The 56,717-nt window shown below is 59.8% G+C and carries 53 protein-coding genes, 1 rRNA gene and 5 pseudogenes (1 of these 59 running past the window's edge); 23 read left to right on the top strand and 36 right to left on the bottom strand.

Annotation, left to right across the window (positions count from 1 at the left end):
• On the bottom strand, positions 1–728 hold the 5' portion of the coding sequence (locus tag BO1_RS21385) for an alpha/beta fold hydrolase (protein ID WP_028219299.1). The gene continues 61 nt to the left of window position 1, outside the view; only the first 728 of its 789 coding nucleotides appear in the window; the start codon lies at positions 726–728; its stop codon lies beyond the left edge, outside the window.
• A 145-nt stretch (positions 729–873) separates the two neighbouring features.
• A complete protein-coding gene (locus BO1_RS21380) occupies positions 874–1,530 on the bottom strand; it encodes a c-type cytochrome (RefSeq protein ID WP_028219298.1) in 657 nt (218 codons plus the stop codon).
• Between the two features lie 151 nt (positions 1,531–1,681).
• Here BO1_RS21380 and BO1_RS21375 point away from each other — a divergent pair, with 151 nt between their 5' ends.
• Positions 1,682–2,548, top strand: a complete 867-nt coding sequence (locus BO1_RS21375; protein ID WP_028219297.1) for a helix-turn-helix domain-containing protein — start codon at positions 1,682–1,684, stop codon at positions 2,546–2,548.
• 137 nt (positions 2,549–2,685) lie between these two features.
• Here the strand turns inward: BO1_RS21375 and BO1_RS21370 are convergent, their stop codons facing one another.
• A complete protein-coding gene (locus BO1_RS21370; RefSeq protein WP_028219296.1) occupies positions 2,686–3,603 on the bottom strand; it encodes a fumarylacetoacetate hydrolase family protein in 918 nt (305 codons plus the stop codon).
• A 381-nt stretch (positions 3,604–3,984) separates the two neighbouring features.
• Between BO1_RS21370 and BO1_RS59365 the strand changes: the two genes are divergently transcribed.
• Positions 3,985–4,191 carry a hypothetical protein gene (locus tag BO1_RS59365; RefSeq protein ID WP_156992353.1) on the top strand — a complete coding sequence of 69 codons (207 nt, stop codon included), beginning with the start codon at positions 3,985–3,987 and terminating at the stop codon, positions 4,189–4,191.
• Between the two features lie 216 nt (positions 4,192–4,407).
• On the opposite strand, the gene BO1_RS21360 is transcribed toward BO1_RS59365, so the two are convergent.
• From BO1_RS21360 to BO1_RS21350, 3 genes are all read right to left on the bottom strand, one after another.
• The gene (locus tag BO1_RS21360; RefSeq protein ID WP_043285745.1) at positions 4,408–5,682 is read right to left on the bottom strand and encodes an MFS transporter; all 1,275 of its coding nucleotides are present in this window, start codon (positions 5,680–5,682) and stop codon (positions 4,408–4,410) included.
• Positions 5,683–5,768: 86 nt separating this feature from the next.
• A complete protein-coding gene (locus BO1_RS21355; protein WP_156992352.1) occupies positions 5,769–6,968 on the bottom strand; it encodes an acetamidase/formamidase family protein in 1,200 nt (399 codons plus the stop codon).
• A 34-nt stretch (positions 6,969–7,002) separates the two neighbouring features.
• On the bottom strand, positions 7,003–7,443 hold the full coding sequence (locus BO1_RS21350) for a GlcG/HbpS family heme-binding protein (RefSeq protein ID WP_028219292.1): 441 nt from the start codon (positions 7,441–7,443) through the stop codon (positions 7,003–7,005).
• A gap of 1,155 nt (positions 7,444–8,598) precedes the next feature.
• On the opposite strand from BO1_RS21350, the gene BO1_RS21345 reads away from it, so the two are divergent.
• Positions 8,599–9,618, top strand: coding sequence for a LacI family DNA-binding transcriptional regulator (locus tag BO1_RS21345; RefSeq protein ID WP_322788536.1), 1,020 nt, complete (start codon positions 8,599–8,601; stop codon positions 9,616–9,618).
• A 36-nt stretch (positions 9,619–9,654) separates the two neighbouring features.
• On the opposite strand, the gene BO1_RS21340 is transcribed toward BO1_RS21345, so the two are convergent.
• From BO1_RS21340 to BO1_RS21310, 6 genes and pseudogenes are all read right to left on the bottom strand, one after another.
• Complete coding sequence (locus BO1_RS21340; protein ID WP_084688091.1) at positions 9,655–10,254, bottom strand: helix-turn-helix domain-containing protein; 600 nt, start codon at positions 10,252–10,254, stop codon at positions 9,655–9,657.
• A gap of 206 nt (positions 10,255–10,460) precedes the next feature.
• Positions 10,461–10,811 carry a cupin domain-containing protein gene (locus BO1_RS21335; protein ID WP_028219289.1) on the bottom strand — a complete coding sequence of 117 codons (351 nt, stop codon included), beginning with the start codon at positions 10,809–10,811 and terminating at the stop codon, positions 10,461–10,463.
• A pseudogene (locus BO1_RS52110) lies at positions 10,808–11,811 on the bottom strand (quinone oxidoreductase family protein). Before BO1_RS52110 ends, BO1_RS21335 begins: the two are co-directional and overlap by 4 nt.
• Before the next feature lie 48 nt (positions 11,812–11,859).
• Positions 11,860–12,738 carry a BKACE family enzyme gene (locus BO1_RS21325; protein ID WP_028219288.1) on the bottom strand — a complete coding sequence of 293 codons (879 nt, stop codon included), beginning with the start codon at positions 12,736–12,738 and terminating at the stop codon, positions 11,860–11,862.
• A 15-nt stretch (positions 12,739–12,753) separates the two neighbouring features.
• Positions 12,754–13,497: pseudogene (locus BO1_RS52105) on the bottom strand (SDR family NAD(P)-dependent oxidoreductase).
• A gap of 11 nt (positions 13,498–13,508) precedes the next feature.
• On the bottom strand, positions 13,509–14,351 hold the full coding sequence (locus BO1_RS21310; protein WP_156992351.1) for a dioxygenase family protein: 843 nt from the start codon (positions 14,349–14,351) through the stop codon (positions 13,509–13,511).
• Positions 14,352–14,723: 372 nt separating this feature from the next.
• On the opposite strand from BO1_RS21310, the gene BO1_RS52100 reads away from it, so the two are divergent.
• Entirely contained in the window at positions 14,724–16,373 is a 1,650-nt protein-coding gene (locus tag BO1_RS52100; RefSeq protein WP_245643862.1) for an FAD-dependent oxidoreductase, read from the top strand.
• A gap of 70 nt (positions 16,374–16,443) precedes the next feature.
• Positions 16,444–16,911: a nuclear transport factor 2 family protein gene (locus BO1_RS21300; RefSeq protein ID WP_028219285.1), complete on the top strand. Its 468-nt coding sequence runs from the start codon at positions 16,444–16,446 to the stop codon at positions 16,909–16,911.
• Between the two features lie 41 nt (positions 16,912–16,952).
• On the opposite strand, the gene BO1_RS52095 is transcribed toward BO1_RS21300, so the two are convergent.
• The 4 genes from BO1_RS52095 to BO1_RS21275 form a co-directional block, all read right to left on the bottom strand.
• Entirely contained in the window at positions 16,953–17,807 is an 855-nt protein-coding gene (locus BO1_RS52095) for an AraC family transcriptional regulator (protein WP_043285738.1), read from the bottom strand.
• 62 nt (positions 17,808–17,869) lie between these two features.
• On the bottom strand, positions 17,870–18,232 hold the full coding sequence (locus tag BO1_RS21290) for a BON domain-containing protein (protein ID WP_028219284.1): 363 nt from the start codon (positions 18,230–18,232) through the stop codon (positions 17,870–17,872).
• Between the two features lie 255 nt (positions 18,233–18,487).
• Positions 18,488–19,468, bottom strand: a complete 981-nt coding sequence (locus tag BO1_RS21280) for an IS5 family transposase (RefSeq protein ID WP_028219283.1) — start codon at positions 19,466–19,468, stop codon at positions 18,488–18,490.
• A 77-nt stretch (positions 19,469–19,545) separates the two neighbouring features.
• Positions 19,546–20,625: a porin gene (locus tag BO1_RS21275; RefSeq protein ID WP_043285735.1), complete on the bottom strand. Its 1,080-nt coding sequence runs from the start codon at positions 20,623–20,625 to the stop codon at positions 19,546–19,548.
• An 834-nt stretch (positions 20,626–21,459) separates the two neighbouring features.
• On the opposite strand from BO1_RS21275, the pseudogene BO1_RS52090 reads away from it, so the two are divergent.
• Positions 21,460–22,442: pseudogene (locus BO1_RS52090) on the top strand (IS630 family transposase).
• Between the two features lie 126 nt (positions 22,443–22,568).
• Positions 22,569–22,771: pseudogene (locus BO1_RS62300) on the top strand (IS66 family transposase); the annotation flags it as partial.
• 362 nt (positions 22,772–23,133) lie between these two features.
• Here BO1_RS62300 and BO1_RS21260 read toward each other — a convergent pair.
• The 3 genes from BO1_RS21260 to BO1_RS21250 all read right to left on the bottom strand — a co-directional run bounded on the left by BO1_RS21260 (position 23,134) and on the right by BO1_RS21250 (position 26,533).
• Positions 23,134–23,415, bottom strand: coding sequence for a YciI family protein (locus BO1_RS21260; RefSeq protein WP_028219281.1), 282 nt, complete (start codon positions 23,413–23,415; stop codon positions 23,134–23,136).
• A gap of 907 nt (positions 23,416–24,322) precedes the next feature.
• The gene (locus BO1_RS21255) at positions 24,323–25,285 is read right to left on the bottom strand and encodes a SphA family protein (protein WP_084688089.1); all 963 of its coding nucleotides are present in this window, start codon (positions 25,283–25,285) and stop codon (positions 24,323–24,325) included.
• Between the two features lie 300 nt (positions 25,286–25,585).
• Positions 25,586–26,533, bottom strand: coding sequence for a VOC family protein (locus BO1_RS21250; protein WP_028219279.1), 948 nt, complete (start codon positions 26,531–26,533; stop codon positions 25,586–25,588).
• Between the two features lie 133 nt (positions 26,534–26,666).
• Between BO1_RS21250 and BO1_RS21245 the strand changes: the two genes are divergently transcribed.
• Positions 26,667–27,614 (top strand): LysR family transcriptional regulator, encoded by a 948-nt coding sequence (locus BO1_RS21245; RefSeq protein ID WP_043285733.1) that lies wholly within the window; start codon positions 26,667–26,669, stop codon positions 27,612–27,614.
• A 176-nt stretch (positions 27,615–27,790) separates the two neighbouring features.
• Here the strand turns inward: BO1_RS21245 and BO1_RS21240 are convergent, their stop codons facing one another.
• Positions 27,791–29,269: an NAD-dependent succinate-semialdehyde dehydrogenase gene (locus BO1_RS21240; protein WP_028219277.1), complete on the bottom strand. Its 1,479-nt coding sequence runs from the start codon at positions 29,267–29,269 to the stop codon at positions 27,791–27,793.
• Between the two features lie 81 nt (positions 29,270–29,350).
• Positions 29,351–29,644: a DUF1330 domain-containing protein gene (locus tag BO1_RS21235; protein ID WP_028219276.1), complete on the bottom strand. Its 294-nt coding sequence runs from the start codon at positions 29,642–29,644 to the stop codon at positions 29,351–29,353.
• A gap of 421 nt (positions 29,645–30,065) precedes the next feature.
• Between BO1_RS21235 and BO1_RS52085 the strand changes: the two genes are divergently transcribed.
• The 4 genes from BO1_RS52085 to BO1_RS21215 all read left to right on the top strand — a co-directional run bounded on the left by BO1_RS52085 (position 30,066) and on the right by BO1_RS21215 (position 33,716).
• On the top strand, positions 30,066–30,782 hold the full coding sequence (locus tag BO1_RS52085) for an FMN-dependent NADH-azoreductase (protein ID WP_218002816.1): 717 nt from the start codon (positions 30,066–30,068) through the stop codon (positions 30,780–30,782).
• Positions 30,783–30,821: 39 nt separating this feature from the next.
• Entirely contained in the window at positions 30,822–32,354 is a 1,533-nt protein-coding gene (gene adh / locus BO1_RS21225; RefSeq protein WP_028219275.1) for an aldehyde dehydrogenase, read from the top strand.
• Positions 32,355–32,427: 73 nt separating this feature from the next.
• The gene (locus tag BO1_RS21220) at positions 32,428–32,742 is read left to right on the top strand and encodes an EthD family reductase (RefSeq protein ID WP_028219274.1); all 315 of its coding nucleotides are present in this window, start codon (positions 32,428–32,430) and stop codon (positions 32,740–32,742) included.
• Positions 32,743–32,831: 89 nt separating this feature from the next.
• Positions 32,832–33,716 carry a haloalkane dehalogenase gene (locus BO1_RS21215; RefSeq protein ID WP_028219273.1) on the top strand — a complete coding sequence of 295 codons (885 nt, stop codon included), beginning with the start codon at positions 32,832–32,834 and terminating at the stop codon, positions 33,714–33,716.
• Between the two features lie 120 nt (positions 33,717–33,836).
• Here the strand turns inward: BO1_RS21215 and BO1_RS52080 are convergent, their stop codons facing one another.
• The 6 genes from BO1_RS52080 to BO1_RS61280 all read right to left on the bottom strand — a co-directional run bounded on the left by BO1_RS52080 (position 33,837) and on the right by BO1_RS61280 (position 39,324).
• Positions 33,837–34,736 carry a LysR family transcriptional regulator gene (locus BO1_RS52080; RefSeq protein WP_167338370.1) on the bottom strand — a complete coding sequence of 300 codons (900 nt, stop codon included), beginning with the start codon at positions 34,734–34,736 and terminating at the stop codon, positions 33,837–33,839.
• Between the two features lie 87 nt (positions 34,737–34,823).
• Complete coding sequence (locus BO1_RS21205; protein WP_028219272.1) at positions 34,824–35,234, bottom strand: (R)-mandelonitrile lyase; 411 nt, start codon at positions 35,232–35,234, stop codon at positions 34,824–34,826.
• Between the two features lie 73 nt (positions 35,235–35,307).
• Entirely contained in the window at positions 35,308–36,252 is a 945-nt protein-coding gene (locus tag BO1_RS52075; protein WP_052409542.1) for a fumarylacetoacetate hydrolase family protein, read from the bottom strand.
• 103 nt (positions 36,253–36,355) lie between these two features.
• Positions 36,356–36,745, bottom strand: a complete 390-nt coding sequence (locus BO1_RS21195) for a YciI family protein (RefSeq protein WP_028219271.1) — start codon at positions 36,743–36,745, stop codon at positions 36,356–36,358.
• Between the two features lie 783 nt (positions 36,746–37,528).
• Positions 37,529–37,975: a hypothetical protein gene (locus BO1_RS21190; protein ID WP_028219270.1), complete on the bottom strand. Its 447-nt coding sequence runs from the start codon at positions 37,973–37,975 to the stop codon at positions 37,529–37,531.
• Between the two features lie 488 nt (positions 37,976–38,463).
• Positions 38,464–39,324 (bottom strand): hypothetical protein, encoded by an 861-nt coding sequence (locus BO1_RS61280; RefSeq protein WP_245643865.1) that lies wholly within the window; start codon positions 39,322–39,324, stop codon positions 38,464–38,466.
• Here BO1_RS61280 and BO1_RS57755 point away from each other — a divergent pair.
• Positions 39,211–39,543, top strand: coding sequence for a VOC family protein (locus BO1_RS57755; protein ID WP_245643864.1), 333 nt, complete (start codon positions 39,211–39,213; stop codon positions 39,541–39,543). The two genes, BO1_RS61280 and BO1_RS57755, sit on opposite strands and share 114 nt — an antisense overlap.
• 233 nt (positions 39,544–39,776) lie before the next feature.
• Here BO1_RS57755 and BO1_RS52070 read toward each other — a convergent pair.
• The 4 genes and pseudogenes from BO1_RS52070 to BO1_RS59360 all read right to left on the bottom strand — a co-directional run.
• Positions 39,777–40,352: pseudogene (locus BO1_RS52070) on the bottom strand (transposase); the annotation flags it as partial.
• Positions 40,337–40,543 (bottom strand): hypothetical protein, encoded by a 207-nt coding sequence (locus tag BO1_RS21175; protein WP_028219268.1) that lies wholly within the window; start codon positions 40,541–40,543, stop codon positions 40,337–40,339. The gene BO1_RS21175 and the pseudogene BO1_RS52070, both read right to left, overlap by 16 nt.
• Positions 40,544–41,001: 458 nt before the next feature.
• Positions 41,002–41,910 carry a reverse transcriptase domain-containing protein gene (locus BO1_RS52065; protein WP_245643861.1) on the bottom strand — a complete coding sequence of 303 codons (909 nt, stop codon included), beginning with the start codon at positions 41,908–41,910 and terminating at the stop codon, positions 41,002–41,004.
• Positions 41,911–42,318: 408 nt separating this feature from the next.
• A complete protein-coding gene (locus BO1_RS59360; protein WP_156992350.1) occupies positions 42,319–42,486 on the bottom strand; it encodes a hypothetical protein in 168 nt (55 codons plus the stop codon).
• Between the two features lie 435 nt (positions 42,487–42,921).
• On the opposite strand from BO1_RS59360, the gene BO1_RS57745 reads away from it, so the two are divergent.
• Both BO1_RS57745 and BO1_RS57740 read left to right on the top strand, forming a co-directional pair.
• Positions 42,922–43,413 (top strand): NUDIX hydrolase, encoded by a 492-nt coding sequence (locus BO1_RS57745; protein ID WP_084688086.1) that lies wholly within the window; start codon positions 42,922–42,924, stop codon positions 43,411–43,413.
• A 390-nt stretch (positions 43,414–43,803) separates the two neighbouring features.
• Entirely contained in the window at positions 43,804–44,244 is a 441-nt protein-coding gene (locus BO1_RS57740; RefSeq protein WP_084688085.1) for an NUDIX hydrolase, read from the top strand.
• Positions 44,245–44,542: 298 nt separating this feature from the next.
• Here the strand turns inward: BO1_RS57740 and BO1_RS21155 are convergent, their stop codons facing one another.
• Positions 44,543–45,313 carry an APH(3') family aminoglycoside O-phosphotransferase gene (locus BO1_RS21155; protein ID WP_028219265.1) on the bottom strand — a complete coding sequence of 257 codons (771 nt, stop codon included), beginning with the start codon at positions 45,311–45,313 and terminating at the stop codon, positions 44,543–44,545.
• 558 nt (positions 45,314–45,871) lie between these two features.
• On the opposite strand from BO1_RS21155, the gene BO1_RS21150 reads away from it, so the two are divergent.
• The gene (locus BO1_RS21150; RefSeq protein WP_028219264.1) at positions 45,872–46,669 is read left to right on the top strand and encodes a substrate-binding domain-containing protein; all 798 of its coding nucleotides are present in this window, start codon (positions 45,872–45,874) and stop codon (positions 46,667–46,669) included.
• Between the two features lie 524 nt (positions 46,670–47,193).
• The gene (locus BO1_RS21145; protein ID WP_028219263.1) at positions 47,194–47,616 is read left to right on the top strand and encodes an ACT domain-containing protein; all 423 of its coding nucleotides are present in this window, start codon (positions 47,194–47,196) and stop codon (positions 47,614–47,616) included.
• Between the two features lie 305 nt (positions 47,617–47,921).
• Here the strand turns inward: BO1_RS21145 and BO1_RS21140 are convergent, their stop codons facing one another.
• Entirely contained in the window at positions 47,922–48,290 is a 369-nt protein-coding gene (locus BO1_RS21140; protein ID WP_028219262.1) for a DUF3564 family protein, read from the bottom strand.
• 344 nt (positions 48,291–48,634) lie between these two features.
• Positions 48,635–48,925 carry an SOS response-associated peptidase family protein gene (locus tag BO1_RS21135; RefSeq protein ID WP_156992349.1) on the bottom strand — a complete coding sequence of 97 codons (291 nt, stop codon included), beginning with the start codon at positions 48,923–48,925 and terminating at the stop codon, positions 48,635–48,637.
• 771 nt (positions 48,926–49,696) lie between these two features.
• Here BO1_RS21135 and BO1_RS52060 point away from each other — a divergent pair.
• Positions 49,697–50,170, top strand: a complete 474-nt coding sequence (locus BO1_RS52060) for a hypothetical protein (protein ID WP_245643860.1) — start codon at positions 49,697–49,699, stop codon at positions 50,168–50,170.
• Positions 50,171–50,322: 152 nt separating this feature from the next.
• On the opposite strand, the gene BO1_RS21125 is transcribed toward BO1_RS52060, so the two are convergent.
• Positions 50,323–51,177 (bottom strand): alpha/beta hydrolase, encoded by an 855-nt coding sequence (locus BO1_RS21125; protein ID WP_028219260.1) that lies wholly within the window; start codon positions 51,175–51,177, stop codon positions 50,323–50,325.
• Positions 51,178–51,303: 126 nt separating this feature from the next.
• Here BO1_RS21125 and BO1_RS21120 point away from each other — a divergent pair, with 126 nt between their 5' ends.
• The 5 genes from BO1_RS21120 (at position 51,304) to BO1_RS21100 (ending at position 56,223) form a co-directional block, all read left to right on the top strand.
• The gene (locus tag BO1_RS21120) at positions 51,304–52,101 is read left to right on the top strand and encodes an AraC family transcriptional regulator (protein WP_028219259.1); all 798 of its coding nucleotides are present in this window, start codon (positions 51,304–51,306) and stop codon (positions 52,099–52,101) included.
• Between the two features lie 126 nt (positions 52,102–52,227).
• Complete coding sequence (locus tag BO1_RS21115; protein WP_028219258.1) at positions 52,228–52,692, top strand: RidA family protein; 465 nt, start codon at positions 52,228–52,230, stop codon at positions 52,690–52,692.
• 2 nt (positions 52,693–52,694) lie between these two features.
• Positions 52,695–54,086: an adenylosuccinate synthetase gene (locus BO1_RS21110; RefSeq protein WP_028219257.1), complete on the top strand. Its 1,392-nt coding sequence runs from the start codon at positions 52,695–52,697 to the stop codon at positions 54,084–54,086.
• 1 nt (position 54,087) lies between these two features.
• Positions 54,088–54,729 carry a pyridoxamine 5'-phosphate oxidase family protein gene (locus tag BO1_RS21105; RefSeq protein WP_028219256.1) on the top strand — a complete coding sequence of 214 codons (642 nt, stop codon included), beginning with the start codon at positions 54,088–54,090 and terminating at the stop codon, positions 54,727–54,729.
• A gap of 123 nt (positions 54,730–54,852) precedes the next feature.
• Positions 54,853–56,223 (top strand): MFS transporter, encoded by a 1,371-nt coding sequence (locus BO1_RS21100; RefSeq protein ID WP_028219255.1) that lies wholly within the window; start codon positions 54,853–54,855, stop codon positions 56,221–56,223.
• A gap of 297 nt (positions 56,224–56,520) precedes the next feature.
• Here BO1_RS21100 and BO1_RS57735 read toward each other — a convergent pair.
• A 23S ribosomal RNA gene (locus tag BO1_RS57735) occupies positions 56,521–56,717 on the bottom strand; the annotation flags it as partial.

Genomic DNA, 56,717 nt, shown 5'->3' with positions numbered 1-56,717 from the left:
AGATTCGGCGTATGCCCGGCGTTGTCCACCAGCACGAACCCCTTGCAATTTGGCAGCCTGCCCGCAAGTTCTCGACCACACGCGGGATCAATGGCCACATCCGCCGAGCCGTGAAATACGATCGAAGCGTGCGTGATCTCGTCAAGCCGAGGCGTGATATCGTCGCGAAGCACCAATGCGTCAACCGGATGCTCAAAATGCTGCGGACTCATTTTGAGCCACTTTTCGGCCCAGTCGGCTGCGTGTTCCCTCGTGCCGAGCAGAAACCCCCCTAGGTGATCTGCGACGTTGAGCGCGCCGTTCGCCGCCCACTCCAACTTCAGTTGCCGGAACGACTCCTGAACCGGAATCTCGTCTATCCCGCTGCGCGTCGAGATCAGTGCGAGTGCACGGAAGCGATCCGGCTCCAGCAGCATCCCACGCATAGAAATGAAGCCACCCTGTGACATGCCCACTAGCGACGCTGTGGCCACTTCGAGATGATCGAGCAGCGCGATCAAATCACGTGCCGAATCCCAGTACGTGAACGGATGCGCGGTTGGTCCCGTAGCCCCGAAACCGCGTTGATCCCACGTGATGCAGCGAAACGTGTCTCCAAGCGCTTCGACGTTCGGCGCGAACATTTCGCGGTCCATCAGAAAACCATGATTGAAAATCACCACCGGTCCATCCGGTCGACCGGCCTCCTGCCAGGCGAAACGCATTCCGTCGCGTTCGAAATAATGCATGCTCGTCTCTCCATTCTCGTTGTATCGCGCTTCATGTCATGCGATTTGATTCCACTTTGACGGCACTATACGGTTGGAATCGCCGGAATCGCTGACCGGAAGATGCACCCGCTTATCAGATCGTCCATATTTTTTCGATTAGCCTTCACTGCCCGAGCGAAGCAACGTACGCTGACACCGCAGCGATCTCGTCGTCACTCAACAGGGGTACGATCAGACTCATCAGCTTGCCCTTACCACCGCGTTTTCCGCTCTTCCAGGCCTGCAACTGCTCGCTTACGTATGTTTCGTGTTGCCCTGTGATGCGCGGGAAGTCCGGCGCGATGCCGCCACCGGTTTCGCGGTGACACGAGATACAAGCGGGCGCCCCGCCTGCTCCGCCATGGGTATAGATGGATTTGCCCGCTTCGACGAGCTCAGCATGCATACTTTTCCCTTGGGATGGAGGCTGCGCAGCGTAATACTGCGCGAGCGCTTTCATGTCTGCGTCGCTCAGGTCGACGACCATGGCCTGCATGGTCGCGTTTTGGCGCAGTGGGCGAATACCCGGTCCGCCCTTGAATTGCACGAGCTGCTTGTACAGGTACTGCGGATACTGCCCGGCGAGCCGCGGATACATCTCTGCGGTGCCGTTTCCGTCGATTCCGTGGCACGCTGCGCACCGGTTCGCCACGATACTGCGGGCATGCAATGCGGTATCGTCTGCACGTGCCACAGTGCATTGCGCCGCGAGCAGCAGCCCAAGTGCCGCACAAGCGAGCGCCGGAACTGCAGCGCCGCGCGACAACGCGTATTTCCTCATTGACGTGTCTCCTGCACTTTGGTGAAGTACAGTTTACGAGTGCGGTAAGCAGAACCCCTTGACGCCCAATCGCGCCGCTTACCGAAGTGTCCAGTTTTGTTGAATAGAGAGGGGCCGGCGTCAGAGGTCCCCCCCAGAGGAAGTGCCAAGCATGACAACCATGTCCGGCGACGGAGACAAACCCGTCTGGATCCTGCAGGGTGATTTCGGGCGGGCCACGGTCAACTTCATCAGCCGTCCCCTCGTCGCACATGCCCATTCGCAATATCAGTTTCTGTTCAAGCTCGGTGGCAGCGATTGCGACTTTCGCATCGGGCCGCACGAGTGCACGCTCACTGCGGAACAAGCACTCTGCCTGAATCCGTGGGTCGAACACGCGAAGGGGAGTACTGACGATCAGCCTTCACTGATCCTTTCCCTCGTCATCGAAACACCTTGGCTGCGCGCGCAACTCAAGCTTCGCGAACATGGCCCGGCGCACATTTTTCCTGAGGCGCTTGTCGTTGTGACGCCCGACGTCCGCCACCATGTGGACCGCCTAGCTGCCGCAATCACGAATCATATGGTCGCGCAGGACGAGGGCTGCATGCCAATCCTCGAAGATCTCGTCACCACGCTCGGCCGTGACTTCGCGGACCCTGAACTCACACAAAGCATCCTGCCGTCCAGCCGCCCGGTGGATTTCAGGATCAGAAAGGCACTCGACTTCATCAAGCAAACGTCGCTGAGCAATCCGACAGTCGCTGAGGTGGCAGCGCAGGTTGGCCTTTCACGTTCGCGATTTTTCGAGCAGTTCCGTCGCTGCATGGGCGTCTCGCCCCAGCACTACATCGACTGGGTGCGAATGTCCCATGCAATCCAGCTTCTTGGCACGAGTGACCGCCCGCTCGCGGACATCGCGAGCGAGCTTGGCTTCGAAGAACACAGCCATTTCACCCGCTTCTTCGCGCAGCATATGGGAGTGCCCCCGGGTGACTTCCGGCGGCGCTCACTCAAGCTGACGCCACGCGAAGACTGAGCAATGCTCTAACGCGCCGGCGTCGGTGACCTGCAAACTGGATGGCGCTTTCGCTCAGCACACGTCATGTGGGTAGGCTCGTGTCGCCACAGGCCTGATTGAGACACGAGCGCTTGCTCGAACTCGATGGGCTGGAATCAAGCGTCCAGGATCACCGGGTTGCGTAGCACGCCGAGTCCGTCAATCTCGATTTCCACGAGATCGCCCGGGCGCATGTGCACAAGACCTGGCGTCGGGAACGGCCCGAACTGACGGGAAAGGTCTTTCCCCTCCAGATCATCAGGCTCGGGCGGCAGCGCACCCGGCGTGCCCATGGCGATGATGTCGCCTGGGCGCAGGCAGTACCCCTGGCTCAAATAGCTCACTACCTGTGCAACGCTGAGCAGCATGTCATCGAGCGGCGCACGCTGTCGCACCACGCCGTTAATGCGCGTAAGGACACTGTGCGTGGCGGGATCGCCGAATTCGTCGGGTGTCATGAGCCACGGACCATATGCGCCCGAACCTTCGAAATTCTTCCCCAGCCCGAACTGGCGATTGTGCGTCTGGTATTCGCGCACGGAGCCTTCGTTGAGGCACGTGTAGCCGGCCACGTAACCCAGCGCTTCATCGACGGGCACATAGCGCCCCGACTTGCCAATCACCACTGCCAGTTCGCCTTCGTAGTCGAACGCCTTTGCGATCGACGGACGCGGCGCGAGGATCGGCTCGCCCGCGCCGACGAAGGACGCAGCCGTGCGCAAGAAGAGGTGAGGATACTCGGGATTGGTCTGCAGACCAGTCTCGGCGATATGACTCTTGAAATTCAGGGCGAGCGCCCAGATTGCGTTGGGCCGCGAGATAAACGGCTTGAGTACGACAGAGGAAAGCGGCCGGTTGCCGCGAACGCCTGCTGTCACCTCACGCAGGTGTGCGAGTGCGTGTTCGCGCTCCAGGATTCCGATGAGATCCGACGGCAGTTCCGGTGCGACTTCGGCGACTTCCACGAAATGGGTCGCACTGGTGACGACGCCGAGTGCGACGTCATCGCCGTTGGCAAAGGCTATGATTTTCATGATCGAAGTTACGTTTTACGTTTGAAAGATAGTGCGTGATGTTCGATCACACACAGGATTCCTCATTGAATGCATTGTGTATGTATTCATTCCATAACGCTGGTGTCACAAGAAGAGTCTTCTCCCGTTAAGTGAACACACGTGTTCGCGTTATCAGCAGCTTAATTTCACGTGCGCGAATCACTTTAGTCGAATGGCACCAGCGTTTACCGACGAGTCCGATCATTTCGGTTAGTCAAGCCGATCTTTCCTACCGATTGACTCGCCCCCATTCGTTTGGTTAAGTGACGTGTCCGAGAACGTTTCTTCTATTTCGCCAAGCGACACAGCGAAACTCGCAACAGCAGCGCACATAAAGGGGATGGACCTTGTATGCCCCCCATGACCATCGATTCGGGAAAACCTGTGTCGATACTGCAAGGGGACTTCGGCCACGCGACGGTGAATCTCATCTGCCGTCCGCTGGTCGCTCACGCACACGCGCATTACCAGTTCCTGTTTAAAGTCGGCGATGCTGACTGCGGATTTCGTGTTGGCGCACAGGAATGCACATTAACCGGTGAGCGTGCGATTTGTCTGAATCCGTGAATCGAACAAGCTTTTTCGAGCATTTCCGCCGCTGCATGGGAATTCGGCCGCAGCAGTACATCGACTGGGTACGGATGTCGAATACCGTTCGATTACTGGTCTCGAGTGACCGACCATTGCAGGCAATGATCTTCATCGGACTTGGTGAAGTCGGATGAAGAAAGCTAGAAAGCCAAGCGGGGGATCGAGGAAACGAATCCCCCGAGCAATTGAGCGTCAGGACGATGAGCGTGCCAGGGAGTGGCGCCCTGCCGCGGACAGTCCTCCGAGTACGACGATTGCCGCGCACGCCGGCACAACCGCGGTCAGCACTATGTCGCGCGGCGCCCAGCCAAGCGACAGCAGCGCGCCGCCGATGGCGGGACCAACGAATGAGCCGACGCGCCCCAATGCATGACCCCACCCTACCCCGGTCGCACGAAGATGCTCGGGATAGAACGCGACAGCCAAGGCGGTCTGCCCCATAATCCCGTTCACCAGCCCCGCGCCGACAGCCCCGATCAGGAGCAGCACGGCCGCCGGCGGCACAGCAACCTGGGATAGCGTGGCGATGCCCGCTATCACGACCACGATGCCGACCGTCAGGGCCGATTTCACGCGTACATTGCCGGCAAGCGTCATCGCCGTGACGGCCGCGGTCATCAGCAGATTGCCGCTAAGCCCACCAACGCTGAACGCCGCCATTCCAGCTGGTGCATGTTCGAGCGAAAAGCCGAACGACAGCAATAGCGTCGGCAGCCAGAACAGCAGCGCATAGACGTCCATGAAGATCAGGAACGAGAACAGCCACAGCAGGCACGTATAGGTCGCCATGCCATCGCCGAACAGCGCCTTCACCGGGCTTGCACGCTTTTGTGGCCCATGATCGGTGCGTGGAGGCGCACCGGATGGCAGGATCCGATAGAACGCCGGCACGACAACGAACGGCAACACGCCGCCGAGCATAAACACGGCCTGCCAGCCGAACCGGTGCATGAGCGGGCCACCGACGACGCCCCCTATGACTGCGCCGACCGACATGCCCGTGGTCACGAGAAGTGACGCCGCAACCTTGTGCCGCGCACCGATAATAGCCGCCGACGCCGCAATTGCAATCGGTAGCGCAGCGCCAAGGCCGATTGCCGCGACCACGCGCATTGCCGACAGTTCAACCACGTTGCTCGCATACATGGTGAACCAGGTGGCGCTTCCAAACAACACAACACTCGCGAGACCGACAAGCCTGTGGCCGAAACGCTGCGCCAAGGACCCTGTCACGATGAAGCCAATCGCTGCGCCGACGTTCGTCGCGACGAACACGGGCGTGAATCCCGCAGCGCTCAACTGCCAGTCATGCGCGAGCGTCGGCACGACGAACGAGATCGACGTTGTATTGAAGCCATCTAGCACCACAACGAGAAAACAAACGAACAGTGCGAAACGCCATCCCGTACGACTGACGTCCGGCACAGCTTCACCGATCGCAACCGGCTTCGAGTCTTCCACATTCATTAACCTTCCTCCCTGCGGCGCGCGCGGGTCCGGTGCGCGGACGCCACTACGGCCGCATGCTTGCTCAAAAGCGAAAATCGCCTGGACTACGCCCGCACGTACTCGGAAAGCCGACGCTGCATATCGGCCGAGAAAATGCGCTTCGGCAACATGCAGTGAACGCCCTTCGGGGGTTTGGTTGCGTAGACAGTGTGGGTCTGGTCCGCAAACTGCGTGACGCGAAAGCTGCCCGCCACGCTGTAGATGCCATAGCAGTCTTCCGGCGCGATGCCCGTGGCCGCCGACAGCCAACCGATCATCCGGCGCAGACACGCGACGAGCGAATCATCGAGACTGTCGGCGAAGCCGAAGCCGATCCAGTACTCAGGCGTTTCCGCCATCGGGCCGTCGAGCGCCTTGTGCTTGTGCAGTACGTACTGGATTCGCATTTCTTCGAACGCGGTTTCGATCGACGTCTGGTCGACGTTGCCCTCGCCGGACGCACCCATCGAGCCACCAGTCCACACGCGGCCGCCGTTCAACTGGACCGGCAGGAACACCGAAGTGCCGGGGTTCAGCACCGCACAGTCGAGGTTGCCGCCGTAACTGCCGGCAAAGTTCGCGCTGACCGGCTTGTCGCCGGGCGGTTGCGTGCCCAGGTAGGCCTGGAACGGGTTGACCGGAATCTTCACCCCCGGCACGTAGTCCACATAGGTCCGCTCATCGTTGAACTTCACATAGCGCAGATACGGCGGGAAGTCATGTGGCAGCGCGCCGACTCCGGGCGGCGCCGAGTTCCAGCCCCAGTCGATCGGCCGCATCTTCAGCAGCCGGCACTCGATGAGATCTCCTGGCTCCGCGTCGTCGATCACCACGGGTCCAATCAGCGAAAATGCGCCGTTCGGGTACTTCTTTCGGATCGGCTCACGCTCCTTGAAGCCCATGCCATACTTGGGTTCGTTGCCCCAGTTGGTCCACGTGCCGTCGTACCAGACGGTGTCGCCCGAACTGATCGTGACCGCGGCCGGCCGGCCCGGATCCATTTGCCCGACCTGGACTGTGTCCCACGACGGCACGAGGCGTACGACCTTGCCGCCGGGCAAAGCGCGCATCGTGCTGCCGTTCGCCGAAGCCGGGCTCGTCGCCGCGCGCGCGGCGCCGGTGAAGCTCGCCACGCCCGCCGCGATCGCACCGAAACCGAGCTTGAGCATCGTGCGCCGGCAAAGCGCGGTCGCGTCCTGCGTAGTCGTGCCCACGTCGGTTGCTGCGACGTCGAACGTACTATTGGATTCTTTGATTATCTTCATACGTCATCCTTATGATTTCAATGAAATAGTGCCGTCATCGCGTGACCTGCGCGCCGAGTTCCTCAATGGCTTGCTTGACCACTTCGTCGTCAATCGCAGACGGTGCACCACCGGCGCCAATTGCGCCCAGCAGGTGTCCGTTCTGGAATACAGGAAACACACCGCGGCCCGGCAGGAACGGCGCGTAATATCCGGCGCCTCCCATGTTGCTGTATTCAGACGAATCATCGCGATAGCGCTGCTCGAGCGTGACGCCCGATTGACCGCCAAGCGCAACCGATGCGAATGCCTTGCCGCGCGCGAAGTCGACCGTTGCGAAAGACGCGCCGTCCATCCGTACCGCGGCGAGCAGATGGCCGCCCGGATCGACAACGGCGAAACCCATCGAGAGGTGCCGCTCGTTGGCGACCGCCACGGCGAGTTCGAGCAGCTTCTGCGTTTGCGCGTAACTGAGTGCGTAGCTTGTCGTTGGCACCGGTGCCGACTGCTGGGCCACGGCGCCCGAGACGACAGCCGCACAGCCAGTCGAAAATGTAGCGACGTATGCTATTCGACGAAGCAAATACCTGATGTTCAACTTCTTCTCCTCCTTCTTTTCAACCATTGCGCTATCACGCAGCGTAAGGGCGACCGGTCGAATTCCTGTGACCGTAGAGCCCCGGCGCTTACCGCCAAGTCCGAAAAATGTCGGTATTCGCAGCGCAACCCTCCCGTGCGTCGCTACCGCCAATCAAACAAATGTTCATCATGTTTTTAAAATCGGCCACGATTCGGGGTATTCCCGTATAGATGTGAACCGTCGGCACTGCCCCGGTTAGATACTGGTGCCAGAAACAAGGCATCTGTGAAATCGCCATGAAGACCTGGCTATTGGCTTCAGCACACGCACTCGGTGCAATCGGTACGGCAACAGCCGGTACGCACGAGCACTTTCACCTCCGTCACGAACGCACGTACCCGCGAGGCAGGAACTCACGCGCCTCGCGGGCAAACCGCTGAACTACGGGAGACACCTGCTATTACCTCGTTGCGAACACCGAGACACCAGTCCCTGTGCGACCACCATGCGCACACCGAGCCATTTGGCAGAAACTGCATGTTTCGATTTCAAATCCGCCTCCTTCGACTTGTTCACTCGCGCTCTCCACGCCACCCTGCGTCCATCAGCCAACACTTGCGTCCCACTGCCCGTCGTACGGGCAGGCCCACGCGTTATGCAATCGTTTGCACGCTAAGACGTGAGATCAGGGCGTTCACGAAGCGCCCGTGGTGCCCGACGAACCGTTGCAAACGGCACAAGACGGCATTTTTTATCTTGGTGTCCGCTACACGATATCTTTACGGACACTCGCCCGATCTTTCGTACCCTTTTGCATCCGTCATCTCGCTTCGCACCGACCCTATTTCTTTTGTTCCTGAAATGTCGATACAAACGGCTTATGCAAACGTATGCATATATTACCGCCCGTAAGGTCGTTGTCAATGCGTACTCGCCGCTAAAATTACTTGGGTTTTACCCGCAACATTGATTGCAACCCTTTGCATAGTTACAATCGCCGTATAACTACCAGCGCGTTTCATGACCACGAGATCCGACACGCGCGGCTCAGGCCGCGTCACCATTCGCGAAGTGGCGGCCGCCGCTTCCGTCAACGCGTCGACCGTCTCGCGCGCCCTGAACCCTGCGACACGCCACCTGATCGGCGACGAAGTCGTGCGTCGAGTGCTGGCGGCAGCCAAGTCGCTCGGTTACCGGCAAAACCGCCTTGCGGCGGCACTCCGCGGCGGCCAATCGCGCGTGATCGGTGTGTGCCTTCCAGATATCGAGAATCCGGTGTTTCCGCCGATTGTCTGCGGCATCTCAGAACAACTCGCGGCCGAAGGGTACGGCGTGCTGATAGCGAACATCGTCGGCACGCCGAAGGACCAGGAACGTATGCTCGAGCAGATGCTCGAACGTCGCGTCGACGGCCTTGTGCTTGCGACGGCCGCGCGCCAGGATCCGCTGGTGCGCCGCTGCATCCTCGACGGCGTCCCGGTCGTGCTCGTCAATCGCGGCGAAGACGGCGGCCAGGTGCCGGAAGTCGTCAACGATGACTTCCTGTCGATGCGCCTCGCTGTCGAGCATCTCGTCAAACTCGGCCATACGCGCATCGCGCATCTGGCAGGTCCCGCGCGGCTCGCGACCGGCCTGTCGCGCCTGCAGGGCTTCCAGATCGCAACGCAGCAACATGGCGTTACGGGGAGCGTCGTCGTCGAAGCCGTAGAATTCAACCGCGAAGCCGGCCGTGCCGCGTGTGAGCAGTTGCTCGACGCCCATCGCGACGTCACTGCGATCATCGCGGCGAACGACCTGATCGCACTCGGGTGTTACGACGTGTTCACCGCACGCCGGATTGCCTGCCCCGACGCCATTTCCGTGATCGGCCACAACGACATGCCGCTCGTCGACCTTTTGAATCCGCCGCTGACTACGCTTCGGATCCAGCATCGGGAAATGGGCCGTCAGGCGGCGAAGCTTCTGCTCCAGCGGATCGCAACGCCCAGCGCCGCGCCACTGCGCATCACGCTCCCGCCGGAACTGATGGTCCGCGGCTCGACGGCCCCGCGCGCCACAACCCGTAGGTCCGCTAGCGCCGGCACGGCTTAGAAGTGCATACGCCGCTCGCGTCGAGCTGCGCGGCTTTCACTTCGTACTCTCAGCAGCCGGCCCAAACTGATTCGCCACCCATCTGTTGGGCGACCCGCCAATGCGCGACTTGAAAAAAGTCGAGAATGCGCTCTGTGTAAAGCCGAGATCGCGCGCAATGACCGAAACCGGCGTACCGAGTGCCAGCGCGCACGTTGCAGCGCCTGCCTGCACGTCGCGACGCCAACGGCCGGCACCGACACCCACCTCATCCTCGAAGAGCCGATGTAGCGTCCTTACGCTGACGCTCATGCGGACTGAAAGCGTGTCGGGCCGCGGGTCACGGCCGGGGTCCAGAATCATTGCGTCGCACAGCCGCGCAATGCGACTGCGCGGTGACGGCAAATCAATCGCGATTCCCCATCCGGCCTCACGCGATGACACGTCGAGCTCGTCGAACAGCAAACCCGCGACGGCCGAGGGTGAACGCGCAAGCGCCTGATTCGCGCTCTCTGATAGCAATGACGTCAGGACACCCGAACATCGAGGAATTCTGACTGTCTGCACGAGGTCCCTGCTCAACTCCGGGGGTATGCACATTTCACGCAGCACCGCGCCGTAAGGCACGTAAAGGCGATGTCCAACGGAAGGCGGCATCCAGATTCCGCCGCCGAGCGTGACGCAATGCGCACGCCGCGCAGTGCTGACCCAAACCCCTCCGCATTGAACGTGCACAAAACGGCCAGCAGTATCAGGGGCGATGTCGCGCCCCGTGCAGGGTCCGAGCTGAACCTCCGAGAGCCAAAAACCGCCATCGCCAAACGGCGACGAAGCGGATGTCGCGCCTGCGCCATCAGACGGCGTCACCGCGCCTCGGGCCGCGACAGAGGCATCGCGAGCAGGAGCATCGCCGGACGCTCAGTGCGGTTGTGCAGCGCCCGCGCTTCACCTGGCGCTAGCCGGCACGAATCAAAACGGCCCATCGTGACTTCGCCCTCGTTCGTCCGCACGCAGACTTCTCCCTCTAACACCATGTAATGCTTCTCGAGGGGCGACGCGTCCATAGACGTGTACCCGCCCGGCTCAATCGTCGAAACACCGACCCACAGCGATTCGGCGGGACCGGCCTCCCGCCCCTGCAATCGCACGCAACTCATCAAGAAATGTTCATCGGGGAAATACTGCGGCGCGCCGCTAAAACGGGTCAGATTCATGGCTTGAGCAGCACGCGATGCGTTGCGCCGCGAAACACCGCCTGATAAGCGTGCGCCGCATCATCAATAGCAAACACGTACTCATCGTGGATCGGAAATGGCTTCAAGGCGCCCAGCTCGAATGCGGGCAACAACATGTCGAGAATCGCCGCTCCTTCGCGCGCATCGAGCGCATCGAGCGCATCGAGCGCATCGAGCGCAAGCGTATCGATCCCGACATACGTGTGCTGGCCACGATAGAACGTAAAATATCGAATGCCACCCGCCGCTCAATCGTCGAAATGAGGATCTGGGTTCCGCGCACCGCCATTGACAGATTCGCACGCTCAAAATACGGGCTGCCGACCGTGTTGTAGACGATGTCCGCACCGTGTCCGTTCGTCACGTCGCGCACGACTTCGTCGAACCTGGACGACGACGCGTCGATCATATGCACCTTGCCGCTCGCGTGGCCGAAGTATGGCTGCCCATTGCGCGCGACGCCAATGACGGTCGCACCAGCCATGGTGGCAAGCCGGATCGCCGCCTGCCCGACCTTGCCGTTCGCACCGAGCACGAGTACGACGTCGCCCTCGTTCACACCGCCGGCGCGCCGCAGGCCTTCGTACGCCGTGACAAACGGCACACCGACCGTGCCTGCCTCGTCCATCGTCAAGTTGGCCGGCTTCTCGCGCACACTTTGTGCGGGCACAACGAGGTAGCGCGCATCCGTGCCGTCGCGGCGGATGCCCAACTCGCCACCGCTTCCCCATACGGCCTTGCCGACGAGCGCAGACGGACCGTCGATCACCCGGCCGGCATAGTCACGACCCGGCGTGCGAGGCCACACAGCGTGCGGCATGAAGCCGAGAACCGCTTTCACGTCGCTCGGATTCACCGCCGCACTCGCGACCTCGATGAGGCAGTCGCCATCGCCGCACGTCGGCACCAATTGCTTATCGAACTGGAGCGCCAGTGAATCAACATCACTGCCCTTTTCCAGTACGCGAACACTCTTCATCATCTTGCTTTGTCTCCTCGGAGTCTATACACGCGGGCCTGCCGCGCTTTATGTGAGGCCGAGCATGACACGGGCCTCGCCGCTGGTGGCCACTTCCCCGCCAAGCATCGTCACAATGTCTTTCGCACGAGCAACGAGCGCCGCATTACTGTCGGCCAGCACACCCTTCTCGAGATACAGGTTGTCCTCGAACCCCACTCGCACGTGGCCGCCAGCCAGCCACGCCTGAGCGACCATCGGGAACTCGAATCGACCAATGCCAAACGCGGACCAGATTGCGCCGGGCGGCAGCAGGCTACGTGCGTAGAGCAACGTCTCCGGCGTCGCAGAGAAGCCATACTTGACGCCCGTCACGAAGGTCCAGAGGCCGGGGCCCTCCAGCACGCCCGACGCCATCAGGTCGCGTGCCAGATGCATATCGCCGGAATCGAAGATCTCGAGTTCCGGCTTGGCGCCCGTCTCGCGAATCACGTTCGCCATGCGTGTGACGTTCTTCGGCGTGTTGATGACAACCTCGGCGCCGGAATTCATCGTATTCAGGTCGAGGCTGCACACGTCCGGCTTCAGTTCGAGAATGTGCTCCACGCGCTTCTCGGGCGGCAACAGCGTCGTGCCGGGCGCAGCAATCTTCGGATCGTCGTCGCCCGGAATGAAACGTCCGCCGGGGCCAGTCGTCAGGTTGATGATCAGTTCTTGGTCGACGGCACGAATGCGCTCGATCACCTCACGGTAGAGGCTCACATCCATCGACGGGCGCCCCGTGAGCGGATCGCGCACGTGAATGTGTACCGCGGCCGCGCCAGCCTGCGCGGCCTCGAGAGACGCGGCAGCGATCTGCTCTGGGGTGACAGGCAGACGCGGGTGCTGATCCGGCCGCGTAATGTTGCCCGTAACCGCGCAGGTGATCAATGTCTTGCGTACATGCATACCAGGCTTCCCTAATCAGTTCAGCCGCCGGCCGCCTTCTACGACAATCGTCACGCCGGTGCTGAACTTAAGGTGCGTCGCGCATGCCTCGATCGCGGCGGCGACATCGTCCGGCGCGCCGATCCGGCCGAGCGGCGTCGTGGCAGCCGCCTTGGCATTGAAATCGTCGCTGCGCCCCGGCACGAAAGCGGTATCGACGACGCCCGGCGCGACGTTGAGCACGCGAATGCGAGGTGCGAGTGCGCGGCCGAGCGAGGCGGCCATCACATCGAGGGCCGCCTTCGCCGCGCAATACGCGATGTTGCTGCCGGAGCCCGAAGATCGACGACACGTTGACCACAAGGCCGTCGCCAGAGGCGTCGAGCAGCGCCCGGAATTCGCGGATTGCGGCGAACTGGCCGCGCCAGTTGACCTTCATGATGTCGTCGATGAACTCGTCGGTCAGCGCATCTAGATCAGCATGCTTGACCGGTTTCGTAAAGCCGGCCGTATTGACGAGGATGTCCACGCGCCCTTCGTGTGCGCGAACGTCCTCTGCGAGCGCCCGCAGCATGTCGCTGTCCGTGATCGTTGCGACTACGCCGCGATGCCCCTCGCCGGGCACTCCGAAGCGACCCGCCGCGCTTTATCCTCATCGCGCTGACCAACCACGATCACACGCGCACCGGCGCGCGCGAGGCGCGCGGCAGTTGCAGCGCCGATTCCTCCGGTGCCCCCATACACGACGGCAACTTTCCCCTGCAGTAAACTGGACACGATTACACCTCTCGTCACTGGATGGGCGGCGTCGGGAACGTCGGCGTCCCCTCGGCCAGAATGAAGTCGAAATCGAGCGTGTAGTACACGTCGCGCTGCTCACTGTGCGGGCCGCTGCCGGCTTCGTGATGCTCGAACTTGCCAACAAGGCGCCGGTTCACGCCGAACACAACGTCGGAGTCGAGATGATCCGAATCGTCGGCGAACACCTGCGAGACAAGCGTTGCGTGACCTTCGGCGAAGATCGCGAAATGCAGGTGTGCCGGCCGATACGGATGTCGCTCCTGGGCTGCGAGCAACACTCCAACCGGGCCATCGACCGGCACCGGATAGCCGGCTGGGCGCACGCTGCGGAAGTTGAACGCGCCGTCTTCTGCCGTGCGAAAGCGGCCGCGCAGGTTGTGTTCCGGCTGGCTCTCGTCCTGGTTTTCGTACAAGCCGACCGGCGACGCCTGCCACACATCGACCGTTGCGTTCGGCACGGGGCGACCGCTCGTGTCGAGCACGCGCGCATGAACGAACAGCGGCGCGCCGGTAGAGTCCTCGCATGCAATGCACTGGCCATTTGCGTATTCGGGCGAACCGCCGCGATAGAACGGCCCCAGCAATGCACCCGGCGTGCGTCCACTTGCGTCCGCACTGTTCAGCAACGCGACCAGGGTCGAAAACCCCAATACATCGGCGAGCAGCACGACTTCGTTGTGCCGCTCATTGCAGGCCTGGCCGACCGCGCGCAGAAATGCGAGCCCCTGTTCAAACTCCGCGTCGGTCAATCGCTCCTGCTTCAGGAACGCATGACAGTGTTCGACCAACGCATCGACGATTTCCTTGAGCCGCGGGTCCCGCGTGCCAGACATCGCAGCCTTCACGATCGACGTGACCGATGTCAAGTCGTCGATGATGCCGCCCGGTCGATCCGACTCCCCACAGTGCGCTCCAATGCAATCGTTTGCATATCTTTTTGCAAATATACACGCAGCCGCTCCTATTGGATAGATCGTTAACCCTGAATTTTTGGGTTGTGACCCCCTTTCTGAATGCCTCCATTAAGCAAACGTATGCATACGTTCTCGATGGCAGGGTCAGATTCTGGCTCCGGCAATGCAGGTGCACTGCACGCACAAATACGTAAAACGCCGGAATCTGGAAGACCGTAAAGCTGGGACGGCCTAACTTCACCCTCACACCTGTTTCGATCAGGTTGAAATCAACGATCTGGAGACATCCTCGTGAATACCCACACAGCCCCAACCTCCTCCTCACTCGACACCAAAGGGCAAAGTGACGAGTTCGACATGATTATCGTGGGCGCCGGCGCCGCCGGTCTGGCCTGCGCACTCTTTGCAGCCTGGCAGGACAACAAGGTATTGCTGCTCGAAAAGGCGTCGGAAGTCGGGGGCACGGCACGAAAGGCCGCTTTCTGGTATTGGGTTCCGAACAATCACGCGATGCGCGAGTTGGGTATTGAAGACCAGAAGGAAGATTGCCTGCGCTACATGGCCCGACTCTCCCGTCCCGAGACGTACAGCCCCGGCCTGCCGCGCTTTGGCATGACCGAGTGGGAGTACGACATGTGCGAGGCGATTTACGACTACGCCTCCGTTGCAGCCGAACTGCTCGCACAGCAGGGCGCCCTCAAATATCGACATTGCCCCGATGTCACGGATTACTGGGCGGAACTGCCCGAAGACAAGGCACCGCGCGGACGGGTACTGCTGCCGAAAGACGCTTGCGAGTCGATGTCCGATGGCGGCGCCGTAGCCGTCCGCTCGATGCTGGAGGCAGCGCGCAAAGCCGGCGTGGAGGTGAGGACCAGTTGCCGCGTACAGCGGCTGCTGTTTGACGAAAAGGGTACTGTGACAGGTGTTGAAGCACAGATCGCCGACTCTGGCTCGACGGTATTCAGGGCACGTAAGGCCGTCGTCTTCTGCTCAGGCGGTTTTACGCACAACAAAACGATGCGCAAGAACTTTCTTAGCGCTCCGGTGTTCGGCGGTTGTGCCGCCCGCTCCAACGAAGGCGACTTCGTGCGGATAGGCACAGCTGCGGGCGCCGAACTTCGCAACATGAACTATGCCTGGATGTGTCCCATCGTCCTCGAAAAAGCCTTGAACGATGATCCCAGTCTGATTGGCACCTTCTCGGCCTCCGGCGACTCAATGATCTACGTGAACCAGCACGGCAAACGCGTGACGAACGAGAAACTTGCATACAACGAATCAGCGCAGGCGTTCTTTACCTGGGACGCAGCAAGCTCGTCCTACCCCAACCTGGTGCTCGCCGCCGTTTGGGACGCACGCAGCCAGCAGCACAGCGCCAGCTCGGAATACGGGCGCTTCATCGTGCCAGCAGGCGCTGATGACGCTCATGTCATCAAAGGCGAAACACTGAAAGAACTCGCGCGCAACATCCGCGCACGTGTCGCCCAGCTTGCGCCGCAAATCGGCAATCTGCACTTCGGAGAGGACTTCGATGCGAACCTGCCAGCGACGGTCGAGCGTTTCAATGCGTTCGCTCGCACTGGCCGTGATCTCGACTATCATCGAGGCGAGCGGCCTGTCGAAGTGCTGTTTAATGGCCCAGCTGCGACCGACCCTGTAGCGCCCAACCCAACGATGTACCCGATCAGCGACTCGGGGCCTTACTTTGCAACGCTACTGACCGGCGGCAATCTCGATACGAAGGGCGGACCTGTGACGAATCGGCACGGGCAGGTGCTTGATCACGACGGCACGCCAATATCCCACCTTTACGGCGTCGGTAACTGCGTCGCGTCGCCCTCGGCACGTGCCTATTGGGCAGGCGGTGCCACGATCGGGCCAATTCTCGCGTTCGCATACCTCGCGGCACGTAGCGCCCATAACGAATCCCTTATTTGAGTTGTTGCGCGTTGACCGGCAATCAACGCGCTTCGTACCCTCACGTTCACGTCATCACATGGAGGAAACTATGGCCTTGACTATGGAAACAATGACCGACGAGCAACGAAAATCCGTCGCCGTCGAATATCTGAAAGCATTCGACAATGGCGGTAAGACGTCGTCTGGCGGCAGTATCCTCGACCTGTTCGCCGACGACGCGCAGGTATTTTTCCCAAAATGGGGATTGGCCAGCGGCAAGGATGAAATCGGCAAGCTATTTGGCGACGTTGGAGACACGCTAAAGTCGATTTCACACCACTACGCGCATTTCAACTGGATATTTTCCGGCAGTGACGTGATTGTTTGCGAGGGCACGAGTCACGGCGAGCACAGGGACGGCCCATGGCGCGCCGGCGTTCCCGCATGGGGCGCCGGAAACTGGTGCGACGTGTTTGAGATTCGGGACTGGAAAATCCAGCGCGTCTACATCTATCTCGACCCGGATTACGCAGGCCAGGACACGGCTCGTTATCCATGGTTGAAGTCGCGTGTTTGAACACGCATGGTTGAGCGGGAGGCGTTGACACACCCTCCTCCCTATGTCCGACCCGCTCTGGCGCGGCGCGGTGTCATGCCGCGCCGCTGGGTAAACAACGTGGTCATATGCTGTTGCGAGGCAAACCCACAGGCCGCTGCCACCTCGCAAATGGGCATGTCGCTTTCGCGAAGTAGGTGCATTGCCGCGTCGAGACGCCGCTCCACCACGAGTCGATATAAGGACTGCCCTGTGCGAGCCTTCACGGCGTCAAACACCGAGCGCAGCGGCAAATCGAGTTCGCGAGCAAGATCGGCACAGGTGATCGTGGAGCCGATGTGGTCGCGAATGTAGGCTTCGAGTCGATCGAATCCCGCGTTGGTGAGCTTGGGTGATCGGTGGCACTCAGGCTGGCTGAGCGCTTGCTCGATCTCGACATAGACGAGCGTGGAGAGGCACTGCATTTCCCACGGATCGGGTTGCGTCACGCCCCCCAAGCGGACGCGTGCATAACGAATCAGATGTCGGATCCCCTCGACACCGATGTTCTCCCGATTGCCGGAGTCCCGAAGCGGCGCAATCGCGTTGCGGCTAATGCCGTGCTCGATCGCATTTACATAACTGAACGCAACGAACCCCTCGCTGACGGTCATCGCATCGACCCGCAAGCGGCAGCCGCGCGGATGGAAAGCCGCCGTCTCCGGACGGAAAGCCAACGGCCTCGCGGGCTCGTCGTCGTAGCGCGTTTGCGTGGCGATGTGCCCGAAGACGAGGCAGATCGTATCGGAGGTCGTCGTGTAATCAAGCGTGTAGGGTTTCGCGCTCGATCGCCAGTATGAGAGCCCTGGCATACTTGAAGCTGGCATGCCGAACTGCTCCATGCCGCGCCAGTCTCCTCCATTAGTTTGCTCTTTCATGGGTATCTCCTGCACGGGCCACGTGCCTTAAGCCGCGGCCTTTACATCATGCATTGCACAGGCTAGAGTCCTTCGGCCCGCACGATCAATCTGTTGTTGACGGTATCGACACCGACCACACCCTGTGCGACCGAGGTCGCCAGAGCGATCTGGTCAGTTTCGGGCACATAGCCCTCCAGCCATATCACCCCACCGTTTGCCATCACGACGATACGGTTTGCGTTCAACCCTTTGGCCTTCGTAAGACTGCGCAATACGGCCTTGCGAAGCTTGCGGTCCGCCGCGCGAATTTCCTTTGCCGCCGGCCCGGAAGCCACGAATACCTGCCGGGCACCACTGTCTTCGCCATTTTGTGCGTAAGCACTCGCGACAGCCATAGCAAAAACCCCTATGGCCGCGTACCGTAGCAGCCTGCTTCGTTTCATTCACACTCTCCTCGTTAACCGGCACCACGCTGCGTGCCGTAATGAGCCGGTCATGTTGTGGTCGCTCGGCAATGACGCAATCGGCAAAGCCAGCGCTAAGGCTACGCTGATCAAGCCGCGCAAACACGACTAGTTGCGACCAAGGCATGCGTAAACTTTCGAGATCGCGAACAACAGCCGCGCAAGCCGGCATTCCAGCTCCCATGACGCCCCCCGGAGGGGCTCTGCGCGGGCTTTTTGCCCGCCTTTGACCCTTTACGGGCGCACCTGTGCCGTCGAGCGACCTCGCCACACGTAAAGATTCGTCAGCGCGAGCGCAACGAAGGCGCGATCGGCGTTCTTCGCCAGACCACGATAGCGAACCTTCGTGAAGCCCCACAACCGCTTCACGACCGCGAATACGTGCTCGACCCGGGCACGGACCTTCGACTTGTTGCGGTTCTTGCGCCGCGCCACTTCGTCGACAATGTCCTTGCGACGCGTGCGCTTGTTGGTGAAGTCACGTGCTTTCGGAGCCTTGCTGTGAATCACTGCTTTCTGGCTCGCGTATGCGCTGTCGCCGTAGACGCGTTGCTCGTTACCGTTCAGCAACTGGGGCAGCGGATGCTTGTCGTGCACATTCGCGGCCGTCACGACGGCGCTATGAGCCAGCCCGCTCTGACTGTCCACGCCAATGTGGAGCTTCATGTCGAAATACCGCTGTTGACCCTTGCGGGTCTGTTGCATCTCAGGATCCCGAGCCTTTTCCTTGTTCTTGTTCTTGGTCGACGAGGGTGCTCCAATCAGCGTGGCGTCCACAATCGTGCCGCTCTTGAGCTTCGCTCCGCGCTCCTGCAACGCCAAGCCCACCTCCGAGAAAATCCGTTCGCCCAGTTTCTGTTCTTCCAGCAGATGCCGGAATTTGAGCATCGTCGTGGCGTCCGGCACCGTTTCGCTGCCCAGGTCAATGCCAACGAAACGGCGCAGGCTGAGGCTGTCGTACAGCTCCTCTTCGCATGCCAGGTCGGCAAGATTGAACCAGTGCTGCACAAAGTGAATCCGCAACATACGCTCCAGCGCAATCGGCGGGCGACCATTGCCGCGTTTCGGATAAAACGGCTCCACCACTGCGCACAGCTGTGCCCACAGCACAATCGCGTTCATCTCATCGAGAAACGCTTCGCGTCGCGTAGGTTTGCGCTGCGCCCCGAATCCCGCGCATAGATCGACAGCCATCGCCAGTGTCAGTTGTTTCATCGTTTTACGCTTTCACCGTTATATGCTCGCGCTATAACGCGTGACAGTCGTGAACGGTGGACTTGATCAGCATTGCCCTAAAACGTGTGGCGCATGCCAACTACCGCGCCAACGGTCGTGCCTTCCGGCGCATACAATGCGCTGTTGATCGAGATACCCGTGTTCATGGCTCCATGGTTGTCGACTGCACCGACCTGCGTATAGAGCATGGTGCGCTTTGAGAGGTAGTAATCTGCACCCAGTGCGCCCATCACTGAATGATTGGCGGTGTGATTGCGGTCGCTTGTCGCCCAGATACCACCATTGATGTCGAATGCTGGCGTCAAGTGATAGTCCAGACCACCGCCATAAACGTTACTATTGAATGACCCTGCCACCTTGTAATTCACAAACGACAGCTTCGCGGTCATGGCGCCAATCTTGTACGCTGCGCCAATGGTACGCCCTTCGAACTCGAGCGTCGTGGGCACTGGCGTCTGTGCATTGCCACCTGAATTGCCGTCGTAGATAGATGCGTTGATCATGAAGCCGCCGAGCTCATACTTGACGCTCGCCGCGTACTGTCGTCCGGCCTGAAAGTCACCGGGTATACCTCCAAACGCATACATGACGCTGGCCTGCAAACCCGCAATCTTCGGGCTGGTGTACGACAGCGCGTTGGGATTGTAGATACTTGTTCCGAGCACGCTATCGACCATATTCACCAGACCGCTTCCGAATAGCGCGAAATCGCGCGGGTCCGACTCATACAGCGCCAGGAAAAACGGCGAGTATTGCAGGCCAGCCTTGACTATTCCGTACTTGCTGTCGAGCGCGATCCATGCCTGACAGCCGAACAGGTTGCCATTGCAGTCGGCCAGCGCACCATTGGCGACACTGAACCCGCTTTCGAGCTTGAATGAGACTTTAAAGCCGCCGCCAAGATCCTCCGTTCCGGTGAGGCCAAACAACGACGGACTAACGCCGCCTTCGATCATCGATACTTGTTTGCCCGCGCTCTGCCCAGCCACTGGCGCGGCAGTTTTGCTCGTATAGAGCAACCCGCTATCGATGACGCCATACAGCGTTACGCCGCTTTGAGCATCGGCAGCGCTTACAAACAACAAGCCTGCGGCGCAGGCCGCCAGCCTCAAACCTGATCCTCCAAACCTCCTCATCCATTATCTCCTTTCCGATTATCTTATTGACTCCCCAAAATATTTAAATTATTTATTCAATTGAATATAATTCAATACGGGTTCCGAGAGGCGATGACTTGCGAAGAATACGCTACGGCCTCGCAAAGCATCTCTCATTGAGCGGCCGTAAGATTTCAATGGCCTCTTAGGCTAGCGCCCGGCACCGGGGGAATTCCAAACCTGGTCATCCCTTGCGTACCAATTCGTCTTCCTGTGCCAACTGCGGCCACATTCGCCCAGCAGCAATGCCAAATGCCCGCGTTAGGCTGCGCTCGAGCAGAACCGTCCACGAACGAGGCTCGCCAGGCTTGATCACCCATCCGTTTGGCTCTGGGCCTGGCGTTGCGTCGACTGTCGATGCTGAAACGATAGCCGCAGTGCAGTGCAATGGGTGCAAGAAAGCGGCGAATACGATGTTCGCGAAACGCAAACAATTGCCCGTAGCGAGGTGAAAACTTCACGGGACAAGGCATGAGGCACAAAATCGGCGCGCGCGAAGCGGGACGCGTGACGTCCCCAGGGCAAGCCCAGGTAGACTCGCCAATCAACTCACAAATGGTGTCAGTACGAGGCCTGGCTCAGTCCAACCACACACGAGCCTGAACAGGTGTTTGCGGATGTATGGGCGGGCAGCTTCTGGCGCGTTCCAACGCGTCACTACAACCTGACAATATCTTATAAAACAATAGGTTGATCATAGGTCAGTAAGTTAGGGGACAAATTCGGCGAATGCCGATCTCTCGTGTCTCGTCCACTCGATGGATATGCGGACCGTGAAACGAGGCGGGTCTGGCGCACAACATCCTCGAAGAGATGCGCATGCTCGCGCTCGAGCGGATGAATGAAGGCGAGCATCATGATGCGGTTTCGGCGTCGTTTGGGATGCATCGTTCGTGGGCCTACAAGCTGCGCGCGAAAGCCTGGAGGCGAGGACGAGGTGCGCGTGCATTGCGGTCTACCCAGGCGACAGGCCGCCCGCGCAAGCTCACTACCGCCCAGGAGCAGCAGGTGCTACGCTGGATCAATGACAAGAACCCAATGCAGTATGGCTTTGACTTCAGGCTTTGGACTCGCGATCTGGTACGCGAACTGGTATAGCGTAAATTCGGGATCACGCTGGGCCTAGCCACGATCGGCACAATGCTGGCGCGTCCGAACCTGACGCCACAAAAGCCTCTGTGCGCGCTTACCAATGCGATCCAGCGGAAATCGAACGCTGGGAACACGACACGTATCCATCCATCGCCAAACGGGCTCGTGAGCAGAAGACGGACATCTTCTTCTGGGACGAATCGTGATTTCGGGCCGACTCAGTACATGGGAAGACCTGGGCGCCACGCGGCGAGACACCCATCGTAGAGCGCCCCGGTCAACGGCAGAGTATGAGCGCGGCGTCCGCCGTCAACTCGAAGGGCGCCTTCTGGTTTGCGACGTACGAAGGGGGACTCAGCAGCAAACTGTTCGTCGCGCTGCTCAAAAAGTTGATGTTCAATCGGAAGACGCCGGTTCATCTGATTGTCTACGGACTGCCTGCACACAAAAAGGCTGTCGTGAAGGACTACGTCGCCAGCACCAACGGCAAACTTACCCTGCACTTTCTGCCCGGCCATGCGCCGGACCTCAACCCGGATGACTTGGTGTGGGGCCACGTGAAGCGCACAGGCGCCGCGCGAATTCCCTTATGCAAAGGCGAAAAGCGCGACACGATGGTTCGCGAGCAACTTGCACAGCAAGCCCCAGAGCTCGTGCGCTCGTTTTTCAGGCATCCATCTATCGCCTGCATTTCTGAACTATGAGTAGATGCTGCGCGCCGACTTGATGAGTGGCGAACAATTGGCAGTCAGCTCATTGTGCCAGCCTTCGCAATATACATAGCGTTACTAAATATAAAACTCCCGCACTTGGAGAGACATTTCCATAATCGCAAAGGCTGGCTGTTCGCAGACACTGTTGCTGGTGCGCAGGCCAGTGCCAATCTCTACTCGCTCGTCGGGCCTGTAAGGCGAACAGCGTCGATCCATACCGCTAGCTCATCTGGCTGTTCGCGAAGCTACCGCTCGCCACGGTCGCTTACGGCTACGCAGCACTCATGCCTCGGCACATGCTCGCACCGCGAACACCCTAGATCTGAGAGGCGTCGTTCATTGGTCGCTTACCGAGAAGGGACGTAGCGAATTCACGCGTTCGCGCCCGCGGCGCTGCAACGACAACGAGCTGGCCGTGACCAAGAACGGCGTGGTCATGCGTCGTCAGTTCGGCTACGCGTACGGCCGACTGGGCGAAGAGTTCAATACCTTCTGAGCCGAGCTATTGAATCCGTTTCTGAACTTCGACCGGCCATCCGTTCGGCACCGAAGTGCCAGATCCGAAAAAGCCCGGCCGGTCCCGACAGGTTCATCAGCGAGCGGACGTGATGACGCCCCTCGAAAAGCTGGCAAGCCTGCCGGACATGGACAACTTCCTGCGCAAGGACGCGGCACTCTCCTCTCAGGGACTCCCCACCTTGTTCTCGAATCGAAAAATGTCAACCGTTTGCCAGATGCCAGCCGCGTTAAACGGATCTTCGAGTACCTGACGCCGCACTGTTTCGATATCGTCGGCCTCATAGAGAAAGAAACTGCCACGTGTCGCACCGTCCGCCGTAGTCAACGGTCCGGCAATGAGCGCTTTAAGCGGCGACGCTAGCAACCGCGCCTTGTGCGTCGCGAAGTGCGTGCGACGATGCTCGGCCATCCCCGGGTTATCGAGGCAGTAAGCTATAAATTGCATTTCAGTTCCTTACCATAAAGCACCGGCTGCCTTGCAGCCCGGATTACGACGATGCGAGATAGCTCGCCGCAACAATGTAGCGGCGCTTCGATAATGACGGCCAACCCGCATGTGAAAAACGCACGAGTCCGCACGCATTGGCTTATCGTATTTGACGGCACTATACGCCCCGCACCATAAGTATCACTGACCAGAAGAAGCGCCCACTTGTCAGATCGTCCGTATATTTATGGATCGCGCTCAGTGCATGTGAAATGCTGAATGCGCTCCCTCGCAAACTCATCCCCCCGCTTAGAAAGCGCACGTTCTGAATCATTGCTCGCCCGCTACCGGAGGCTTCCGTGCCTTTGCCAAATCGCTTCGTCGCTGTCGAATCGTGGAGACCGCGCCAAAGCAGGGGCGCTATGCCGAGATAGGGTGTGCGTGATCGTTGACAGCGAGCGCCGGATCAGTGTGGTATCTTTCGCGAAGCACAGGTGAGTTGCACAGGCAACAGCGCTCGCGACGTCTTCGGGTGACCCCGACGTCTTCAAGTGAGCCGATACGGCCGAGCGGAGTCGTTGCCACGACGGCCCGGTTGAAATTGCCCCCAAGTTCCCGACCACAATAGTTCAACAGACGTCCGATATGTACAACCATCTGGCGTTATTCAGGGGAAGTAGAACCGCCGATGAAGTTCTCTATGACTATTTCTTCGGGCAGCGGCACCAGGGAATACACGCAAGCATTTACGCAGATACGATGCGTTCGCTTGCATTCAAAGTTGCTCGACCATCGGTTCATGAGTTGCGAAACCGCCGCAGCCTCCCCGACGCACGCGACATTCAGCGGGACGCATTCAACACTGGCTCCGCATCAACACGAATTACTTCGAAAGACGACATTAACAAACCGGGTGTTTCTCCCCTCACTGGAATGCCTTGCTGAAAACTACGAACGTGCGCGAAATGCCAAGGGTATTCCGGTTCGCCACCGCGAACTGCAGTTTGAACTTCACATTGGCCTTCCAGGAAGGTATATCATAGGCTATGATGGGCCCCACGCCGGCAGTCACGAGGCGTTTGCCGTCAGGTTTCACCGGCAGGCCGTCCTGGATATCACCGTCCCACTGTCTGGCGTAGTAGCCGCTCAATCCGGCTTGCCACCTTCCGAACCGCTCCGTGATGGCGCTGTCGATGTCATAGACCGGCCCGCTCGAATAGTTGGTAGCGGAGTTGTGAGACGTGAAGTCAAAAAAGACATGGGCACTGAACTCGAGGCCGTCACCAAGGAAATTGGGACCCGTGAGATACGTCACGGAAAAATTGGGTATATAGAAAAAGACGTTGTGCCCCGGCGTTTGCAACTGGGTAGTGTTGTATTTTCCGGTTGGGAAGATCATCGAATACGCCAGCTTGATGGTCAATCCATATGGCAGATCCGGTCGCGACGATTTCACATTTCCAAACACCGGACCGATGTATTTACTCCACTCAATCAGGTCCGCGTAAAGGTCGCCGAATCCCCTATAATACTCATGCCTGTTGTCAATGGACAGATAGGCCGCAGTCACGGGGAGCTGTACAGAGGTTCCAACTGTTCCTCCGAATAGATGAAAGGGGTATACGTAAAGGAGCCCAAAAGCCCCTACCGCTTGATCCCCGTGAGCCTGGACACTATTCTCTCTGTCTCCATTGTCACCATACATATGGGTGGCCAACGCCGCTCCGGCCACCACGCTTCCATAAAACCCGGTATCCGATGGCAGATAAGCGTTGCGAATATCTGTTCCCCCTACCGGTCCTCCGAAGTAGTTCCCCTCCGACGCGTGAGACCACATTGGAGCTGCGCTTACGGCACCCATGAAAATATACACCAATATCTTTGACAAAATTCGTCTCCTTCAATATAGATTTTTATTTATGTATAGTCATTCAAATCATTCGACCAGCCAGCCTGCTTCTAAATTCATTTATTCGGCAGCCGAATAGGTAGCGCGACACGAATCGTCGCGCCCAACACACCCTGTTCAAACACACTGATCACGAACGTGCGTGTGCTCAGGTGGCGTCCATCGTCGTGAAAAGACGAAGGCATCACTCTTGCACCCGGCCGGTTACTCGATGGCGATATCAACGCTCGGAAGATCGGCAGTCCACGCTCTCAAATCTCGCCGCGCGCTTTTCCCGGGCTACACACTGAAGCGCTTGATGAACTTCTCAGGCGGCGGGTCGCCCCATTGCGAAATCAGGCCGTCTTCCACCGAAATCAGCGTCGGGGCATTGTGGATATTGAGCCGATCACTGTCGGTCCAATGCTCGTGCATGCGTCCCCACGGATCGGCCCAGTAATCGAAGATCTGGCTACCGAGAAGGTGACGCCCCACGCCCCACATATGCTCGTACTTGCGCTTTCGCCGCAGGTGGTCCTGGCCCAGGAATACGTCGTCGACATCCTGAACTTCGAAGGACAGATGGTTCAGGCCGGCGTGCGCGTTCTTCACGCAGTAGAAGATGTGGTGATCGACAAAATCCTCGCCACGATCGCAGCGATTGAACGACGAGGTGACATTGTCCTCGCTACCGGCATAAACCTCGTCGGTGCAGATCAGCCCCAGCGTCTTGCGAAACCAGTCCACCGTGGCGCGCAGATCGGGGGTGCCCATGACGCAGTGACCGATACGCTTGACCCGCGCAGGACCGCGTTTGAGACGCACCAGTTCGCCCGCTCGATTGAGAGGCTTATCGGCCATGTTCAGCGGGACCCGTTGAACGGGAATAGGCTCAACCGCCTCTATGCCGTGGACAACCTCGATCTGGTAGCCGTTGGGTTCCTTGATGCGCACGCGCAAACCGCCGCCTGGCTCGTCGATTGCCTCCACCGCAGAGGCTCCCGGCAGCCGCGCGAGGCGGTGAAGATCCTCCTCGTCGGCGGCATGCCAGGCGAGCCCGACGAAGCCTGGCTCGCCGAGCTCGGTGACGTGAATGTGATGATGGGGATCGGTGCCCCGCATGTACAGCGCGCGGCTCGTTCGCGCTGCCCGCACCATCCCGAAGTCCGTCAGGAACTCCTCCATGACATCGAGATCGGGCGCGCGCAACCGCCCGTACGCTACATCAGTGACCTTGATCGTCGACATGCTCGCCTCCTGTTTCATCTTGGCATCAATATTTATGCGTTGTCCGAACCTTGTGGGAGCATAATGGCCCCATCCCATGCAGATGGGAATCACGCAAATTGTGCGATCAATTCACACCCAGGGTACGAATTCAATGGACCGGCTTACCAGCATGCAGGCCTTTGTCATCACCGCCGATGCAGGCAGCTTCAGTGAGGCGGCGCGCCGGCTCGCCATGTCGCCCAGCATGGTCACCAAACACGTCGAGGCGCTCGAGCACCGTCTGGGTGTGCGTCTGCTGCATCGCTCCACGCGCCGGCTGGTGCTGACCGAAGCGGGCGCCGACTACCGCGACCGCTGCCGATACCTTTTGGCCGAGGTGGATGAGATCGAGGCCGGCATATCGACAGAGCGCCTCGAGCCGCGCGGCCTGTTGCGGGTCAATGTGCCGGTGTCGTTTGGCGTACGGCATATCGCACCGCTGCTGCCGAACTACGCCCGGCGTTATCCAACCGTCACCGTCGAGCTCGGGCTGAACAACCGCTTTGTCGATCTGATCGAGGAAGGCTGGGACGTCGCCGTGCGCTTCGGGCCCATGGTGAACCCGGCGATGATCGCGCGCCGGCTCAGCACTTCACGCATGGCGGTGTGTGCCGCGCCCGAATACCTCGCCGTCCATGGCACGCCTCGCACAGTGGCCGATCTGGCTCAGCATAATTGCCTGCGCTATGCCCCTGCCGGCATCAGCACCGCCATGCCCTGGCAGTTTCAGGGCCCCTATGGACCGGCCGCTCTTGAGGTCCGCGGCAACCTGCTCGCCAGCGACCCCAGCGTGATACGCACGGCGGGCCTGGGAGGCCAGGGCATCCTGTTCGAACCCACCTTCCTCGTCGGCGAGGACATAGCAGAGGGCAGACTGGTGGAGATCACCCTGGATCAGAAACCACTGAGCGTACCCATTCATGCGGTATGGAGTCCCGGGCGCAGGCTCTCGTCCAAGGTTCGCAGTTTCGTGGATTTGCTGGCTGAGCATATGCAGCCAGTTCCGCCATGGGATCGCGGGTTGCCGCCATCGACCAGCGAGGATGCTGCGTCGCCCTGAAGACTTTTCCACCCGCTTCGATGTCGACAAGCGGGTCGAAGCGTTCGATACGCTGACCCCGCATGGGGGATTTGAGACCGCATGATCGGCGTAGCGCCGTCGATCTTGCGACGGCCCCGCGCCTGCTTGTTGTTCAACCTGCTGCAGGCGCCAATGAGCCCGCTGTTACCACGTCCTCACCATTCGACGGCAATATACCTGGCCTCGGTGAACTCCCTTATCCCGTGGTGAGATCCTTCGCGGCCCAGTCCACTTTGCTTCACGCCACCGAACGGTCCAGCGGGATCGGAAAGCACGCCCCGGTTCAGGCCGATCATGCCGCTCTCGATCTGCTCGGATACCCGCAGTCCGAGTTTCAGGTCCGACGTGTACACATAGGCGCCCAAACCAAACTTCGATGCATTAGCGAGCGCAATGGCTTCATCAACGGTGTCGAATGAGGTCAAGGCGGCGACCGGGCCGAAGATTTCTTCCTGAAGAATGGCTGCGCCGGGATCGATGTCCACCAGTACGGTCGGCGGGTAAAAGAAGCCGGGGCGCTCGCAACGGGTACCGCCCACCAGCACCCGGGCACCGCGCGTCTTGGCATCATCGACCAGCCGTTCAATTTTCCCGACTGCCGCCGCATTGATCATTGCTCCGCACTGTGTGTCAACGGCACAGCCGTCGCCGACATTCAGCGCGCCCATCCGCTCCGTCAGCCGCTCTGCGAAGGCGTCGTGGATCCCGCGCTGGACCAGAAAGCGGTTAGCCGCAATACAGGCCTCGCCTCCGTGCCGCATCTTGGCGGCCAGGGCGCCCTCGATCGCCGCCTCGAGATCGGCGTCGTCGAACACGAGGAACGGCGCGTTGCCACCGAGCTCCATTGACGGGCTTACGATATTGTCGGCCGCTTCGCGCAGTAGTATTCGCCCGACTTCGGTCGATCCCGTGAACGACAGTTTTCGCACGCGAGGATCGTGCAGGATCGCCGAGGCGAGCGGCCCCGGATCGGTGGTCGTCACGATATTGAGAACACCGGCCGGCAGGCCTGCCATCAGCATCAGTTTCGCAATGGCTAGAGCGGTCAGCGGTGTCTCTTCTGCGGGCTTCAGAATGCATGTGCAACCCGCAGCGAGCGCAGGCGCGATCTTGCGCGTCGCCATTGCCGCCGGCAGGTTCCATGGCGTGATGAGTAGCGAAATGCCGACGGGCGCATATTGGACAAGAATACGATTGGCGCCACCGGGCGCCATATTCAATTCGCCATTCAGGCGTACGCCCTCCTCCGCATACCAGCGGAAAAATTCGGCGGCATAGGTGACCTCCCCCCTGGCATCGTCTAGCGCCTTGCCGTTCTCGAGCGAAATAAGTTCGGCAAGCCACGCCTGATGTTCCATCATGCTCTCGTAACACGCCTGCAGAATCTTCGAGCGCGCGCGTGGCGCCGTTGCTGCCCAGGCCTTTGCCGACTGGTCCGCTGCCTCGACGGCCGCCATCCCGTCAGACACGGTGCCATCCGCGACCGAAGTCAACACCCGGCCGCTGGACGGATCGATAACGTCGAAGCGGCCTGCGCCTTGCGCCGCTCGCCATTCGCCGCCTATGAGCAGATCAGTTGGAATCTCCGGAGGCCCGGGCAACTTCGCTTGCGACGGGGTCGCGTAGGTGTTCATCGAATCCATTGCTTCGTTATACTGACAATATTGAAGATTGACGGGGTATGGCAATGGGCAACATCAGCCCTGATCCACAAGCTACTCCAACGCTTCGACGATCCGATGATCGCGCAAGGTGCCAGGCGGCAGCGCAGCGAGCGCCTTCGCATAGAGCTCGCTATCGTAAGCGGCGATCGCCTGGTCGTAGCTGTCAAATTCCACGATCACGGTCCGCTCGACGACGGCATCCTCGTTGGCTCGCATCCTGCCGCCTCGAACCAGAAACCGGCCGCCGCCCGCTTTCACCGCGGCGGTCGCGAGCTCGCTGTACACCTCTCGCTGTCGATGGTCTGGTACCAAGCGATATGCACATGTCCAATACGCTTTTGGCATCGTTGCGTCTCCTGTCTACCATTGCTTCATTTGGCAAACGGGCGAATTCATCGCCCGACCGAAGCCGTCTGTTGGCCCGGTAGCCCGGATGTTGCAAGCATCGCCTGGTTGAGTCAAAGACCGATTGGGTTTGGCGCCCAACCTTTGCGGTATGACGCCACGATGCTCCTGATATTTTCCCGGCTTTACCCCCTGGTTCTTCAGCGAGCACTCCGCGTTCTCTGCACTCAATGATTCGCGAACCGCCCATTACTTTGGACCGCTAACGTCGCGTTCGTGTCAACTGACCTTGCCGAAACCCATCGCCGCCTGGTCGCCGGCAGAACCCTGCGCCGATCTCCCACCTATGGTGCGAGCTAATCGCACACTTTGCGCGATTCTCATTGGTGCAAGAAGGGGCCAATATCTTCACAGAGGTGGCTTGCAGCTCGAACGGATCGACGGCGGCATTCGCCACCCTCCTCCACTACACGATATCGAGTACATCATGCAGATTCTTCGCATCGACTCCAGCCCGCAAGTGCCATCGGTGTCACGTCAACTGAGTGGCGAACTGGTTGCCGAGCTCACACGGCACGAACCTGGCTGCCAGGTCGTGCACCGCGATCTTGGCAAAGAGCCGCTGGCTCACCTTTCGCATCAGTCCGTCGTTTCCATCCGCACGCCGGAAACATCTACCCCGGAGCAAAAGGCGGTCAGGGTGCTATCGGACTCCTTGATCGATGAACTGGAAGCGGCGGACCTGCTTGTGATCGGCTCGCCGATGTACAACTTCGGCATCACCAGCCAGCTCAAGGTCTGGTTCGATCATGTGCTGCGCGCCGGCCGCACGTTTCACTACACGCCGGAAGGGCCGATCGGCCTGTTGAGCGGCAAGCGCGCCGTGCTGGTCATGACGCGCGGCGGCGTTCACAGCAGTGGCCCCGCGCGTCTGCGCGATCATCAGGAACCCCATTTGCGCACACTCCTGGCATTCATCGGCATTGGCAATGTTTCAGTCATTCTGGCGGAGGGATTGGGTATGGGTGCCGAAAGCCAGCAGCGGGGTCTGGCTTCTGCACGATCCGCAATCGGTCGCTGGGTCGCAGACGAGACGCAGCAGCGCGTTTCAGGCTCGGCCGCGCCTTCGCGTGCCTGAACCGAAACCGTACATCCAATCCTTTGCGAAGAAACGAACATGATCGACACCCTCTCGGCCGTCCTTCCGGCAGACACCGCCGCTCCGGTCAGCTTCAAGCAACGTTACGACAACTTTATCGGGGGCAAGTTTGTGCCGTCGGTGCGTGGTGCTTACTTTGACGACATCACGCCGATCACCGGCGAGGTCTACACTTCGGTCGCCCGCTCGACCGAGGAGGACATCAGCCTCGCGCTCGACGCTGCCCATGCCGCAGCGAGCCACTGGAACCACACCCCGGCTGCAGAGCGCGCCAATATCCTGAACCGCATTGCCGACCGGATGGAGGCCAATCTCGCGCGCCTCGCCTTTGCCGAGACGGTGGACAACGGCAAGCCAATCCGTGAAGCCATGGCGGCCGACATTCCGCTCGCGATCGACCATTTCCGCTATTTCGCCGCATGCGTGCGCGCGCAGGAAGGCGGCCTCTCCGAGATCGACAGCACCACCGTCGCCTACCACTTCCACGAGCCGCTTGGCGTAGTCGGCCAGATCATCCCGTGGAACTTCCCGCTCCTGATGGCCGCCTGGAAGCTCGCCCCGGCGCTCGCCGCCGGCAACTGCATCGTTATCAAGCCGGCGGAGCAGGCTCCGGTCAGCATTCTGGTGTGGATCGAGCTGATCGCCGACCTGCTGCCGCCCGGCGTGCTCAACGTGGTCAACGGCTTCGGGCTGGAGGCCGGCAAGCCGCTCGCCTCGTCCAGCCGTATTGCCAAGATTGCTTTCACGGGCGAAACAGGCACTGGCCGGCTGATCATGCAATACGCCAGCCAGAACCTGATTCCGGTGACGCTGGAGCTCGGCGGCAAATCGCCCAACCTCTTCTTCGACGACGTCGCCGCCGAAGACGACGATTTCCTCGACAAGGCGATCGAGGGCTTCGCCATGTTTGCCTTGAACCAGGGCGAGACCTGCACCTGTCCGTCGCGCGCGCTGGTGCAGGAGAGCCTCTACGAGCGCTTCATGGAACGCGCGCTGGAGCGCGTGCGGGCGATCAGGCAGGGCAACCCCCTGGAGGCGACGACGATGATCGGCGCCCAGACCTCGAGCGAGCAGGTTGACAAGATCCTCTCCTATATCGACATCGGCAAGCAGGAGGGCGCAGAGGTGCTGACCGGGGGGAAGCGCGCGACACTCGGCGGTGCGCTCGACGGCGGCTACTATATCGAGCCTGCAGTGCTGCGCGGTCACAACAGGATGCGCATCTTCCAGGAGGAGATCTTTGGCCCGGTGGTTTGCGTCACCACGTTCAAGGACGAGGCCGAAGCGCTGGCGCTGGCCAACGACACGATCTATGGCCTTGGCGCAGGCGTCTGGACGCGCGATACCAACCGCGCCTATCGCCTCGGTCGCGCAATCAAGGCGGGCCGCGTCTGGACCAACAGCTACCACCTCTACCCCGCGCACGCGGCATTCGGCGGCTACAAGCAGTCCGGCATCGGTCGCGAGAATCACAAGATGATGCTCGATCACTACCAGCAGACCAAGAACCTGCTGGTGAGCTACAGTCCAAAAGCGCTCGGCTTCTTCTGAGCGGGCAACTGCATCCCGGGCGGACGCGCCGCTCGCTGCGCCCAGTGCGACTATCCCTGAAGGAGAACACAAGATGATAAAGGTCAGCGTCCTCTATCCGGCCGGCGACGGCACCCATCGCTTCGACATCGATTACTACATCAACCGTCATCTGCCGATGGTGATGCAGAAGTTCGGCGCTGCCTGCAAAGGCCTCAGCGCCGAACAGGGAATCGCCGGCGGCATGCCCGGCACGCCGCCGGCCTACGCCGCCATGTGCCACTTCACGTTCGACTCGGTCGACGACTTCCAGGCCGCAATGATGCCGCACGCCAAAGACATCATGAGCGACGTCCCCAATTACACCGACATCACCCCAATCCTCCAGGTCAGCGAGGTAAAGATCTAGCGGCGGCGTGCCGCGCTCGGCAATATCAATCCCGATGCCGGTTGAGCAACCCGCAATCGGCTTCTGGCAAGCGCTCAGGAAACACATACATGTTCTCGATCCACGAACCGCCCAAGAACTACATCGAAGTTCTCGGCAGGAAGATGGCCTACGTCGAGGCCGGCGATGGTCTGCCCGTCGTATTCCTCCATGGCAACCCCACCTCGTCGTACCTCTGGCGCAATATCCTGCCTGTCGTTGCGCCTCACGCCCGATGTATCGCGCCCGACCTGATTGGCATGGGCGACTCGGAGAAGCTTCCAGGCTCCGATCCGGCGCGGTATGGATTTCAGGAGCATCGGCGCTTCCTCGAAGCGCTGCTTGACGCCCTCGGCCTTGACCGGGAAGTGGTACTGGTCGGACACGACTGGGGCGGCGCGCTCGCCATCGACTGGGCCCGGCGTCACCCGGCCTCGGTCCGCGGTATCTGCTATTTCGAAACCACCATTCGCCCGCGGGAATGGAGTGAGGTCAATCCATCAGAGCGCGCGCTTTTCGAACAGCTGCGCTCGTCCAGAGGCGAGCAGATGATCCTGCAAGAGAACGCCTTTGTCGAGGTATTGCTGCCGCGCTGGGTGCTAAGAAAGCTCTCGGAAGCGGAAATGGAGGTCTATCGCCGGCCCTTCCGTAATTCCGGCGAGGACCGCCGGCCTACACTGACTTTCCCGAGAGAAATCCTGATTGGCGGCGAACCCGCTCACATGCTACCGATCATTCAGGCCAACACCGACTGGATGTCGACGACCGAAACGCCCAAGCTCTTCATCAATGGGGATCCCGGCGCGATCGTATTCGGCGCGCTTCGCGAGCTTTGCCGCACCTGGCCGAACCAGCGCGAGGTGACGGTGCGAGGCAAGCATTATCTGCAGGAAGACTCGCCACTCGAGATTGGGCAGGCGATCGTCGACTGGCTTGGGACACTGCCCCGCGCATAGCGACGTCCCGCTCTGCAACCGTCCCCAGGCAGCCCTGTTGAGGGCTCCTGGGACGCCAACTGGCAAGCGTTCATTCGCGCGGGTCGCCCACTCACCCAATGCCCCTTTCAGTTAGGTATGCTAAGGCAAGGTATTGAGGATCCTGCCGAGCAGCTCATTGATCGAATTCATCAGCGCGGGCTGTTCGCTGCGTAGCCAGCTCATGAGGATCGGCGAGGTGCACCCCGGCTCGTCCAGCAGACGGTAACAGACATCACTTCCACGCATGCGCTGGACGACCGCGGGTACGATGCAGATACCGTAATCCGCGGCTACGAGACCCAGCGCGACCTGCAACTCTCCAACATCGATAATTTCGCTGGGCCGGAACCCACGCTCCGCAAACAGGGCGTGAACCGAGCCCGGATGCTCGGGGGATGCCCCTGTGGGAAACACGATGAATGTCTGATCCGCGAGATCGCGTAAAGACAACGGTTCTGGCGCGTTAATCGCGAGCGGGTGATGAGCGGAAACAGCGACGAAGAGCGGCTCTTGTCGCAAGTGGACCTGGGAAATTTCCGGATCGCTGACGCGAATATGGCCGAATCCGATGTCGATTCGACCTTCCTTGAGCGCGACGACTTGCTGCCCGGCCGGCATTTCGACCAGATCGATCTTCGCGTGCGGATTCGCTGCTCGCAGCTCACGCAACAGCTCGGGAAAGCGGCCATAGAGGACGATCGTCTCAAGGCCGATACGAAACGACCTCTGCCCCGTCCTTTCCAGATGGCGTGCTTCCTGCGAAAGACGGTCGATCCGCGCAAGAATTTCGGAAGCCCGCTGCTGGACCAGCTCTCCCGCCACGGTGAGCGTGAGCTGGCGGGAACGACGATCAACCAGCGCTATCCCGAGCTCTTCCTCGAGCGCGCGGATCTGTCTGCTGAAGGGCGGCTGCGCAATGTGCGATTCCGCAGCCGCGTGCGTAAAGTTCAGCGTGCGCGCCAAAGCAAGAAAGTAGCGCAATTGCCTGAGTTCCATCATGCCCATTCCTGGTCCATCATTGAACCTCAGCGTCGAATGCTTCCTTGCGCGAGGTAGCCCCGAATCACGCCGCAGCGGGATTGGCGCTCACTCTTCAGCCGTACCCGGCGGGTAGTCCCCGTCACTGACTTTCTCCATCCAGTCGACAGCCGTACCGTTCACCGCTTCCTGCAGGGCAATATGCGTCATCGCCGTCGTCGACTTCGCGCCATGCCAGTGTTTCACGCCGGGCGGGAAGCGCACCACGTCACCTGTGCGAATCTCCTCGACCGGGCCGCCCCAGCACTGCGCCCAGCCCACTCCGGCCGTCACGATAAGGATCTGGCCCAGCGGGTGCTTGTGCCACGCGGTTCGCGCTCCCGGCTCGAACGTCACGCTCACCCCGCTGCCGCGCGACGGCTCCTGCGTCGCGAACAGCGGGTCCATACGCACGGTTCCCGTGAAGTACTCCACCGGACCCTTGCCGGATGGTTGTGATCCACTTCGCTTGATTTCCATTTACGCGCTCCTTTGTTCGGGTAGTGCGGGTCCGCATGCGCGCGCTGTTCAGGCCGCGCACGCGGCCAGCGAATCAGGGCTTCTCTCTCACCAGCGGCCCGATCGGGGTCTCCGTGGTGAAACTGCGCCACGGACGCTTTGCCGCCACTACACGGTTGCGCAGCACGCCGATGCCCTCGATCTCCAGTTCCAGCACATCGCCTTCAACGATCCGCTTCTCGCCCGAGTACGTCCCCAGCGAGATCACGTCACCCGCTTCCATCGGCGTGTAGTCCGAGCAGTACGCCAGCGTTTCGTACGGATCGAAGATCATCCCCGACGAGCTGTCGCCGCTGCGCGTCACCTTCCCGTTCACCCGCACCGACATCTTCAGATGACGAACGTCGGGCAGCTCTCGCCGGGTCACCACCCACGGCCCGAGCGGGCAGAAGCTCGCGAAGTTCTTCGCGTATCCATATGGTTGCCCCATCTTCATGCGCTCGAACTGACGGTTGCGCGCCGAGACGTCGTTGCAGATCGTCCAGCCGAAAACGTAGTCCGCCGCCTCCGAGGGCCGAATGTGCCGGCAGTCGCGCCCCACCACCATCGCCAGTTCGTGCTCCTCGTCCACGTCCTGCGGGAACGGCGGCAACTCGATCTCGCCCTCGTGCCCGACCATCGTGCAGGCATATTTGGGGAAGATGATCGGCTCGTTGAAGAACGCCAGATTCGACTCGTCGATATGCTCCTGGTAGTTCAGCGCCAGCCCGAGGATCTTCGGCGGTCGCAGGATGGGCGGCAGCCACGCCGGATTGGCGATGACATACTCGCCCAGCGCCCCCGCATCGCGCAGCCGCCTCAGGCTCTCCTCGCCCAGAGTGTCGATATCGATACCCGACTGGATGATGGCCAGCAGCGAGTGGCTTTGCCGGACATGCGGATGGGTGTGCTCCATCGCGCGCGTGAGATCGACGATGCCTTCGGGCGCCGCGACACCGACATGCGGCGTGCCATGATAGTCGAATGTCATGAGTTTCATAGTTACTTCGTTCTCCTGCGTTTGGTTGGCTTGTTAAGGGTCGCGCTGACACGGGCACAGCTTCATTCATGCCGCCCGGCCAGGCGGAACCGTTCGCCCCGCCTCAATCCAGCTTCATCGTTCCCGATGAAAAGTCGATCTGGACATTCAGCCGGCCTTCGTTGACCAGCCAGGGGCGCACAGTGAATGAGCGGGCACCGCTTTGATGCATGGGATCCGTCGCCGCGATCTCGCGCGCATGCTCGATCGACGCGGCACGGATCACGAACATACCGTCGCCTTCCCAGAACAACTCGTCGTCGGTCCATTGCGGCCCGGCGGCGACGAGGATGCCTTCGCGCTCGATCCGGCACTGGTGGACCAGGTGCCGCGGCACATTTTCCAGCACCGCCCCGAGGCTGCCAGTCGGCCTCGAAAGCACCACATAGAACTGCTTCTGGAGCATGCCCCTACTTCGCTCGAGCACTTCCTCGCGCGTGATCCGTTCCGCCATGTTCGTCTCCTGATTCATTTTGACCTCGCTTTTTGCGGGCTGGGGTGCCCTTGGCTAAGCATGATGGCCCCGTCTCACGGAGATGAGAATCACGCAAAATGTGCGATCAGCTCACACCGAAAGTACGAGATCGACCGCTGGGTCTCTCATCAACTGACCGCTCCTCGCCGCGGCTAGTGCCGACAGCGTCAGTAAGGCCAGGGTTTTCATCTCGACTAGCGACGACACACGCCCCCCTTCGGCCCGCCGATCTGAAATGTCAGCCAGGAAAACGGGAATTTGAACTTCGCGATCACATCTCGATCTCCAGTCACTCGTCGTTCGCGTCTGAAGCAGTTCGGGACCTCTGCCAGGAGCGCCGTGGAGCGTCCAACGACACGCAGTGGGGTACCGTTTCCACCAGATATTGGCCGCTCGACGCATCTATTGAGATAATTTTCCTATCGTGTGCGATCTTTCGCTGGGAGCCACGAAAGTGCATGCGCCGAATTTTTAATAGGCATGCGAATCAATCATTAATTAGATGCGCCCGCTACGAGCTCGGGGCGCTGATATTGCAGCCATGCATCAACTCGCGCGAGAGCGTGCAATAGTTGGGGAAGCTGATTCCGTCAAATCGCCCGTGCTTGCCCCAGCGTTGCCGGATCTGTACCGTTGATCGGTCCGCGCTAGCGTAGGGCCGCGGCCCCGACACGGCTGCCGCGACCCGAAGATGCCGCTTTCAGCGCCGAAGCAGCGTGGCACGCAGAAAGCCTTGCGCGGTGAGGGCTACGACACCGTGTGTCAAGACGGGCTGCAAACCACCGCGGTCAGCAGCAACGGAATCACCATGCGCACAGTAGCGTTACTGCCTGCCTTGCGCACACGCGATTCGACCGCATCACTGGGAGCGGACAGCACCGCGCCGTACAGCGGGCCCGCGAGCGCCTGGCCGGCGCCCTTCTTGAACAATCCGTCGCCCTGCTCATACCCGATCACAGCGTAAACCCGAAAGCCGAAGGCGGTGATGTCGCGGCCGTGTGCTGGACGAAATGCGTTGACCGAATTCGCCTCGACGTGCATCGGATTCGGGTCGACGTACTGGGTGTTGATGAGCTGACCAATGAACGCGTGCGGACGCGCCCTGCAGTCGAATTGCGCATCGAGCGCGTACGCGTGTGCGGCGACGGGGCACAAGCCAGCGCCTGACACGAGCAGTACGGCGAATGCTTTCAGAAGACGGGTTGCCATAGCCAACGTGCCTGAACCGCGGGGATCGAAAGGCAGAACACGCACAAAACGCTAGTCTCGCAGATTTCGGCGTCAGCGTGTGTGTGCCAATGATGCGGTTCGCGCAGGAGCCGGCCGCGGCAGGCAGCGTGCCATGACGCGCCATTCACCCGTGGCGTCGCCCATAGGTTCGGACGGGCGTCGGCTCGACACGCGGCTGAGATTCCCGACGATGGCCGGATGCGTCATGTTCGCCCGCGCACATCCGGCGATCGATGCCGGGGTGCGCGCGCCACTCGGGTGACATGATATAGCCTGTGGCGCGAGCGATATTCAGTAGTCGCTTGCCTGTTGAGTACAGAGAGATAGTTCTTTGTTTCACGTCCCTGGCAAACGCGTGACGACCGCCCGCCATGGAACTCTATGAGCCATGTCAGACGGTCGCTGTCATTGACCGCGCGAAAGGAAGGTAATACTTCCCGCTCGGAGTCGTCTGATCGAAAAATCCGTTAGATGCCCAATAGCCTGAACCGACGGTCATAGTTCATCCGGGCGAGCACCTTTCTCATGGCCGTCACTTCTCTCTCGTCGACCTTTCGAATATCCAGCTCATAGTTTCGCAGGCTGGTTGTCAGGCGCACTATGGCCGATTTTCTGTCAAGGTGGAATTCCTCCAGCAATTCCTCATCGTCTTCCACGTACCGTCCAAACGAAACGCTCACTCCTCGCGCCCAATCTCCCAGCAGGTGTTCGTATTTCGGCGTGCGCAGAAGGATGAGACTTTCGATCTCTGCCGAATCCTCCGGGTCAATCACCGCAAAGGACACAATCAAGTCATCTCCGTTCTCGGCTGAGATAAACGCGACGGTTTCCATAATCTTCGGTCTATGATTTCCGCAGTCACCAAGCACAGTCATCGCGCCCGGACGATCCCTTCGCGACGAGAAGGAGGTCAAGTACGAGCAACGATAGCATGACGCATGAAGGCGCAGCGGCAGTCTGACTCGATCGATCCTGCTTCCTTCAGTTGCCCCCGGACTGTCCGACGCCCGCAGCTCACATGGGGCATCCCTACCGCAATCCTCGGCCAGTTTCGCCCACTCAATAAGCTGACTAAAATTGGTGACAATAATCGCTCGGCTTAGCTTGCGAATGAGATGGTCGAACGCCTTTGACAACAATTGCCACAACGCCTTTTTATGCAGACGCATCTTAGAATCGCCAAGCCCGTTAGCAATCTTGCACGTACTGAGCGCATGTACTGCGCAGGGCTCAATCTGACCATGCTGGCAAGGTTTCAGAATCATCATGGATTCGACGGCGTGATGCTCGGAAGTCCCGCTATGGACTATCACTTCGAGTTCACCCACTGCCGCGAACATCCGGTGGCGCCAAGTCCAACGAGTGAGGACTTGCTGGTGTTTCACATCCCGGATCGACAAGCGTGGCAATCAACGTGTGATCGCCTTGTTAAAAACGGATTTGTATGCGTAAGGTCGCTCAACCCTTATTGGGACGTGTCGGGCCGGACGTTCGAGGATCCTGACGGCTATCGGGTCGTTTTGCAAAATTCAATGTGGAGTTCCTGACGCAGACTTCAAGCAAGTTTTTGCCTTCGGGCGGTCCGATTGTCTCTCATGGGTCCAGGTCGTGTAAAAACGCGACGCGGACGCAATGACGATTGCACGCGATCATCCGCAGGCGTCAACGGCCCAATTTGGCCCGTGTGACGGTTATGGGCGCTTTGACCTCTTTGTGATGGGAAGGGGTGCCCAGGCGCCGTAATGCGCGCCGGCGCGACCGCCGTGGTGCGAACCTATCCTCAGGCTCGCATCTTTTGCATCATCGCCCCCGTGCCGAGGATCGCCATGACGCGCCTGAGGTTGTACGCAAGGACATGAAGGCTCATCTCGGTGCTGACATGCTCGCGTGTTTTCATAAGGAAGTGCGCCGCGCCCATCCAGAATTTCAGCGTGCCAAACGGGTGCTCGACGGTCTGACGGCGTACGCGCATCATTTCCGGCTTATGGTCGAGCCGTTGCTGCATCGCTTCGACGACGGCCTCATGTTCGCAGCGCTTTATCCGGCGAGCCTGCTTGCCTGATGTGCATTGTTTTCTGATGGCGCAGGCAGAACAGGCCGAGCTCGAATAGCAATGCAGCGTCATGCCATGCTCGATGTTTGTGAAACGCCAGTTGAGCCGCTGCTGGGCCGGGCAAAGATACTCGTCATCTTTGGCAATGTAGATAAAATCCTGCTTGCCGAAATAGCCGTCAGCGTTCCTGCCTGAAGTCAACGGTTTAGGAACGAAGGTCGTAATGCCCGCCTCATGGCATTGCAGGACTTCTTCGCTCTTGAAGTAGCCCCTGTCGGCAACAACAGTCAGATCCTTGATGCCGGTACCCGTTGTTCCAACTCGCTTTCAAACTGCTTGGTGCTTTCCCCGTCGATCCCGCTTGCGCCACGCCGGTTCATCATGCCCCAAGTTTCCCTGAGGAACTCCGGCGTGAGCAGGTGGGCGAGCGAGGTAAAGCGCACCTTCCGATCTGATTGCGCCTTCTTGGCTATCTGAGCCAGTTGTGTTGACACCTTAGTCCGTCTCCGTGTGTACGGTTGATGTTTCCCCGACTCAGTCTCAATCTGCCCCGCCCCTTCCCCATGTACGCGGCTTTCCCGCGCTCCGAGTACGTATGGGCGAGTCCGACTTCCATCGCAGCATTTGCTTCCCTCAGGAATGATCCATTTCGGTAGGCATACTCGATCCGCTTGCGGCCAGACCAAGACCACGATGGATCTCTCAGGTTCCTCGACGCTTCCTGTTTCCGAACATGCCGTGCCCTCTGACCCCGCCGCAGTCTCCAGCCCCCATCGCCCATTGCGGTGGCCTACTGTAGCCTTCCGGGCACTACGATCCCGTCGGCCTGCGGATTTGTACCTTAACGAGGCTCCACAGCTTCACTTGCGTTACGGCCTGCTCGTCGCTCTGTCTACGCTTAGCTCCTGTCGTTACCTTCAGAAGCCCAAGACTCGATTCCCGGTGGGGCGGCTCATTCCCCTTTCCGGGGCGGGAATTTCACCCGCTGGAAGCGCCAGGCTTGTCCTGACGCACCATAATGAAGGTAGATGTTCGACAACAGCGGCGAGATGCTGCCGCCCTGAACGGTCCCAACTTCACTCTGCATCAACCTGCCGTCTTCCAGCACACCGGCGTGCAGCCACTTCTTGATGAGCCGCACAACCCGTGTGTCCGCTACCCGGTGCTCAATGAATCTGATCAGCCAGTCGTGTTCGATTGTGTCGTAGAACTTGCTGATATCCGCATCGAGTATCCAGCTCACTTTCCTGCGCTCAATACCTACACTCACAGCATCGAGCGCGTTGTGCGCACTCTTGCCGGGACGGAAACCGTAGCTGAACCCGACAAAGTCCTGTTCGTAGATCGCGTTGAGCACCTCGACCGTGGCAAGCTGGACGAGCTTGTCCTCCAGCGCCGGCACGCCCAGCGGGCGCTTGCTGCCGTCTGCCTTGTCGATGTACACGCGTCTGACAGGCTGGGGCCGGTACGCCCCTCGGGCCAGCCGGTCGGACAGGTCCAGAAGCCGCGCTTCAAGGTCCAGTCCGTACGACTGCCACGTCTCGCCGTCCACCCCGGCAGCCGCCTTGCGCTCCAGCGCAAGGTAGGCTGCCCGCAGGCGGTCGGCCGCGTAGATGTGATGCATCAGGGTGGTGAACTTCGCACCCGGTCGGCCTTTGGCCGTCTGTCGTATGCCGTCGAGCGCCGTTCCCATGTCATATTCCCGCCCTAGTCTGCGGGACATGCGCGCTGCGACTGCATTGCCCTTGGCCTGCCGCCTTCCCTCCACCACCTCCGCCATCGTGGGAGTTTCACCCTCGACTTTGTTCGGCAGCTTCTGCGGTACTACGCAGCAGTCCGACTTCCCGCGCCCGTAGCTCATCGTCGTACGCCCTCAGGCTTCACGATGCGCACTGCGCCCGACGCTTCCCAGCGCAACGCAGTAGGGAGCGGGATCTCCCGGTTCCCGTGTGAGATGTTTCCGCGCGTGCGCGGGGTCTTAGACCGCGCGGGGTCCAGCGCTGCCTTGCCAACGCGGCAGCACCGGTGTGGCCTTCGGCTTGTGTCCACAGCCTCGACACCCCGGTCGGCCCGTGCATTGCAGCACGGGGCAAATATTTCGCGGCTCAATACTCGGCCCGCGCGTACCCCTGTCAACGCTTCGCCTGCATCCTCTCGGATGCACACGCATGACTCGGGGCCGCCGTGGCTGGCTAGGCCTTCAACGTATGACTCTTTCATTCACAACACCTCACCGGTTTTGACCGGCGCACGGACACGCTTTTGCAGTTCAGGCGGCCAGCTTCATCAGCCGTTCCTGACGGGCTTGGAGGGGTGATTTGAAACCCAGCTTTTCGAGACGCCAGTCGCGATTGTATCGATCCCTGAACGCGACGGCGGCGGCACGAACGTCCTCCAGGTTTTTGAAGATGCGCCCATGAATAGCCTGTTCCTTCATGGTCCGGTTGAATCGCACAGGAGAACCCTATTTGAAAACCGGCGATCAGGCATGTAACGATGCGCCGCATGCAATCATGACTCGCCGAGAAAATCGCCACTGATCGTAGACTTGGCAACGCTGGTAATAGCCGCCGTTGGACAATGGAAGCGCGACCGGCTGCTATGGCCGAGAAAGGCTGCAATCGACCCGGCGTGAGCGAATGACCGTAGGATTTTGAGAACGGTCGTTGACGTCGCTGCAACAGGAATTGTGGCAACGGGTCGCTTTATGCCATTTGCATGACGCACAGTCGGCGACGTGCCCGCGCGGACCCCTGAGGCAAAGTTCGGCCATGTGCGGACAGTCGGTATGCTGTCCAGGATCGTTGACAATGGACCATCGCCGAAATACTCGGCCTAAAATGGCAGCTCACAAACCTTCGGACTCGAGATCATGATTGCGTTTGACACCGGAAGTCATCGTTTCAATCTGAGGGCTGCCGCCGTCATCTTCCACGACGAATACGTGCTACTGCATCAGGTAGAGGGCGACGATTTTTGGTATCTTCCGGGAGGCCGGGTCGAGCCTGGAGAACATGCCGCACAGACGGTCATCCGCGAGATTCAGGAGGAAGTTGGCGCTTCCATCCACGTCGAGAAAACGCTCTGTATCGCCGAGAATTTCTTTAGCCACAACGGACAGCCATATCATGAGATTGGTCTCTATTTCATTGCGCGCCTGGAAGCTGGATCGCCGTTGCTGGATTTGACGGTTTCGCATCATGGCTCCGAGGGGAGCAAGCGCCTCACGTTCTCGTGGGTTGCTCGGCAACGGCTGTCTGAAATTGAAGTGCGCCCCGTCTTTCTCCGTCAATTGCTTCAGGTCGATCGTGTCGCAATCGCACACGTGATCCAGAGAGATCCGCATTTCGACATCTCGTACTGAGCGAATCCCCCCCGCTGATCAGTTACCGGAATAACGGAGGCGGTCGAACCGATCGATTGTCGGAGTGCGGCGATCGGCCAGTTCCGGTCAGTCCCAAGATCGTCAACAATGCGACTGCGGGGGACGTAGACATCGGAGATATGAACAAGACTCGAGAATTTTGGTCCCCCCCTAGTTACCGTGGGTAGAGGGATTTAGTCCAATAGAGTATTTGACGCATGGTAAACGGATTGCTTGATCAAACCGTTTGTCCATGCGCGAACTCGCACTTTATGCCCAGCTTTTGAAGTTATCAGCCCCTTGGTGGGTCATGTCGGTCACGCTCGACAAGTTCGAGAAGGCTGTGATTGTCCGTGTTGGCGTGCGGGCTACCTGCATTGGAGCTAATCAGTGCGTGCACCATTCCAGATACTTGCCATTCCCTACCGAGTCGACACCAGCGGCGTGACATTTGCCGCCCTTAGGCGCTCGGATGACGGCAACTGGCAAGGGGTGGCCGGGGGCGGAGAGCTTGGCGAGACGCCGTTTCAAGCGGCGATCAGAGAATGTCGTGAAGAAGTCGGGGTCGGCTCTCGAAACAGACTTGCTACTCTACAGACCATCAGTTCGGTTTCTGTTGAACACTTCACCGGTCGTGACCACTGGCCAAGCGATCTTTTTGTCATCCCAGAGTACTGCTTCGCCTTAAATTGTACTGGCAAGGATCTTGTTCTTTCAGCCGAGCACACAGAAGTCCGCTGGGGGACGTACGAAAATACCAGGAAGCTTTTGCATTGGGATTCGAACAAGACTGCGCTCTGGGAGGTAAGCCGACGTTTTGGCCACTTTTAGTCCGTGAGAGTTAGCCGATTTTAAAGCCCACCCACCGCAATTGGGGGAAGGACCAGAATTTTTGCTACCGTTCGGAATCGACCTCAGGGTTGAAGACGAGCACAGGCAAACGGGCATCCAGAGAGAATCGCATTTCGACATCTCGTACTGAGCGAATTCCCCCCGCTGATCAGTTACCAGAAAAATGGAGGCGGTCAAACCGATCGATTGTCGGAACGCAGCGATCGGCCAATATGAGACGGCCGACGGCAATGGATAGCTTCGTGACAAATCGCAATGGACAACGACGGAACGGAGATCAGAAGAACTCGTCCAGCAAACAGTAGAACGCTATGCGCCGGTGATCAGGTTCTACGCCGTATGCGCGAAAGAATGGCTCCACCCACGCCTGGCCAAGATTGCAGGTGATGCTTCGTGCGGTCAGTGCAAGATCTTGATAGCGGTCACTAACACCTAAGCGACCGCAGTCGATGAAGCCTGTGAAGTGATTTCCGTCGACGATGAAATTCGGCAGGCAAGCGTCGCCGTGGGTCACTACAAGGTCACACGTCTCCGGAAGCGTCGACAGCAGATCAGCGAGCACTTCCGCAGCCGTCTGTCCTTGCCGCTCATTGTCGAAGTCTGCCTCGTCAACGAGGCCGGCGTTCACACGATCCCTGGCGGCGGCAATGCGCTCCTCCAGGTGATGCTCGAAAGGGCATGCTGCGATAGGCACCCCGTGGAGGACATGTAGTGCCATTGCCAGAATTCCCACGATTTGCGAGGAAGACAGGTGGTTAGCATTGGCCAGATCGAGCCCAGGAACGGCTGTCATGAGCAGCCAGTGGCGGTTGTCTTCCGTCGCAGCATCAAGCACTGTCGGTCCAGGTAGATCTAGCCGTTTCATCCACCGAAGGCGTTCTGCCTCGCCAGGAAGCTGACTTGGCAAGCCAGTGGGTTCGGACTTTAGAAATAGCCCTTTCCCGTCGTCGCAACGGATGCGAAAAACTTCCGCTCCCGACTCTCCAATAACTTGTCGTTCGATAAGTGCCCCAGCGAATCTTTCGCGCCACTTGATCGGGATTTGCATGTCGTCACCATGGGGTTTTCTGGCGAAATTTACTCAAGTGGAGATTGTGGACAACAATCCAAAAATATGCATCGAGTGCGGGCGAGCGAACGACCGCTTTGGAGGAGATCGATTGACTGCTCCGGGTCGGCTCCGGAAGTTCGAGGCTCCGTCGCCTCAGACGCCGGGGCGACTGACCCCGTACTTCTGGGTTCGGCCCGTTTGTGCCCCTCAGACAAGATTGACGATCATCGCGCGAGCACCGACAAGAGTCGAGCGCTTACGGCTGGTAGATGGAAAGCATCTGATCGCACCGGTGGAATCGCGCTAGCCGTGGCTCGACGACGTCGAACTGACGTCGGACCCGCCTGTGGAGCAGGAGGCTGCTTTGACGAACCCGCTCGCATGCGTGCACTGCAGTGCACGGCGGCTAGCGCGCAAACGGGGCGCGTGAGGCGGACCGGTTTGGCTGATGCGTCGGCGATACACGCAAGGCTGCGTGGCCGGTTAAAGTCATGGCTGGGATCCGGACTAGAAGTATGTGAGGGCTGGGTCGGCCAATTGAGATGGGGCGGAGCCGTGACTATCCACAAGCTGAGGGTTCGCACACTCGCATTCTGCGTGACGCTCGTGTTACTGGGTACCAACACGGCATTGGCAGACGAAGTCAAAGTCATGATGTCGGGCTGGTTTACGCCGGCGTATCGCGAACTGGGACCGCAATTCGAGGAAGCGACCGGCAGAACACTGGTCACCATCTGGGGGGCCGCAGAAGGCACGGCTTTGAATGCGATCCCCGTGCGGCTTGCGCGTGGCGAGTGGGCCGACGTGCTAATCGTGGTCAGCTCTGCGCTTGACGATCAGATTCACGCCGGCAACGTGGTGCCTGGCAGCAAGGTGGACTTCGCTCGCTCGCCAATCGGGATGGTGGTTCGTGAGGGTGCACCGAAACCGGACATCAGCTCTGCCGACGCATTGCGCCGTACGCTACTCGCAGCGAAGTCGATCGTCTATCCGGACAGCGAGAGTGGAATCTATATCGGCAGCGAACTGTTTTCGCGGCTCGGCATTGAGGACCGCGTAAAAAGCAAGAGCCGCATGGTTCCGGCCACGCGGGTCGCCAATATCGTCGCTGATGGCGAAGCGGAGCTCGGGTTACAGGAGGTCGTGGAACTGTTGCCGGTGAAGGGGGTGACAGTGGTCGGCAGTTTGCCCGCGGAACTACAAAGGTACACAGTGTTCTCCGGGGGGATCGCCACCACTGCGAAAAATCCAGCCGGCGCCGCGGACCTGATCCGTTTTCTGGCCTCGCCGGAGGCGGCGCCTGCGATTGCAAGGACCGGACTCGAACCGCTCACGGCGGCGCCTGCGAACTGAGAGAAGCGGCGCAGCCGACAAGCCATCACCGAAGGTGGCTGTGGCCATCGGCTGATCATGCGCAGCGGCTGCCAACGAGCAAAAAGCCAACCTTTAACGGCGATCGTCTCGCGTTGGCTTGGGAACCGACTCTCGCAGCTCTCTTTTTGGACGGCGGAGGCAGGTTGGCTATGGCACAAACATATCGGGCGGCAGTCGGCCCAAAACGGGCTTTCGAATGGACCGTCGCGAGGTACGAATGGTCCGTCAATGCCGATCTGGAGGTCAACCAGAAACTGGGTTGACGGCTGACGGACAGTCATAGTCAGTTAATGGGGTCGCTGACGTCAGGTCTGGTCGCCACGACTCCAATTCTCCTCGCGCAGGATCGAACTGGTCCGGCGCCAATACAGCGGCAACGCCTACGGCCTGATTGAAGCGACCGAGCGTGACTTCGAAGAAGAACTTTACGCCGCCAGCCTTGCTCGCGTACCGTTGGTGACCTAGATTTTTATTGGGAGATGCATCAGGCGGGAGGGACTGCCATGGAACTGATCGTAGAACGTGTCGATGTTTGGGCAGCAACCATCGAGGACAAACCGGGCGGGCTGGCAGAAGTATTAAGCGTTTTGCGGGATGCGGGCGCAGACTTGCAGTTCGTCGTCGCACGTCGCATGCCGGAAGCATCGGGCAAGGGAGTCGTGTTTGTCGCACCGCTGCAGGGGGAACAGGAGATCCGTGCCGCGACCCAGGTTGGGTTCAACGTCACCCCGAGCCTTCACTCTGTCCGTGTAATGGGCCTGGACCAACTGGGGATCGTCGCACAGTTGACCCGGATGTTGGCAGATGGGGGGATCAACCTCCGCGGCGTTTCCGCCGCTGTACTTGGCACACAGTTCATTGCTTATATCGCAGTCGACTCGCTGGACGATGCCGAAAAGGCTATCGACATACTACAGAGGGCCTGAAGGACCGGTGCCGGACTGGGAACTGGCTTTGTTCTGCGCTTCAGTTCGACAGGCTGCGCGGCCGTGCGTGCACGTGAGCGCGAAGCGGCTGTCTCAGTGCAGCCATGAACGGTCCGTGGTCACAGGCGTATGTCGCACATGCTGGCGTCAGCTTCGCTCAGTTTACGGCCGTTCGCACGCCGACGTTGGGTCGCGCAACGCGCGCCGTCTCGTTTGGGTGGACCGCCGCTTTCGGGCCTCGACGGCTCAGAGCGGCGTTGAGCCCCCTGGCGCATTCTGTACCGCCTGGTGGCCAGGGATTCGCTTTAGACCTCGTCCCCTGCGAACTCGCTGTGCTCGGCAAGCACTGCGTCCTTGTCGATGCACTGCACATGCCAGTGTCCTGCGATGCCTGGCCCGTTTTCGCAGTGCCAGAGTGCCTCGCCCGATTCGCCCTCGAACGGACCAGTTTGTGCCTCCATTGCAAGACCTTCGAGGATGAATAGAGGGCGCGCATCATGCTGACCGCAGACCAGCGTGCCGGGGCTTTCGACCCGCAGCATTCCCCATTCGGGAAGTTGGAGACCGGCATGACCTTCGCGGGACCACTTGCAGGTTTCGTTGTCGATCCAAAGGATCGCATAGGCATTCGGGTCAATCCGGTCGAACGTGTCGAGATGGAGCGTAATGCGCATGAAATTCTCCAATCGTTGTTCGTGGCGCCGTGATCCGCCACAGTCGTCGTCGTTTGCCATATTAACGATACGTGCAGATGGGACTTTTTGTATGCGTCAGGCTGTCGCCAACGGCCATTTAATTCACACTCTCCTCACAGTCAGGTGATTGTTGAATGGATCGCAGTCAGCGATGAGGAGGATCTCCGAAAAGGCTGACTAGGCACCCGAGAAAGGGCCGACGCAGCGGGCGGTCGTACCTACATAGCCGCCCTTGCGATGGAGTGGCCGCTGACGACTCAAGAGGGACGAACACGGTCCGCCGCCAGGCTTCGAAAGAGCCAAAGCCAATTGGTCTCCTGGCGCTACCTCAGCCTAACTCCGCTGCTTGCTTCCTTTTTTGCTTGCGTCGAAGCGACGGCCTTCGTGCGCAGCGGTGCCGGATCCGCCTCGGCTCGCATAGCGTCAGCCGGAAAGAGATTGAGGAACAATCGCGCCTCGTCGATCAAGCGGCAGGCCAGCCAGTTTTCATATTCGCCAGCCGGTACGATCACCACGGAACGCTTTTCATCGCCTGGCTTGTGAAAGCGGCGCATGAGCGGATGCCGTCCCCCGGCACCGTGGGATGAATTGTCCAAGGTCCTGTCGATGGCCATGATAACTGTCAATGCCAATGAGCTTCTGGCACCGCGTTGTGGCCGGTACAGGCTGGGCCCGCGCCGTCGCCTGAGCTTTGACTTGCGACGCGCGCGGCCTCGCAGCACGTGCCGCCGCGCTCGTTCGAGCAGCTGGGCGCGGCTCGAACCGGGCCGGCACGCGAAAGTCAACTGCGTTGCTGCCGACGGCGGAAATCTGGCGGATCAGCTCGGACGCGGCGCAGCCGCGTACAGCGTGTCCACGATCGCGAGCAGCTCGCGCAGGCGTGCGCCCACGCGCGGCGTCGAGGTCGACGTCGTCCGTGCGCGCTTCCATGTGCCGCCGCCAGTATCCGAGCAGAGGGTAGACTGCCCCTTCGATAGTGCGCTGCGGATGCCCGGTCAGACTCTCTTCAATGCGGCTGCTCACAACCTGATTTGCCGGGACGACCCACAGGGGCCCACAAAGGTTACGTGTCATGGTGCCTCTCGATTGCACTACAGGAGAACTTTCCGGGTAATCATCAGATCACATGCATTGACCCCGCGCGGTCGAAGCTGGCATGTCAGCGCACACCGCGCGTGGCGACCTTTGCCAAGCGTCCGTGCCGACTACCTCGAGGTGCCGGCGCAGCGACGAGGTTCAAGCGGGTGCGACCGGCGGTGCATTCGCGATGCCGAAATGAGAACCTTCGACCAGATTCGCTTTATCGAGCCGCGCCACACGCACCCCTTGAAACTGTAGCAATGACCCCAAGATCGCTTCGATAATCAAGCGCTCCGGAAGCCTCCATGCCCAACAGAAAACCGCAACGACAGTCTGCCGCTCGCGTCAGGACGTTGCTGCTTCCCATGGCCCGGAAAGAAGCTTCGGCGCTCATATTGCGCACAAGACTCAATCTTGAGCGGCTGCGCAGCGGCGAAACCGATCGCTCACTGATCACCCACCTTTTGCAGATCTGCCTCGTTACTGCGTTCGTCACACGGGCCGGATACGGGCAGCTCGCGATCGATCAGCTCGACCGGGTCGGGCGCGAACTTGGCGAGCTCCTTGTCGAGCTCGATGAAACGGGAAGCTGTGAGTACGGCGAAACGCTGATGGAAGGGATTACTCCGGTTGTCAACGAATACGATTGCATGCTCGGTGCAGTCCGTCTTGAGATCTTTGCCGGGGCCAGCGATTATCTTGACAGGCTGATGGTCGGGGCCGCAAACGAGGAATCGCCTTTCACCAACCCTCGCAGGAACTCCGAAAGCCCTAGGTAACACGGGGCACAGAGCGCGGCGCACAGAGATAACCTGGTGCGTCTCACGAGCACCGTGCAGCTTTGTCTCAGACCGGGCCAAAAGCGGCCCTCCGCTCAAGTTTCGCGAATGACCGATCGCCCAGCGCAACCGGCCGCTCTATACCGCCAAATTTAGCCGAGGATCATGTTGATGACGGCCTGTGACAGCGCTCCCCCGACCTCCCCGAGTCGATCGACGGCATCGAAATGGTGCCCGTCACGTTGACGCACGATCTGCACGTCGAGACCGTGGTCGTTGAGAAGCGTCTGGTACTCTGCCTGCAACCGATGGAACTCATCGGATTCATCCCCGCCGACGGTCAGGATGAACGGCAGAGCCGTCGATGGTAGATGGAACTTGGGGCTGAAATTTGCCACCTCTTGCTCATCGAGTCTGACAGCCTTGTTGAGATAGCACAGTCGGATCGGTTCGAGATCGTAAAGACCGCTGATAGCGCAAGCGCCTTTGACGACGTCTTCGGGGAGGTCATGCTTCGTCCAGTCGGTGCCTGCCAGAATCGCAGTCAAGTGGCCACCCGCTGAGCTGCCCGACACGAAAATCTCGTTGCGATCGAGGCCAAGAGAAACTGCGTTTCGGTAGAGATAGTCGATCGCCCGAATGTTGTCCAGCACGATATCGCCCATTCTCACCGACGGCGCGAGTCGATAATTCACCACAGCCACATTGATGTTCGCTTGCAGGTAAGGCAGCGCCACCGTGCTGAAGTCGGACTTGTCAAGTGATTGCCAGTAGCCGCCGTGGATGACGATGAGGACGGGACGTCCCTTGTCCTTCGCGGGGAAAAAATCCAGCGTCTGCTTTTCATCGACGCCATAGCGTACATTTTCGATCACCGCGTGTTCGCGGCGAAACTCCGCGCCTGTTCTCGACCATCGGGCGAATATCTCCAGATGGTCGGGAATTCCGGCGCGAACGTTGTACTGCTGATCCAAGGCCTCTTGATCAAACGAGCGGTAAACCGGCATGCTGTACCTCATTGAAGTGGGTTGCAGGAGTAAGCGAACATTCGGGCGTCCGCGTCACTCCGTAAATTACTGGCGCCGCGCTTGGCATGCCCGCGCGCAGGTGACAACCTTGATTGAGGACACGCCATGTTTGGAAAGAGTGAAGACCGGGACGACTATCAATTCATCGAGCGGCCAGTAGGAGGGATGGCTCGGGATCTACCAGACAGGTTCTTCATCGACTATCACGAACACCGTCGGGGCCAGTTGATCTACGCATACGCGGGTTCCATCCTCGTCACCACTGAGGGAGGATCCTGGATCGTCCCTCCGCAGCGCGCGGTCTGGGTGCCGCCTCGGGTACGCCACTGCATGCAGGCGGTCGGTCCCATCGAGATGCGCACGCTCTACTTCGACCCGCAACGCCCGCCGCTCGCTTCAAACGCGTGCTGCGTGATTTCAGTTTCGCCTCTGCTACGCGAGTTGATTGCGGCGGTCGTCAAGATGCAGCTCGACTATGACGAACACGGGCGTGATGGTCGTGTGGTCGAACTGCTGTTTGATGAGATCAAGCCGCTGCAGATCGAATCGCTTCATCTGCCGATGCCGACCGACGCTCGCATCGCGCGCATATGCCGCTGGATCGTCGCGAATCCAGCGGAAGACACGTCGGTCACGTCCTGGAGCAAGGTAGTCGGAGCGAGTGAACGCACGATCATCAGGCTGTTCCCCGAAGAAACGGGCATGACTTTCACGCGGTGGAGGCAGCAGGCCCGTCTGCTTGCCGCCGTGCAGATGTTGGCCAACGGTCGCCCGGTCACTGAAATCGCCGCGGAGCTCGGTTACGACAGTCCAAGCGCGTTCAGTGCGATGTTCCGCAAGGCGCTAGGCAGTAGCCCTACGGAATACTTCCATGGCACGGGCGTCGACCAGGAGGGCCACTAAACCTTCTCGGCCATCGCCAGAATGGCGTGAACGCGACGACACTCGGCATTGTCGCGAGTGCCAGCTATACATGAGTTGTTCATAGTGATCGTGAACGCCGCATGGGCGGCTAACACAGGAGCTGTGATGACCATCTACGATCGCGTACGCGAAGCTGGAATAACCCTTCCGACACTCGCCATTCCCGCCGCTGCGTTTCGTCCCTATGTCGTTTACGACAATCAACTGATCGTTTCGGGGCAGTTGCCCGTGCGCGACGGAAAGACATTGTTCAGCGGCAAAGTCCCCGACGCAGTGTCGGTCTCCGACGCGCAGACTGCCGCGCGGCTTTGCGTGATCAACATCCTGGCCTGGGCGCATCACGCAACAGCCGGGGATCTGAACCGGATCAGGAGGGTATTGCGACTCGGCGGGTTTGTCGCGACATCGGAGGGTTTCGCCGACGCGCCCGCCGTGATCAATGCCGCGTCTGAACTGACCACGCAGATCTTCGGTGAGCGTGGCTCGCACGCGAGAATCGCAATCGGTGTGGCAAGCCTGCCCTTCAATGCGCCGGTCGAAGTCGAGGCGACGTTCGCGCTGGAGGGATGAAAATGGAAGGCGGTTCCGGATACTCGGATGTATTGGTCGGGCTGCAATATGGCGACGAGGGCAAAGCCAAGATCGTCGATATCCTTGCGGACCAATACGACATCATTGCGCGTTTCAATGGGGGCGCCAATGCCGGTCATACGGTCGACACGCCCCACGGGTGCGCCAGGCTCATGCAGGTGCCTTCGGGCGCGTTCCATCCGGGCAAGGTCCTATACATCGGCTCGGGATGCGTGGTCAATATCGAAAAGCTTGCCGCAGAAATTGCGGCGCTGAGTGCCCAGGGCGCCGATCTCGATGGCCGGTTGTTCATCAGCCACCGCTGCGTCGTTGTTCAACCAATCCATATTCTCGCGGACCGCGCGCAAGGACAAGATATCGGAACGACAGGCAACGGTATTGGACCGTGTTATGCCGATCTCGCAGCACGCATGCGTCGGGGAGTCCGTACCACGGTACAGTTGCGCGACATGCTGGCAGACGAAGATAACGCGATCAGCCTGATGCAGGCGAATTCGGATTCGAACGGATTTCACGTCACACTCGACGAATCGACCGAGGCCGCATGGGTGAAGCTGTTGGCATCGACCAGATCGGCGTGGAAGGTTGTCCGGAAATTTGTTTCGGATGACGATCTGTTTCTCTCCGGCAAGGTTGAGAAGGGGGCACGGGTGCTTTTCGAAGGCGCGCAGTCGGTGATGCTGGATGTGGTTCAGGGCGATCAGCCGTTCGTCACCTCCAGCCATACGGGGCCCGCCTATGCATACGTAGGCGGCGACTTGCCCTGCAAATTTCATCGAAAGTCGATTGGTATTCTCAAAGCGGTCGTATCTCGAGTCGGAGCCGGTCCGTTCGCCGCGGAGCTTGGCGGCGCACGGTCAGCACGATATTGCGCGGACGCTGCAACAAACGGAATTGGCCGGGATGAAGAGCGCGAGAGGGTCAATGTTGACGCGCTGTTCGCCTCCGGAGACGACTTTGACGTCGGTATGGGCCTTCGTGTCCTGACGGGAGAATATGGCACGGGAAGCGGCCGCCCGCGGCGCATTGGCCTTCTCGACTTACCGCAGATCAGGCACGCCGTTGCACGTCACGGGATCGACGAGTTATTCATCAACAAGTGCGACTGCCTGACGTACTTCAGCAAGACACCGAAGCGCGTCGTTCCCGTAATTGCCGAGTATCACGCTGGGCCGGCGGGACTTCGCCCCGTTATCGCCGAATACCCCACTTTCCCTCCTCTCGATATCCACTCGCGACCGCACACCATTCCGGCCAGTCTGGAAGAACTGCTTCGGTCTATCGAGCAGAGCGTGGGGTGCCCGATCGTCGGCATCGGTGTGGGCCCTGAACGCGCCGACAACATTTCATTCACCCCTTCGCCTGTACATTGACATGACCCCAACCTACTTGCGCGCCGAGATGCGCCGCACCGACCTTGCGTGGACCGACTGGCCCGCCATCGAGAAATTCCTGAAGGACGAACTCATCTGCCGGGCTGCCGTTCACGACGAGCCGTATCCGTATATCACGGCTCAAAGCTTTACGTTCGTTGGCGACGCGTTGCTGATTCACTGTTCGCGGTTTGGCAAATTTGCTCGCGCGATCGAAGCCAACCCGCATCTGACGATCGAAGTCGATCGTCCGGTAGCGTTACTTAAAGCACCCAAAGGGCAAAACACCAGCCTTGAGTACTACAGCGTCATCGCCCGTTGCCGGGCGCAAATCACGCATCTGGCGAAGGACGTCATAGCGCACCAGAACCAGGCACTCGACAAATTTCGACCCGAAAAAGACTACACACCGATCGAGGAAGGTGCGGCTAACCAGATCATCGCGATCCGATGCGTGATCGACGAGATGACAGCCAAGAAGCGTATTCTTGCGGACGGCCAATACTCGCCACCGGGCCAACCGCGGGCGCCTTATCTACGGTACCCGTTCGCATCTGGCGCGACCGTGTCCGGCTTGCCGGCAGAGGCGTTCGACAAAAACCGCTTCAAGGAGGCAAAAGCAGTCATTTCCAAGTTGGCGTAGGCGCGATACTCAACGGCATCTTTACGTGAGTCACAGCTCTTTTGGAGTTCGATAGTGATTGTGTCAACACCATCGATACGGTGTCGATACTTTTCAATTGATCTACGGAAACTGGAGACATGTATGAAGATGTCCGGGATGGAAGTGGTCGGCGGCAATGCGGCAAGCCGGCTGGAGCGGCTTCCCGTTTGTGCCTACCACCGCATGCTGTTCGTAGTCATCGCGCTGGCGTTTTTCTTCGATAACATCGACCTGGCCACCATGACCTTTGTTCTCGGCTCCATCAAAAGCGAGTTCGGTCTGACCAGCGCGCAGGCAGGCATGTTGGGTAGCGCGAGCTTCGCAGGAATGGCGGTGGGCGCATTATGCTCGGGTGCCGTTGCAGACCGGTTCGGACGCAAACCGGTATTTCAGGTCAGCATGATCGTGTGGGGCGTGGGCAGCCTGCTGTGCTCCAGCGCTGCGGATGCGACTTCCCTTGGCATCTTCCGGCTGATCCTCGGTATCGGAATGGGGATGGAGCTTCCGCTTGCCCAGACTATGTTGTCGGAGTTTATTCCGGCAAAGTCGCGGGGCCGCTACCTGGCAATGATGGACGGCAACTGGCCCCTCGCGTTCATCTCCGCAGGATTGCTCTCTTACTTTGTACTGGGTTTATACGGCTGGAGAACACTGTTTCTGATCGAAGCTCTACCCGCTGCATTTCTGTTCGTGGTACGCCGGTATGTTCCAGAGTCGCCTCGTTGGCTTGAATCGCGAGGCCGCCATCTGGAGGCAGAAGAAATCGTCGATCGGATCGAGCGGTCGGTGATGTCGCGTCTGGGTCTGACGACGTTGCCGGAAACGACGCAGATGTCGATTGAAATGCGCGACGAACAAGGTCTAAAGGTATTGTGGTCGCAGGGCTACCGAAGCCGTACGCTGACGGTTGGCTCGCTCTGGTTCTTCGCACTCCTTGGCTTCTATGGATTAAACACCTGGCTCGGTGCACTCCTCGAACAATCCGGCCTCGCCGTAACGAAGTCGGTTCTATTTACGATCTATATTTCGCTTGGTGGCGTGCCCGGATTTCTTTGGGCAGCATGGGCGGTTGAACGATGGGGACGCAAAGTAACGTGTGTCATTACTCTGGTGGGTGCAGCGGTGATGATCTTCGCGTTTGGACGTGTTTCGTACCTCAATCCAGAACAGTCCACACTGATTGCAGTTGGCGCACTGATGCAGTTCTTCACTTTTGGCATGTGGGCCGTGCTCTATACCTATACGCCAGAGTTGTATCCCTCGAGAGCCAGGGCTTCGGGGTGCGGTTTCGCCTCGTTCGTTGGACGGATTGGCGCGCTGATCGGACCGACGATCGTCGGTCTGATTCTTCCGGTCTGGAAGAGCGACGGCGTGTTCGTTTTCGGCGCGGCCTGCTTTGTTGCTGCGGCGTTCGTGGTGATGCGCTTCGGGATCGAAACTCGCGGTAGCGCTTTGGAAAACGTGTCCGGTTAGGCGTCTACGTGGGTCCTAGGTAGACCGTGCGGATTGACTCGGACGCAGGCCCAGATCTGGAAAGTCCTTTGGCGGGTCCAATGACCGTTTGCAAGTCTGTTGCGAACGTTCGCGTGACATCGCTGAAGGGCTGCTCCGGGTTGATTTCGGGAAACCGCATAGGTCAGTAGGCGGGCCAACGGATTGCCGTATGTTGCCAACCCGTTGAACAAGTCACGCGAGGCGAATCTGATGATCGTCTACAGCCTGATCAGCACGGGCACACTGGCGGCGAGAGGTGACGAGAAGGTCGTGCAGTCTGGTGTAGACAAGCGATCTCTCAGCCCGTGTGTCCTCTTTCCTCCACTCTGGAGGTAGACACTCCTCCGTTACCCTTTGGGAGGAGACCGCCCCAGTCAAACTGCCTGCCATGCACTGTCCCCGATCCGGATCACGGACCAAGGTTAGAACCTCAAACAGATCAGGGTGGTATTTCAAGGACGGCTCCACGCAAA

Source organism: Paraburkholderia oxyphila NBRC 105797 (genome assembly GCF_000685075.1).
GTDB lineage: Bacteria > Pseudomonadota > Gammaproteobacteria > Burkholderiales > Burkholderiaceae > Paraburkholderia > Paraburkholderia oxyphila.
This window is presented reverse-complemented; position numbering and strand designations above follow the sequence as displayed.

Bases quoted from the DNA above. Each gene is read 5' to 3' on its own strand.
- BO1_RS21380 (WP_028219298.1), bottom strand. From the start codon at position 1,530: ATGAGGAAATACGCGTTGTCGCGCGGCGCTGCAGTTCCGGCGCTCGCT.
- BO1_RS21375 (WP_028219297.1), top strand. From the start codon at position 1,682: ATGACAACCATGTCCGGCGACGGAGACAAACCCGTCTGGATCCTGCAG.
- BO1_RS21370 (WP_028219296.1), bottom strand. From the start codon at position 3,603: ATGAAAATCATAGCCTTTGCCAACGGCGATGACGTCGCACTCGGCGTC.
- BO1_RS59365 (WP_156992353.1), top strand. From the start codon at position 3,985: ATGACCATCGATTCGGGAAAACCTGTGTCGATACTGCAAGGGGACTTC.
- BO1_RS21360 (WP_043285745.1), bottom strand. From the start codon at position 5,682: ATGAATGTGGAAGACTCGAAGCCGGTTGCGATCGGTGAAGCTGTGCCG.
- BO1_RS21355 (WP_156992352.1), bottom strand. From the start codon at position 6,968: ATGAAGATAATCAAAGAATCCAATAGTACGTTCGACGTCGCAGCAACC.
- BO1_RS21340 (WP_084688091.1), bottom strand. From the start codon at position 10,254: ATGCCGCCTTCCGTTGGACATCGCCTTTACGTGCCTTACGGCGCGGTG.
- BO1_RS21335 (WP_028219289.1), bottom strand. From the start codon at position 10,811: ATGAATCTGACCCGTTTTAGCGGCGCGCCGCAGTATTTCCCCGATGAA.
- BO1_RS21325 (WP_028219288.1), bottom strand. From the start codon at position 12,738: ATGCATGTACGCAAGACATTGATCACCTGCGCGGTTACGGGCAACATT.
- BO1_RS21310 (WP_156992351.1), bottom strand. From the start codon at position 14,351: ATGTCTGGCACGCGGGACCCGCGGCTCAAGGAAATCGTCGATGCGTTG.
- BO1_RS21300 (WP_028219285.1), top strand. From the start codon at position 16,444: ATGGCCTTGACTATGGAAACAATGACCGACGAGCAACGAAAATCCGTC.
- BO1_RS52095 (WP_043285738.1), bottom strand. From the start codon at position 17,807: ATGAAAGAGCAAACTAATGGAGGAGACTGGCGCGGCATGGAGCAGTTC.
- BO1_RS21290 (WP_028219284.1), bottom strand. From the start codon at position 18,232: ATGAAACGAAGCAGGCTGCTACGGTACGCGGCCATAGGGGTTTTTGCT.
- BO1_RS21280 (WP_028219283.1), bottom strand. From the start codon at position 19,468: ATGAAACAACTGACACTGGCGATGGCTGTCGATCTATGCGCGGGATTC.
- BO1_RS21275 (WP_043285735.1), bottom strand. From the start codon at position 20,625: ATGAGGAGGTTTGGAGGATCAGGTTTGAGGCTGGCGGCCTGCGCCGCA.
- BO1_RS21260 (WP_028219281.1), bottom strand. From the start codon at position 23,415: ATGCAATTTATAGCTTACTGCCTCGATAACCCGGGGATGGCCGAGCAT.
- BO1_RS21250 (WP_028219279.1), bottom strand. From the start codon at position 26,533: ATGTCGACGATCAAGGTCACTGATGTAGCGTACGGGCGGTTGCGCGCG.
- BO1_RS21245 (WP_043285733.1), top strand. From the start codon at position 26,667: ATGGACCGGCTTACCAGCATGCAGGCCTTTGTCATCACCGCCGATGCA.
- BO1_RS21240 (WP_028219277.1), bottom strand. From the start codon at position 29,269: ATGAACACCTACGCGACCCCGTCGCAAGCGAAGTTGCCCGGGCCTCCG.
- BO1_RS21235 (WP_028219276.1), bottom strand. From the start codon at position 29,644: ATGCCAAAAGCGTATTGGACATGTGCATATCGCTTGGTACCAGACCAT.
- adh (WP_028219275.1), top strand. From the start codon at position 30,822: ATGATCGACACCCTCTCGGCCGTCCTTCCGGCAGACACCGCCGCTCCG.
- BO1_RS21220 (WP_028219274.1), top strand. From the start codon at position 32,428: ATGATAAAGGTCAGCGTCCTCTATCCGGCCGGCGACGGCACCCATCGC.
- BO1_RS21215 (WP_028219273.1), top strand. From the start codon at position 32,832: ATGTTCTCGATCCACGAACCGCCCAAGAACTACATCGAAGTTCTCGGC.
- BO1_RS52080 (WP_167338370.1), bottom strand. From the start codon at position 34,736: ATGATGGAACTCAGGCAATTGCGCTACTTTCTTGCTTTGGCGCGCACG.
- BO1_RS21205 (WP_028219272.1), bottom strand. From the start codon at position 35,234: ATGGAAATCAAGCGAAGTGGATCACAACCATCCGGCAAGGGTCCGGTG.
- BO1_RS52075 (WP_052409542.1), bottom strand. From the start codon at position 36,252: ATGAAACTCATGACATTCGACTATCATGGCACGCCGCATGTCGGTGTC.
- BO1_RS21195 (WP_028219271.1), bottom strand. From the start codon at position 36,745: ATGGCGGAACGGATCACGCGCGAGGAAGTGCTCGAGCGAAGTAGGGGC.
- BO1_RS21190 (WP_028219270.1), bottom strand. From the start codon at position 37,975: ATGGCAACCCGTCTTCTGAAAGCATTCGCCGTACTGCTCGTGTCAGGC.
- BO1_RS57755 (WP_245643864.1), top strand. From the start codon at position 39,211: ATGTACTGCGCAGGGCTCAATCTGACCATGCTGGCAAGGTTTCAGAAT.
- BO1_RS52065 (WP_245643861.1), bottom strand. From the start codon at position 41,910: ATGAGCTACGGGCGCGGGAAGTCGGACTGCTGCGTAGTACCGCAGAAG.
- BO1_RS59360 (WP_156992350.1), bottom strand. From the start codon at position 42,486: ATGAAGGAACAGGCTATTCATGGGCGCATCTTCAAAAACCTGGAGGAC.
- BO1_RS57745 (WP_084688086.1), top strand. From the start codon at position 42,922: ATGATTGCGTTTGACACCGGAAGTCATCGTTTCAATCTGAGGGCTGCC.
- BO1_RS21155 (WP_028219265.1), bottom strand. From the start codon at position 45,313: ATGCAAATCCCGATCAAGTGGCGCGAAAGATTCGCTGGGGCACTTATC.
- BO1_RS21145 (WP_028219263.1), top strand. From the start codon at position 47,194: ATGGAACTGATCGTAGAACGTGTCGATGTTTGGGCAGCAACCATCGAG.
- BO1_RS21140 (WP_028219262.1), bottom strand. From the start codon at position 48,290: ATGCGCATTACGCTCCATCTCGACACGTTCGACCGGATTGACCCGAAT.
- BO1_RS21135 (WP_156992349.1), bottom strand. From the start codon at position 48,925: ATGGCCATCGACAGGACCTTGGACAATTCATCCCACGGTGCCGGGGGA.
- BO1_RS52060 (WP_245643860.1), top strand. From the start codon at position 49,697: ATGCCCAACAGAAAACCGCAACGACAGTCTGCCGCTCGCGTCAGGACG.
- BO1_RS21125 (WP_028219260.1), bottom strand. From the start codon at position 51,177: ATGCCGGTTTACCGCTCGTTTGATCAAGAGGCCTTGGATCAGCAGTAC.
- BO1_RS21120 (WP_028219259.1), top strand. From the start codon at position 51,304: ATGTTTGGAAAGAGTGAAGACCGGGACGACTATCAATTCATCGAGCGG.
- BO1_RS21115 (WP_028219258.1), top strand. From the start codon at position 52,228: ATGACCATCTACGATCGCGTACGCGAAGCTGGAATAACCCTTCCGACA.
- BO1_RS21110 (WP_028219257.1), top strand. From the start codon at position 52,695: ATGGAAGGCGGTTCCGGATACTCGGATGTATTGGTCGGGCTGCAATAT.
- BO1_RS21105 (WP_028219256.1), top strand. From the start codon at position 54,088: ATGACCCCAACCTACTTGCGCGCCGAGATGCGCCGCACCGACCTTGCG.
- BO1_RS21100 (WP_028219255.1), top strand. From the start codon at position 54,853: ATGAAGATGTCCGGGATGGAAGTGGTCGGCGGCAATGCGGCAAGCCGG.